Raw genomic sequence first — 54,447 nt, 5'->3', positions numbered from 1 at the left:
CCACGATCGGGCGCGCGATCTTTATGAGCGCGGCGAGATCGAGGGCCTCGCCGATGTCATGGCCATTGTGCGTGCCAAGGCTCCCGGTGAGATCGTTGCGGTCGACCTCATTCGCGCCGGAGGCAAGTGGATCTATCGGTTCCAAGTGGTCGCCGCTGACGGCCGGCGCCGGATCGTCGACGTCGATGCTGGCGCGGGCGGTGTTTTGCGCGGTGAAGGCGACCACTGATGAAGATCCTCGTGGCTGAAGACGAACCACGTATCGCGGCCGACATCGCGGCGGTTTTGAAGGCCTCGGGCATGGCCGTCGATATCGTGGACAATGGTGAAGCGGCCTGGTTCGCAGGCGATGTCGAGAACTACGACGCGGCGATTCTCGACCTTGGATTGCCGAAGCTCGACGGTCTTACGGTGCTGAAGCGCTGGCGCGCCAATGGCCGCCGTTTTCCCGTCCTCATCCTGACGGCGAGGGGGCTGTGGACCGAGCGCGTGGAAGGCATCAATGTCGGCGCCGACGACTATCTCCCGAAACCTTTTGAAATGGAGGAACTGCTGGCGCGACTGCGAGCAATCCTGCGTCGTTCGGGCGGGCAGGCGGCACCGGTGTTGAAATCGGGCCCTTTGCTGCTCGACACGCGCCAGATGCGCATCTCGCTTCGCGGCGTTCCGGTGGCGCTTTCGCCGCTGGAATATCGGCTTCTGGCGTTCCTGATGCATCATGCCGGCCGTGTGGTCGCGTCAACTGAACTCGCCGAGCATTTGTACAGTTCCGACAATGAACGCGATCCGAACACGATCGAAGTCATCGTCGCGCGCCTGCGGCGGAAACTTGGCAATAATGTCATCGAGACACGACGCGGTTTCGGTTACCTCGTGCCCGACGGGCCGGATTGATGCGCAATTCAATCCGCTTCAGGCTCTGGTCGGCTGCGGCGATATCGATCGTCATCGCCCTTGCCATCGCCGGTGTTGGCCTTCGCTATCTGTTTGAACTGAACGTCGAGAGGCGTGTTGTCAGCGAGTTGACAGTCGATCTCAATGAACTGATCGGGGCGACGAGCTTCAAAGCCGATGGCCGCCTGTCGGTGGCGTCAACGCTGGCCGACCAACGCTTCGCCAGTCCGCTGTCCGGCCATTACTGGCAGGTGGAGGATATGGCTACCCACAGCCTCGTTCGATCGCGTTCCCTGTGGGATGCAACGCTGGCCTTGCCGGCGCAGGTCGCCAACGGCGAACTGCGGAAGGAAGAACTCAAGGGGCCGGGCGGCGAGCTCACCGTTGCCGTCATCCGCACGATCACCGATGCCGACGGGCGGGCCTTTCGCGCCGTCGTGGCGGAAGACCATCGTAACGTGGAAGTCTCCGTTGGCGAGTATGTCCGCGACCTTGCGCCAGCGCTCATTGTGCTCGCGTTCGCGCTGATGGGGGCCTTCTTCATCCAGATCACCGTCGGCCTGGCGCCGCTGGAAAGCCTTAGGGTCGCCGTCAAGAACGTGATTGCGCAGCGGACGGCGCGGCTTGACGTGGCCGCGCCTAGCGAAGTGCAGCCACTCGCCGACGAGATCAACCGCTTGCTCGATGCCCAGGAGAAAGCCCTCTCTCGCGCGCGCTCGCGCGCCACCGACCTTGCGCACGGCCTCAAGACGCCCCTGCAGGTCCTGTCCGCCGATATCCGGACTCTACGCAAAAAGGGCGAAAGCGAACTTGCCGACGAAATCGAGAAGAGCACCGGCGCAATCCGTCGCCACGTCGAGCGGGAGTTGGCACGCGCTCGTCTGGCGCCTGGCGTTTCCGGCGATGCCGCGTGCCTCGTCCGAGAGGTGGCGAGCGGCGTGGTTGCCGTCGTCAAGCGCACGCCAAGGGGCAAGCAGCTCTCATACCTGATCGATGCCACCGAGGATTTCATGGCGCCGGTCGACGAAGGCGATCTCTCTGAGATTCTCGGCAATCTGGTGGAAAATGCGACGCGTTTTGCGAAATCCCTGGTTCATGTGAGCGCATCCGCAAGCGCCGGCGAGGTGATCATCAAAGTCGTCGATGATGGGCCGGGCATTCCCGAGGCCGCCCTGCATGCCGCGTTGTTGCGTGGCGTTCAGCTCGATAGCAAGGGTGGCGGCAGCGGCCTTGGCCTGGCGATCGTCTCGGATATCGTCGAAGCCTATGGCGGCCGCCTCGAAATGGCCAATGCCAACTCCGGTCTGGCGGTGACAATCTACCTGCCGCGGCATGGTTGAGCGGCGTTCAGGCAAACCCGGGGAAGTAATCGACCTTAATTCTCGAACGGCGAACGCCCATGGCCAGCAGCTTCTTGCGCAGCGCCTTGACCATGGTCTGCGGGCCGGAGATGTAGAAGGTGCGTTCGAGATAGTCGGGCATGGTGAGACGCACTAGGCGGGCGTCGATATAACCAGGATACTGGCCGCGCACCGCGCCCTTGGCCACGGCGTGGAATGTTCTTATGCCCAGTTTGCGCCTCGCGGAGTCGAGCACGTCGCGATAGGCGATGTCGTCCTGGCTCTCTGTGCCGTAGAGGACAACGATAGGCCGCACTTCCTTGCGGTCGATGAGATATTGCAGCATCGAACGGAATGGCGTGATGCCGATGCCGCCTGCCAGGAAAGCGATCTTGGTCTTCGGATCGGATGGAAGTGTGAAATCGCCAGCCAGTTGTGAAGCGTGGATCGTGGCGCCGGGTTTCATGCCGCCCAGTGCCCGCTTGAAGGCGCTCGATTGCGGATAGAACTTGACGCCCAGCCGCACCGATTGCTCGGTAGGCGATGAGGCAACCGTGAAGTAGCGCCGGTTCCCGCGGTTATCGGAACGGTCGAGGCCAAGCGTCCATTCAAGGTACTGGCCCGCTTGGAAGGCGAGCTTCCGCTGCGACCTGAAGATGAAGTCGTAGCTGTCGATGGCGGTTTGCTCGATGCGTTCCAAAGTCAGCACGAACCGGCCCTTCGGGCTCACGGCGTAAGCGAAGAGGTTACCCACCAGCAGAGCGAGTTCGGGTGTGAAATAGAACGAGCCGATATGGATGTTGGGTGCGAACAAAAAGCCGACGATGCCGGCAAAGGCGATACGAGGCCAGCGTGTGGTCGGAGCCGTCAGCGGCTCGGTCAGCATCACGAAGGCGAAGAACAGCAGCGGCGACGAGCTGAAGGTTTCCGCGAGAGCGGTGCCATATTGGGACGGGTCGGTGGTGGCCAGTATCGTCGCCAGCGCCACTCCGAGGAACGTGGCCACGAGATCGAGCCGGCGCAGCTTACGCACCACAAGAGCGCCGCCCACAAGCACCAACAGGAGCAGCCAGACGTTGCCCCCCACCCACCATGTGGCGGGACGATCGAGCAAGAGCGCTGTCAAGGCGACGCCCAGCGCGGCCGGATTGAACAGGTGCTTCCTGCCGACGGCCAGGATGTATTTCGACGAAATCGCCCAGACCGAGGCGAATGCCGCGGCGCCAATGGCCTTGGTATCAGTGGCGGCAATCGGATCGAGAATGAGCGCCAGGATCATCGCGGTGATGTAGACGGACTCGCTATTGGCCGGAACCTCGAAGATGCGTGCAAAAACCGTGTTGGTGATCCAGCAGGTGGCCAGCATCAAAGCGACCGTAAAGGCGAGCGCTGTTGGATCATGCGGCACGAGGTTCAGGAAGCCGAGGACGAAGGCAGCGATCAGCAACGCCGCCAGGTAGTAGAGAACCAGCCGATACATGGTCAGGCGGTCGAGAAGCCGGTCGAGGGTCTTGATCATGACTGGCAGAAGGCTCCAAAGCCGCTTGTCGGCGTGGCACGGCAGTTGCTGTCGATGAGGTATCCTTCTAGCCCTTGTGTCTGCTCGATAAAGAGGATGCCGTCACGGCCCATCGCAAAGGCGGCGGTGGCGAAGCGATCGGCCTCGAGCACATCGGAGCCGATAACGGTCAGGCTGACGATGTCGCTGATCGGGTCATGAAGCGCGCGAGGATTGTAGATGTGCTGCCCGCGCGCGTATGTGCCGGAAGTGGCGACGCCATGTCCACGCGGATAGACCACCTTGACGATCTCGTTCGTGTGGAAGGGATTGCGGATCCCGACGCTCCAGTCTCGACCGGAGGCATTCCTGCCGGAGGACTGGATGTCGCCGCCCGCCTCGATGAAGAAGTCGCTGACGTCCGCCCGACGGACGATTTCGGCCACGTTGCGGATGGCCCAGCCCTTGACGATGCCGGAGGGGTCGAGCGCGCCGTCGGGCCTGTGGATATCGAAATACCCGGCAGTTTCCTTTCTGGTTTGCTCCGCGATCCTCATCACGTCCATCATTTGGCCGCTCCAGTCGCGGACCGGAATGTCGCCCCGGTTTATGGCGGAGATCTCGCTGTTCGGACGATAGGTGCTGAAACGCCGGTCGACGTCGTCGAAATAGTCGAAGATCCTCTCGACAAGGGCGCCATCTCGGCCGCCGAGGTCGACGGTGATGGGCATGCCCATCATTATTCTCGTTTCGCGCATGGAACTACGACGACGCCTTCTTCAGGGCACCGCCCAGCGATTGGATGAAGGCCCTGCTGGTCAGCGTGGCACCCGAGATGATGTCGACATCAGCGCTTTGCGCGCTGATCGCTTCATCGCGCAGCATGGGCAACGCTTGCCGGTTGATGTTGACAGAGGTACGGCGGTCATTGGGGTATTTCAGTATTTTGAGCGCCGTCAGGCGGCCGCCCTGAACGAGCGCCTGGATCTGGATGATGCCGTAGTAGGCGTCGGCCGCAGGGCCGGTATAGGCCCCGTCGGCATAGCCTTGGGCCGTGAGCTTCATGCCGGTATGAATGACGCGCGCCGTTGCTTGCGGATATGCCGGTCGCGGCTGCGGGATCGGGATATAGACGGCAGGTGTCGCCGCGAACGTTGGAGCATCCGGCGTGGGCACACTCGCAGCCGCCGGCGCGGGATTTTGCTTCGGAGGCGCAAGCTTCGCGGCCTGCGGCGGACTGGCGGCAAGTGCCGGCTGTGGAGCGGCTGCAATCGCCGCCGTGTTGTCCGCCCTGGCCTCGACCGGCCTCTGTGGGGTTGGCTCCCGCTGCGCATTCTGGGGAATTTTGCGCGGGGACGTCGCTGGCACCACGACCGGATCGGCCGACGCCGATGGGATCAATGGCTGCGAAGCGCTCTGTGTTGCGGCGTTGGCAGCGCCATCCGCATCGATCAGGTCGCTGGCCGGTGGTGTGCCTGCCTGATCCCAGACATAGGCACCCGATGAGGCGATCACGACGAGCGACAAGGCGATCTGTTTCATAAGCATTGCATCCCGGCTTCAGGGCGCGCAACGGCCGGACCGTTGTATGCCTTCTCGCGGGCAATATCTCATGAGTTAGCTGACAGCTGGCTGTCAGCGCGCCTTGGCTTGCGAAAAGTGTCGCATCGGCGAATCTAGGCAGCCATTTGACTTGGATCAGGGATTTGCTCCGATTAAGGAGCAATGAAGCTGCTTTCCTACGCTTGTCGATCCGGAGGCAATACCATGGCAACATACAACTGTTCATCACTTGAATCATGAGCCGCCTACACGCTGAAAATCATCTGGTGTCGCGCATCGGCTGGTTACGGGCCGCGGTGCTCGGCGCCAACGACGGCATCGTTTCGACGGCCAGTCTGATCATCGGGGTTGCGGCCGCCAACGCCACCACAGCCAGCGTCCTGGTGGCTGGCGTCGCCGGCCTTGTGGCCGGCGCCATGTCTATGGCCGCCGGCGAATATGTATCCGTCAGTTCCCAGGCCGATACCGAGAAGGCGGATCTCGCCCGTGAGCGAGGGGAACTGGCGACCCAGCCGGAGTTCGAGAGACAGGAGCTTGCGCAGATCTATATCGATCGCGGGGTAGAGCCTCGGCTGGCGTTACAGGTGGCTGACCAGTTGATGGCCAAGGACCCGCTCAGCGCCCATGCCCGTGACGAGCTTGGTATTTCCGAGACAACCGCTGCACGACCCACCCTGGCTGCGCTGGCTTCTGCGGCAGCGTTTTCAATCGGTGCGATCATGCCTCTGGCAATGGTTCTGATTTCGCCGCCCTCGAGACTTGTTGCTGTAGTCTCGGTTGCATCGCTGCTGTTCCTGGCGGTGTTGGGCGCAATCGGCGCGAGGGCCGGGGGCGCCAATGTATTGAAGGCGACTGCTCGCGTCACCTTTTGGGGAGCGCTGGCGATGGCCCTGACCGCGGGCATTGGCGCGATGTTCGGTACGTCAGGCTAGGTCGTTTCCCTGCCGAGATATGGATAAGAGCCTTGAACGGAAAAGATGGCTCCTGTTGATCGAGATCAACGTCGAACGCTGCTGACGTGGCAATGATTTGCCGTCTGAGGAGTGTGCCGACATGAATTTTCTCGAATATCTGATTGGAACTGACGCTAGAACTGCCTTGATGGGACGCATGATGCGGAAAATGGGCGTCGACAGGCAGCTGAAAGTCGTGGCGGATCACGTCGCCGTCACCAATCGTGCCGTGGACCGGTGCCGGTCTTGCGGTCACCAAGACGAATGCCAGGCTTGGCTTGACGAAACCCCGCATGCGGATCATCCGCCTGCCTATTGCCGCAATGGCGACTTGATCACTCGGTTGCAATCCATCCGTTGATTGAACGCCAACGCCGCGGCCTCGACCTTGATTCCCTTGTCTGCGATTTGAGGGGAGCGGGCCGGAATGCTGGATTGGATGAGGCGGCTACGCAGCCAGAAATCTCCCTTTGGCGGAGCCGTTCCGCAAAACTTTGTGACGTCTTCTAAGAGACAAGCACGACCGAGAACGGCCCGGCGCAAAAGAGTTTGTCCGTGACTTTCTTGACCCCGGCAACGTTCTCGGCAGCAACGACGGCAGCTTTTCGCTGACGTTCGTCGAAAATGGCGCCACTCAGTTCAACGTCTCCCTTATCGACGGTAACGCCGATGAGGTCGCCGCCGCTCCAGGATTGCCCTTGCAACTCGGCAACAATGTTCCTGCGTATGATCTCGTCATCGGCAGTCGCCGCGCCTGATCTGGGTAGCATCCGGAGCAGGGCGCGTAACAGGTCCGAGCGAGTTATGATCCCGACCATTCTGCCGCCGTCCAGGATCGGTACATTCTTGATGTCGTGGTAGGCCATCAATTCGACGATCTCGGCAAGCGATTTGCCCGGCGGCGCCCAGACGACGTCCGTCGTCATGACGTCGCCAACCCGACGGCCGTTCATATGCACATATTCATCGGCGATCTTGCCTGGGCCGGTCAGGAATTCGAGCCAGCGCGGACGAACACGCTGGGTGCCAAGTTCCTTGCGGCGGAGGAAGTCACCTTCGCTGACGATGCCGACCACGCCACCGTCGCGTGTGACCGGCAGACAGCTGATCCTCCTGGCCAACATCACGTCGGCCGCGTCGATGATCGAGGCCGAAGCATCGATTGAGATCACCGGCGTCGTCATGATATCCTGGGCTTGCATCAATATCTCCCGCTCCTCGTCACGCCTTTCTGGGTGTCGGAGAAAACGGCGCCTTGATCTACATCAGTTTGATCGCCCGCCTTCGTTGTCTCTTGCATCGGGTTCGATCAGTATCCGCTCAGCGGCTCCATCGAGATCCTCGTACTGGCCGCTGCGCAAAGCCCACAGGAAGCCGGACAAGCCGAGCGCCCCCAGGAACAGGGCCACGGGAATGAGATAGGCGAGCGTGGTCATGGATGGGCCGCTTCGATGACATCGGTGCGGCGCCTGGCCGGAGCCGCTTCAGGTGCCGCTTTCGCCGTTGCCTGAAGCCGCATCGCATTTGCGATCACAATCAGCGAGGAAGCGCTCATCGCGATCGCCGCGATGAGCGGCGTCACATGTCCAAGGATGGCGATCGGCACGGCGAATGCGTTATAGACGATCGCGATTGCGATGTTCTGGCGGATGAGCCGGCCGGCCTTGCGCGAGACATCCAGGGCGAGCGGCACAGCCAGCAGGCTCTCGCGCAGGAAGACAAAATCCGCGGCCTGGCGGCCAATGTCGGCCGCGGTTGCCGGAGCCATCGAAACGTGTGCCGCTCGCAGCGCCGGTGTGTCGTTGAGGCCATCGCCCACCATCAGCACCTTGTGACCAGCGCGGGCGAGTGACTCGATCCACTCGACCTTCCCGGAGGGCAGCAGAGCCGGCACGAAACTTTCGGTTCCCAATGATTTGGCAACCTCGCCGCAGGCCTTCGCGGTATCTCCGGATAATATGTCGACGGATATGCCGGCGGCCTTCAACTGCTGGATTGTTGCCTTGGCGTCTTGTCGAAGTGCATCCTCGAAAGCGAAGCACGCGACGATGTTCCCGTTCTTGGAGAGTACCGTGCCGCCATAGCCACCGAGTTTACCTTCACCGCCGGTGCGAGCCTTCCAGCCCGCCCATCCGCGCCGTCCGAGCCGCCACGTATTCCCCGCCGTTATGGCTTCGACGCCGAAGCCCGGATGCTCGCTGACGGATTCGACGCCAGGCTGGCCGGAATATCCCGCATAACCGGTGATGGCCCTCGAGAACGGGTGGCGGGAATGAGCCGCAATGTCGGCCGCGATCGCAAGCATGGTCGGATCGATCGAGGACGCATTCACCAGCTTTGGGCGCCCGAGCGTCAGCGTTCCGGTCTTGTCGAACACTGCCGTGTCGATCGCAGCGAGACGCTCCATTGCCGAGCCATCCTTGACCATGACGCCAGCCTCGAAGAGCCGTCTGGCCGCTACGACCTGGACGATCGGCACCGCAAGGCCGAGCGCACAGGGGCAGGTGATGATCAGCACGGCGATGGCGATGGTGACAGCCCGGTGCCAATCGCCGGACGCGACCATCCAGCCGAGGAATGTCATAAAGGCCGCCAGATGGACCACTGGCGCGTAGAGCGCCGATACGCGATCGGCGATGCGCCGGTAACGTGAGCGGCCACCTTCGGCGGCCTCCATCAATCGGACCATTTCCGCCAGAAAGGAGTCCTTCGCGGCGGCGGTTGCCTGCATCGTCAGCGGACCTGTGAGGTTGAGCGTGCCGGCCTGAACATGTGCGCCGGCACCCACGGCCTTGGGCACGCTCTCGCCGGACACGATCGAGCAATCGAGGTCGGAGTTTCCGCCGAGTATGTCGCCGTCGACCGGTATGCGTTCTCCAGCCGCGATGAGCAGGCGCATTCCCGGCGTGAGTTCGGCGACGGGCACATACTCGCGCGTGCTGCCTTCCCGCAGGACCACCGCGCCCCGCGCCGCGAGCCTAGAAAGGCTACTGACGGCCATTCGCGCCCGCTCGCGCATCACGTGGTCCAGCGTGCGGCCGATCAGCAGGAAGAAGAGCAGCGATACCGAGGCGTCGAAATAGGCGTGCTCGCCGTGATTGATGGTCTCATAGAGGCTCATCGCGTAAGCGAGCGAGACACCCACCACGATCGGCACATCCATGTTCATGCGGCCATGGCGCAGCGCGTTCGCCGCGGAGCGGAAGTAGAAGCCGCCGGCAAAGGCGAGGGCTGGGATGGCGATCAGCGCGGACAGCCAATGAAACAGATCGCGTGTCGCACCTTCCGCGCCGGACCAGACCGATACAGAGAGCAGCATGATGTTGCCTGCTGCGAAGCCCGCCACGGCGACAGCGCGGATCAGCTCCGAGAGCGTCCTGTCCTTCTCGTGAATTTCCGGGTCGAACAGATGCGCCTGATAGCCGAGACTGCCGAGCACTGCAAAGAATGGCGGGACGCTGTCTCCGTGCCAGCGAATCGACACACGCTTCGTCGACAGGTTGACGCGAGCGGACTCAACGTTCTCGACTGTGCCGAGCGCAGCCTCGATCGCTTGAATGCAAGCCCCGCAATGAACCGTCGGCACCGACAGGTCGGTCTGGTGAATGTCGCTGCCCAGAGCGCGGCTGGCCAGCCTGATCTCGTCGCTCGACGGCGATGCGGACGCTGCTGCAGTGACCTCCAAAGCCATTTCAGCGCCTGGCGCGCAGCAACTCATTGCAGGGCTCCATTCAAGATCATGACGCGACGGACGTCACGAAATGGTGACGTCAGTCCGGCGTCCGCATCGATCTCCACGATCCAGACGCCATCTTTCGGCGTGTGCCGGGCGGCAAACTCCTGCGGGTTGCCAGGAGAGTCGCCGGACGGGGCGGCGAGCGTCACGGCTTCGTCCTCAGCCTCATAGGCTGGATGGCGGAACAGCATCCTGACGCCGTGCAGCGGCACCGATTTGCCCTGGCTGTCGACAAGGCGGTAGCGGACTTCGCCCGCGGCGACGGTCAGCTTGCCCGTCCAGCCGAGCGCCGCTTGCGCCCGTCCTTTCCTCGCTTCTTCGTTGAACTGCTGGCTCGCAACATAGGTGTTTTCAACAACGAGGCCGGTCCAACTCGTCTGGGCGAGCGTGGCCATGGTGACGTTGACCCCGATCACCACAGCGAAGAAGCTGACGATGACGATCAACATGTGCTTGCCGGTGAAGCCGTGTGGCTTTTGCATGTCGCCGCTCATCTGTCTTTCTCCGGCGCGTTGAAACTGGCGGTGTATTCGGCGGATTCGGAACTCGCCTTGTCGTCGATGCGAAATTCGAAACTCTGCACCGGCTTCTTGATGTGGTCCGCCGGTTGCCTGACGAAGATTTTGAGCGTCTTCAGCCGGTCGGGTTCGACCGGAATGGAGAATGAGCGGCTTGCGGGCTGGTCGATGCCGACGATGCTCATTTCACCGCCATCAAGGCCTTCCAGCGTCACCTCGATCGTCCTCGGCTCGGGTATCATGTTGAGCAGCTTGACCGTATAGCCGTTGCGGATCGAGCCGTCCGAGAGCGTGACGAACTGCGGATTGCGATCATGCAGGACATTGAGCTCCAGCCGCTCGCGCGTCAGCAGCGAATAGACGAGCACCAGGCCGATCGCCGACCAAGCGCCGAGATAGATGTAGGTGCGCAACCGGAAGATCTTGCCCAGATGGAAATGTGCCAAGCTCTCGACGAAGCTGCCGCTCGCCGTTCTGACAAGCGCCGGATCGACCGGGCCGGTGCCCCCGGAGGTGGCCACCGCCATGTTGGCGTTATAGTCCGCCAGCGTCGCATAGGAAATCAGCCTGCGTTCTCGGCCGAGCTTGTCCATGACGCTGTCGCAGGCGTCGATGCACAGCGCGCAGGTGATGCATTCCAGCTGCTGGCCGTCACGGATGTCGATGCCCATGGGGCAGACGGCGACACAGGCATTGCAGTCGACGCAGTCGCCAATCGATTGCCCCGAGGCCGAGGCCTTTTTGGCATGCCTCGAACGCGGCTCGCCGCGCCAGTCGTTATACGTCACCGTCAGGGAACTTTCGTCGAGCATGGCGGCCTGGATGCGCGGCCACGGGCACATGTAGGTGCAGACCTGCTCGCGCATCAGCCCACCGAACACGTAGGTGGTACCGGTGAGTACTGCGATCGTGAAATAGGCGACGGGCGCCGCCGTGCCGGCAACGACTTCGCCGAGCAGCTTCGGCGCATCGGCGAAGTAGAAGATCCAGGCTCCGCCCGTGGCCACCGCGATGACGAGCCAGACGGCATGCTTGGATACGCGCAGGAAGAGCTTGCGAGCGGTCCACGGGGCGGCGTCGAGCTTGATGCGGGCGTTGCGATCGCCTTCGATCGCCCGTTCGACGACAAGGAACAGGTCCACCCAGACGGTTTGCGGGCAGGTATATCCGCACCAGGCTCGCCCGACAGTCGATGTGATCAGGAAAAGGCCGATGCCCGCCATCATGAGGAGGCCGGCGACATAATAGAACTCCTGCGGCCAGATCTCGATGAAGAAGAAGTAGAAACGGCGGTTCGCAAGGTCGATGAGAACGGCCTGGTCGGGAGCGAAGGGGCCCCGATCCCAGCGCAGCCAGGGCGTCAGGTAATAGATGCCGAGCGTGATCGACATCACCAGCCATTTGAACTGGCGGAAACGGCCGGACGCTCGCTTCGGGAAAATCTTCTTACGCGCCGCGTAAAGCGGCTGCCGCGTCTTGGCGGAGTTGACTGCTTCGGCCTCGAGCCGTTCCACCTGCGTCTGATCCAGCACGACGTTCTCCAATCGCGGCGAAACGACACCGCCTCTGCCGGCAGTCTTGCAATCGCTCACGCCAGATCGCGTTGATGCAGGTCAAATTGGGTCATCAAAAACAAGCCGAGGCCCGGCGTGGCCGGGCCTCGTCGCTTGAACGGCCGAGGGCCGAGAATAGGCCTCGATCCTATTCTCCACCACCAAGCGAATGGACATAGACAGCCAGTTCCTTGACCGTTGTCTCTCCGAGGCGGCCGACCCAGGCAGGCATTACTCCGTTCTTCGGGGCTCGCACCTGAGAAGCAATTGCGAGTTCACCGGAGCCGTGGAGCCAGATCGCATCCGTCAGATCGGGTGCTCCGAGTTCCCGGTTGCCCTTTGCGTTCTCGCCATGGCAGGCGGCGCAGTTGTCCGCGAAAACCTTGGTGCCGGGCTCGATCAGCGTTCTGTCCCGCACGAGCCCGGAAAGGCTGGCCACGAAAGCGCTGACCTGAGCGATCTGCTCGGGCTGGAGCACATCGGCGAAGGCAGGCATCTCCGACTGGCGGGTGTCGGCGTCCGCGGCGAAGCGGATACCGTGCGTGATCGTCTGCTGGATCTGCTCCGTCTTGCCGCCCCAGAGCCAATCGTCATCGTTGAGGTTCGGAAACCCTGTCGATCCTTGCGCGCCGGAGCCGTGGCACTGCACGCAGTTGACCTTGAATGCCGCGCCGCCGGCTGCGACGGCGAACTCGCGCAACGCGTCGTCCGCGGCAATTTCCGAAACTGTTTTAGACTGTATTGCCGCGACGTATTTTGCTTTGCCGGCTTCAGCCGCGGCCATTTCGTTCTTGACGTCATTGCGGCTGGAAAAGCCTAGAACACCTCTGGTGGCGGAGCTCAGCAGCGGCCAGGCGGGGTAGGCAATCGTGTAGGCCAGCGCCCAGGCAATGGTGACGTAGAAGGTGATCACCCACCAGCGGGGCAGGGGATTGTTAAGCTCCCTGATACCGTCCCATTCGTGGCCGGTCGTCGTCACGCCCGAGATTTCGTCGACATGCTCGCTGCTCATGATCAATCATCCTTGAGAGGAATCTCTGCGGCGTGGTCGGCATGCGCTTTGCCACCTGGACGAAGCGCGAAAGCAATGCAGCCCACAAAGAACAGGGCCATGGCAAGCAGGCCCCAACTGTCGGCGAACTCCCGCATCAAGTTGTATTCCATCGGTTTGCCCTCCTCAGCGGTAGCCGGCTGCTTCGTCGTAGTTCTTGAAATCGACCAGGGTGCCGAGCATCTGCAGATAGGCCACCAGGGCATCCATCTCGGTGACCTGCTGCGGGTTGCCGTCGAAGTCGCCGATTTTGGCCTTCGGATAGCGCTTTTCCAGGCCGGACGTGTCGGCATTGGGATCGGCCTGCGCCATCAAATCCGCATTGGCATTGGCGATCATGTCATCGGAGTAAGGGACGCCGACACGCCGGTTGGCGACGAGATGCGTCGAGAAGTCCTTCACCTCGATCGGCGTGTCCTTCAGGAAGGCATAGCTCGGCATGATCGACTCTGGCACGACGGAACGCGGGTCGGTGAGGTGCTGGACGTGCCAGCTGTTGGAGTAGCGGTCGCCGACGCGAGCGAGATCCGGTCCGGTGCGCTTGGACCCCCATTGAAACGGATGATCGTACATCGACTCGGCCGCCAGGCTGTAATGGCCGTAACGTTCCACCTCGTCCCGGAACGGCCTGATCATCTGGCTGTGGCAGAGATAGCAGCCCTCGCGCACGTAGATGTTGCGGCCGGCAAGTTCGAGCGGCGAGTAGGGCCGCATGCCCTCGACCTTCTCAATGGTATTGTCGAGATAGAACAGCGGCGCGATCTCGACGATTCCGCCAACGGTCACGACCAGCAGGGAGCCGACGAGAAGCAGCGTGGCGTTCTTCTCGATCAGTGCGTGTTTATCGATCAGGCCCATGTCTGGCTCCTTATTCGGCAGGCTGGAAGGCCGGGACGGAACCGGGCAAAGGCTGCTCTTGGCGTTGGTAGCCACGAATGGTCATGGTGACATTCCAGGCCATGATCAGCATGCCGCTGAGGTACATGGCGCCGCCCGCGGCGCGCATGACATAGTAGGGATGCATGGCGGCGACGGTCTCGGCGAAGGAGTAGACCAGGAACCCCTGCTCGTCGTACTCGCGCCACATGAGTCCCTGCATGATGCCGGACACCCACATGACCGCCGCGTAGACGACGATGCCGAGCGTCGCCAGCCAGAAGTGCCAGGTGACAAGCCGCAGCGAATAGAGCCGCTCGCGGTTCCAGAGCTTGGGCACCATGTGGTAGATCGCGCCGAACGTGATCAGGCCGACCCAGCCGAGCGCACCCGAATGGACGTGGCCGATTGTCCAATCCGTGTAGTGCGAGAGCGAGTTGACGGTCTTGATCGACATCATCGGACCTTCGAAAGTCGACATGCCGTAGAAGGCGATGGCCGCAACCATCATGCGGACAATCGGGTCCGTACGAATCTTGTCCCAGGCCCCGGAGAGGGTCATGAGGCCGTTGATCATGCCGCCCCAGGAAGGCATCCACAGCATGATCGAGAACACCATGCCCAGCGTCTGCGCCCAATCGGGCAGGGCGGTATAGTGAAGATGATGCGGGCCTGCCCAGATGTACAGGAAGATCAGTGCCCAGAAGTGGATGATCGAAAGTCGGTAGGAATAGACCGGTCGATTGACCTGCTTGGGCACGAAATAATACATCATGCCCAGGAAACCGGCGGTGAGGAAGAAACCGACCGCGTTGTGGCCGTACCACCACTGCGTCAGCGCGTCCTGGACGCCGGAGAAGGCGGAGTAGCTTTTAGAGCCAAGGAACGAGGCGGGCATCGACAGGTTGTTGACCACATGCAGCATCGCGATGGTCACGATGAAGGAGAGGTAGAACCAGTTGGCGACGTAGATGTGCGGTTCCTTGCGCTTTAAGATGGTGCCAAGGAACAGGATCAGGTATGCGACCCACACGATCGTCAGCCAGATATCGACATACCATTCCGGCTCGGCATATTCGCGGCTTTCGGTGATGCCCAGCAGATAGCCGGTCGCGGCCATGACGATGAAAAGCTGATATCCCCAGAAGACGAACCAGGCGAGATTGCCGCCAAAAAGCCGCGCCCGGCAGGTGCGTTGGACGACGTAGAGCGAGGTGCAAATCAGCGCGTTGCCGCCAAATGCAAAGACGACGCCGGAGGTGTGGACCGGCCGCAGCCGGCCGAAATTGAACCATGGCTGGATGTTGAGGTGAGGATACGCGAGCTGCAGCGCGATGATCACGCCGACCAGCATGCCAACGACGCCCCAGAACACCGTCGCGATGGCCCCGTAGCGGATCGGACCATCCATGTAGGCGGAAGGGTCGATCGGCGCTGCGGGCTTGAAATCCGTTTTGCGCAGCAGGATCGCAGTGAAGCCAGCCACGACGAAGAACAAAACCCACATGTGTTGGCGAAAAGCTTCATCCGCGCCGAAGCCGGCGGCGACAAGGGCGCCAAAAGCAAACAGGCTTAAAAGGACGATCTCCGTGCCAAATCTCATCGCAAGTCCCCGATCTCGTCTCGAAGGTTCCGGCGGAAATGCCCGCTCGCGGCACCATTTCGGGATTTGCCAACCCCTGGCCTTGATCCAGGTCAAACGCGGACTGCTTTTGTTTGGAAGCGTCTGTGCCGGCCGCTAGCTTCCAGCCGCGAGGCGACTAGGCGACGACGCCCGTGATCAGATGGGGGACGGCAATTTGCGCCAGTTATGCTTGCGCCGGCTTGATCGAAATCAAGGCTTTGCCGGTGCCGGTCAGGCAGTTTGCCCGGCATGAGCTCCGCCGCCACCACCATCCATGAGACACGCCCATTGCCCGCTGCCGCGGGCCTTGGCGACACCGTACCACGTTACACGAGCTATCCGACGGCCCCGCACTTCCATCCGGGCGTTGACGCGATGACTGTTCGCGGGTGGATGGATGCGCTTGAGGGCGATGACGAGATATCGCTCTATCTGCATATCCCCTATTGCGACCGGCTGTGCTGGTTCTGCGCCTGCCATACCAAGCAGACGCGTCACTATGCGCCTGTCGCCGCCTTCCTGCGCTCGCTCCACAAGGAGATCGAAACGGTTGGCGGTCTTGCAAGCGGCAGGGTCCGCGCGGTCCATTTCGGCGGTGGCTCCCCGACGATGCTGAAGCCCGACGACATACTCATGCTGGGAAAGGCGCTGCGGGATCGGTTCGACTTTCTCGAGGATGCCAGCCTTAGCGTCGAGATCGATCCGAACGACATGGACGAGGGGCGGCTCGACGCCTTCGCTGCGATCGGCATGACGCGAGCGAGCCTTGGCGTCCAGGACTTCGATCCCAAGGTGCAGAGGGCGATCAACCGCGAGCAGAGTTTCGCGTTGACCCGAAGTGTTGTCGATGCGGTGCGTGCGCGGGGCGTCACTTCCGTCAACCTGGATCTGCTCTATGGATTGCCGCATCAGAGCTGCGAGAGCGTTGCGGCGACCGTCGCCCAGGCGCTGACGCTGGCGCCGGACAGGCTGGCCTTGTTCGGCTACGCGCATGTGCCATGGTTCAAGAAGCATCAGACGATGATCGATGAAGCCTGGCTGCCCGATTCCGCGGCGCGTTTGGCGCAGTCGCAACTTGCCGCGCGACTGATTGTCGATGCCGGCTATGATGCCTTGGGGTTGGATCATTTCGCAAAGCCGCGGGACGCGTTGGCGATTGCCGCGCGCAGCGGCAAGATCCGCCGCAATTTCCAAGGCTATACGGAGGACCATTGCGAGACACTGATCGGTCTTGGTCCCTCCTCGATCAGTCGGTTTCGCCAAGGCTATGCACAAAACATCGTTGCGACCGGTGAGTACGAAAAGGTCGTGAATTCCGGACGGCTGGCGATAGCGCGAGGCGTTGAGTTCAGTCTGGATGACCTGGCGCGGAGCTGGCTCATCGAGCGCCTGATGTGCAGCTTCACTTTCTCGGCGACAGACCTTGTCGAACGCTTTGGAGCGGTCGGCCAAACACTGCTCTGCGAAGCCAGCCGCCTGGCCATCGGCGGCGCAGGCCAGCTTCTTCGACTCGACGGTGAGAACTTCGTCGTGCCGGAGGAAAGCCGTCCTCTCGTCAGGACAGTGGCGGCGAAATTTGACAAATATCTCGGCAATGGAACCGGCAGGCATTCGGTAGCGGTTTGAGCCAGCTTCAGGCGGCGGGTCAAAAGTGCTCGCCGATCCTGAAGGGGCCGACACGGGTGCCGGCGGCGATCAGGTAGGCGGTCGACCAACCAATCAGGAGAAGGCCATTGATACCCTCCAGGGCCGCCAGCACGCGCCAGCCATGGGCGGGCACCACATCTCCATAGCCGACCGTTGAAAACGTGATGGTCGAGAAGTAAAGCGCCGTCTCGAAGTCGCTCAAGATTCCGAGTAGCCGGTAGATTCCGGCCCATAGCCAGACCTCTGCCGTCATAACCGCGAAAAGCCCCATGACCACGCTGATCATGGCCAAGACCCGGCTGCGCCGCCCATGCAGGCGAAAGAGCGCCACGAGGCGCGCCATCACGCGGGTGATCGCGATAAGGCCGAAAGTGTGGATCAGAACCGTCAGGCTAATGACGATCGTACCGACGCAAGGGTTGAGGATCATTCGAGGAAACTAAGGCCTCGGCCGGACGCGGTCCTTGCGTAAGATCAAGCCGGATATCCAGCTCGGTAAATTCCGCCGCGCCGGGGGCATTGTGGCTACTGGCCGGCCGCGACGGCGGCCGGGCCGAGGTGAAAGAAAATGGCGAGCCTGAGGCTCGTTGCTATCCGTTCCGCCCGCTCGACAAACACCGCCGTGATCTCAGGGGTGAAGAGTTCGGACGCCGTTTCGCCGAAGAGAGCCAGCCAGATATCGAAGTCGGCATCGGTGACGTCCCCGAGCTTCAGGTGGGCCGGAACCGGCCGTCCATGATAGTCGCCGCTCTTCAAGATCACGGAGCACCAGAAGTCCGTCATCTTCTCCAGATGAGGCTCCCAATCGCCAACGATCTCTCGGGCGAAGATAGGTCCGAGGCGCTCATCCTTTCTGACCCTGGAATAGAATTTGCGAACCAGCGCGCCTATCGAAGCGCGGTCGACGCCGGGGCGAAGCAGAGGCTGTTCGGCGACAGGGCGAACCCTGCCAAGCAAGGCGGACTTCGAAGTCATTCAGATTCCTTGTTTCTCGAGTGTTCAGGTCAAGCCCGGGCGGTGAAGGGCGGCCGGCAGAGGCCGCGGCGGTCATGGTCAAGACGGAATCCCGCATGTCGGGCTGCGTGCCGACCACGCACATGTTGTTGCCGTCGCGGATGATGTTCGACATGTAGGCCCGGTGGAAGCCCTCCACAACATGCACGCCGCAATTGGCCAGCGAGCGCGGCAGGCAGCAGATCGAACAACCGCGAAGCCTCGCCCGCCCAACTTCAGGAAGCACTGTGGCGGCGGGAGTTGAGCCGTGGCCGCATCAGCATACCGCCGAACAGGACTGCATAGCCGATGAAGGCCACGGCCCAGAACGCCGCCGACAAATGGAGGAGAATTGCCATGGCAGGTGCCATGCCGGCGGCCACGCGCAGGATGGCGGCAACAATGATCGCGACGAAAACCGCGCATGTGCCGCCGCTTGCCCTTAATTCGCGGCCTGTATGGCCGAGTGTGGCACGGGTCATAACGGCAAGCGTCATGCAGGCGATCGCTCCTACTGCAAACGCATGAATGCCGGCCACCATGGGGATATTTTCCGGGACGAAGACGCTCAACCCGGCGAGCAGAAGCCCAACCGGCACAAAAGCAAATGCAACATGCAGGATCAGAACCAAAGGGTCGGGCAGCGTCCGGTAGCCCACCCAGCGGGTAAGCCGGACGGCGTTGAAGATCGCCGCTGCGACCAGCAGCACGCCGGTTGCGATGCTGTCGGGAAAGAACGTCCACGCGGCGAGCCCGACAGCCGACAGCGCGATCGTTCCGAGATCGAATCTGCCGAACGAGGCCGGGAGCCGGCCCGGCTTCTCGCGAACCAGCCAATTACGGGTGAAGCTCGGAACTATCCGGCCGCCGATGATCATGACGAGGACAACAACAGCTCCAAGACCGAGCCGCCGGCTCATGTCGGAGATACCTTGATAATGCGCTTCGGCGTGAAACATGACATTTGCCGCAAAAAGCGTCGCGACTGGCAGCAGCACCTTGAGATTTCGCCAGTTTCGCCCGGCAATGATTTCCGTTGCGGCGGCGGCGACCACCGCAAGAAGAAAGGAGCAGTCTATGGCAGCGCCCAGGAGCCATCCCGTTTCTGCCGAAAAGAACACAGCCACCCGGCCCGCGGCCCATAGCAACACGAGCACCAGCAGGCGAAAATCCTGAACAGGAAGTCGTCCCGTCCAATTCGGAATTGCAGTCAGCAGGAAGCCTGTCACGACCGCCGGCAGATAGCCGAAGAGCAATTCGTGAACATGCCAGTCCACGGGCAGGAAGACACTGAAGGTTTCGAGCCTGCCGTAGTAGACGGGCAGCCACAAAAGGATCGCGATGCCGGCTTGCAGCGAGCCTAGCAGAAAGAAGGGGCGGAACCCGTAGGAAAGAATTGCTGGATACGCGCTTGGTCGTGTCCGCGGAATTGCCATGGCATGCCTCATTGGAAACCAGGCAAGGCGCCTGTTTGAGCTTTTCTCTATCCCGGCCCCGAAGGATGGAATTTGCCTTAGATCAAATAGGCGAGTGAATGGCTGACGGCAGCGACGGGAGGCTTCACTTGTCGACGGGCTGTCGTCCGTGACAAAGTCTGGTCAGAGGGCCTTGAGCGCGTTGCACTGTTGAACCCGGGGAGAAAAGCCAGTTGGCAAGCCTTGATCGATCACTGATTGCCGGCCTGTCCGTCTTCGAGGGGATCGCTGCCGCGGATCTCGATCGCATAATCGGACAGGCAAGGTCCGTTCGGGTCGCCAGGGATCAACCGTTGTTCGAGCAGGAGCAGGACGCCCATTCGTTCTTTCTCCTGCTCGACGGCCACGTGCGCGTGGTAAAATCGACCCCGGATGGGCACGAGGTGACCGTTCGATACATAAGCCCCGGCGAGTTGATGGGGATCGCCAGCGCGCTCGGCCGGACCACCTATCCGGCAAATGCCGTCGCCGCCGTCGATTGTGTGGTGCTTGCCTGGCCAAGCCATCTCTGGCCGACATTCGCGACGAGCTTTCCGAGCTTCAGTGCCAACACTTACAAGATGGTGGGAAGCAGGCTGCAGGATGCCCACATGCGCGTCATCGAGATGTCCACCGAGCAGGTGGAACAGCGCGTTGCGAATGCGTTGCTCAAACTGGCCAAACAATCGGGAAAGAAGACGGAGGAAGGAATCCTGATCGATTTCCCGATTTCGCGCCAAGACATCGCGGAGATGACGGGCACGACGCTTCACACGGTAAGCCGGCTGCTTTCGGCCTGGGAAGACCAGGGGCTGGTGAAAAGCGGGCGCCAGAAGGTTGTCGTTGTCGAGCCGCATCGGCTCGTTGTGATCGCCGAAGCGCGTGGATCGAAAAGCTAATCCACGTTGCTGCTTTTGATCGCAGCCTGCAGGTCACGGCGAAGTTGGTCCTTGTCCAAATCATGCTCGCGCGCCGCTTCGGAAATGGTGTGAAAGGAAGCGATCGGGCAGCCGACGCAGAGCATGCCGTGCTGGAGAACGACGCGGATTGCCGCCGGCGTCGCGCGCATGAGGTCGTCCATGGTCTTATCGTCGTTCGATTTGCGTTTCATGCCGCTTGTCCGCTTTGGAGGCGGGCATGTTGCACTGGATTTCCAGGGTGCTCGTTGTGCTGAGACAAAGAGCAAGCAGCCCGATGCTGTTCCTCACATTCAAACGGTACAGATGATCGACCGTGTCAGGAAGCGCTTCTCCCGGCGAGATTGGGTATTCATTGATCGAGAGCAAAGACGACCAGCAAAAGAAGTAGCGGCATCCGCCAATTGCGATGGATCAAAGCTCGCCCTTTTCTCGCCGGATAGATCGCTTGGCGGCCTACTTGACACCGACCGGTCATGAACCGGTGGCAGCGTCGAATGACCGGTGGCGACAGAATTGATCAGCGTCGAGAAAGTCTGATCAACCCTTTGACTAGACGGGTAACTTGGCGCCGAGCTTCCGCTGAACCAGGACGAGCGTCGGGTCATCGGAGTCCGTTGTGACGGTGAAACCCACGTCACGCTCAAGTTCGATCGCTGCGCGGTTTTCGCGGCTCTCGATCGACTCGATCGTCTCGATGCCGTGGTCGTCGGCATAGCGCGCGATATAGCCAAGAAATTCCCAGCCGACACCGAGATGCTTGCGGTCCTCGCGAATGCAGACGGCAACCTCGCCACGCCGGTCGGCTGGATCGGCGGCGAGGGTCGCCACCGCGATCAACATTCCGTCGGTCGAGAAGGCGAGAAAATTATGGATGTGCGGATCGTCGGAGCGGGTCATCGCCACCAAGCGCTCATGCGAAACTTCCCTCACGGCTCCAAGGAAACGGAAGCGCAGATCCTCGGGCGTCACATGGGTGAAGAATTCGGCGACTAGCGGCTCATCCTCGGGGCGAGCGCGCCGCACTTCGAAGCGAAATCCGGTGTGCGTGACGAGCGTGCTTTTCATGGTCGTCCCTTTCAGGCGATTGATGTGGTGATTGGCTCGAAATCGACCTCATTCCCCCATTGCCAGCAGCGTATCGCGCTTGAGAATTTCGATGCTGCGCAGGCTGAGCAGGCGGATGACGCCCTTCTCTTTCAGGCGGGTGAAGACCCGCGAGACGGTTTCGATGGTGAGGCCGAGATAGTCGCCGATGTCATTGCGCGACATAGCCAGTTCCACCTGCTGCAACCCGCCCTGACGCTCCGACATCTCGACCAGGAATGCCGCGACGCGCTCAATGGCGTTCTGGCGGCCAAGCACGAGAAGATGTTCCTGCGCACGGGTCAGGCCTCTCAGCGCAAGAGGCAGGATCTGGCGGGACATGTCCATGCCCGAAGGAGTGCGAAAGACCCGCACGCCGGTTGCGTTGATCGCTTCGGCGAAGAAGTGGTGAGTGGTGTCGGCCTCGAAACCGAAAGTTTCTCCCGCCAGATGAAACGCGCTTATCTGCCTGCGGCCGTCAGCAAGCAGGCGGTAGATGCGGACCGCGCCGAATTCGACCTGGTAGAGGACGCCGGCCTTTTCGCCTTGGGCGTAGATTTCGGCGCCTGCCGGGAAGAAGCTGACCGGCTGCGCTGTCGCTCCGTCAAAAACGAGCGCAGGGCTCTGACGAGCGACATATGACGACAGTTCGATCTTGGCGGAAGCTTGAGCGTACATGGCTGTGGTCCCGGTGAATTTGTGACAACAGCAATCGCGCAAATACGGCCATGCCGAAATTCGGTTATCTCCCTACGGAGAACTACTTACTTAGAGCGGAGCCCGAAATCACCCGATCGAGCCAGGTCTCGTCGAGCAAGCTACTTGGTCCATGCGATTGATCACGATCAAGGCCGGCATGACTTGGCTCGGCAATTGTTTGCCCAGAACCAACCGAGGGAATTTGACCATGACCTCCGACATGATTGAAATCTGGACCGGGATACTCGGCCTTGCCTATCTTGCCGCCGCGGGCCTTTATTTCGAAATGCTCTCCGCAGGGAAGCGCGGCCGTGCTTCGGCAGGCTATGGCTTCGGTCATCACACACGGCCGCACCCGGTCAGGATCCGGCGCTCGCGATAGGAACGGGTGCCGAACCAGCGCGTTTCCATTCACGTTGCAGGTGGCAGCGGTGTATTCCCGTCTATCTTCTAAACCGGGGAAACGTGATGAAGGCAATGGTGCTGGAAAAGCCCGGGACGCCTTTGAGGCGCGTCGACCGCCCCGACCCACTACCAGGGCCGGGCGAGATCAGGCTCAAGGTGGAGGCATGCGCGGTCTGCCGCACCGATCTGCATGTCGTGGACGGCGATCTGCCGCAACCAAAGCTGCCGCTCGTGCCGGGCCATGAATCGTCGGTATCGTCGATCTGGTCGGCGAGGGCGTGTCGCGATCCCGGCTTGGGCAGAGGGCGGGTGTCCCCTGGCTCGGACACACATGCGGCCACTGTCCCTATTGCATCTCCGGCGCCGAAAACCTCCGCGACCAGCCTCTATCTACCGGCTACACGCGCGATGGCGGCTTCGCCAGTCATGTCGTTGCCGACGAGCGTTTCGCCTTCGAGCTCGATGCCGTCGCGGATCCGGCGTCGCTGGCGCCGCTCCTATGCGCGGGGCTGATCGGCTGGCGCTGCCTCAAGAAGGCCGGCGACGGTCGGCGACTGGGCATCTACGGCTTCGGCGCCGCTGCACATATCATCACGCAGGTCGCGATCTGGCAGGGACGTGAGGTCTTCGCCTTCACACGGGCTGGCGACCTTCAGGCGCAGGATTTCGCACGCTCGTTGGGCGTTGTTTGGGCAGGGGCGTCCGAGGAATTGCCCGCTGTCGAGCTTGATGCCGCGATCATCTTCGCACCGGTCGGCGAACTGGTGCCGGCGGCGTTGCGAGCGGTGCGCAAAGGCGGTCGCGTGGTCTGCGGCGGTATCCACATGAGCGACATTCCATCGATGCCCTACAAGCTTCTCTGGGAAGAAAGAGAATTGGTGTCCGTCGCGAACCTGACCCGCCGTGACGCGGAGGAATTCTTCCCGATTGCGCAGCGCGCCCGGGTGCGTACGCACACCAAGGCCTATCCGCTCGAGTTGGCCAACCGGGCGCTGGATGACTTGCGCATGGGCAGGTTAAGCGGTGCTGCTGTTCTTAGTGCCGTGACGTGTTCGAAGGAGCCGTTGGGCTCTGATGCTCGCGCCGTATGAGGAATGGCTCGTCGAATTGGAGGCGAGCAAGGCTGGGTGCGCCGGCGGACCGTCAGGGGATATCGGCCTGCTCGGCCTCGCGTTTTCGCCCCGTGATCATGGCCCGAACCAGGTTCTCGCGATGCCGAAAGCTCGCCAGCGTCACGCCGCCAATGTGAACAAGGACAAGCAGCAGCAGACCATGCGCAGCCAGGCTGTGCGCTGCTTCGACCCAAGGCACGCCGAAAAAGGCGTCCATGGTCATCAGCCAGCCGGTCAGCGCGGTTGCACTCATCACCGCGATTAGCGCGACCACCATCGCGCCGCCTGCGGGGTTATGGCCGATGTGGCGTGCTTCGCGACCGCTCAGCATTGCGCAGAGATAGCTCAACACAGCCGCCGGACCGCGCACGAATTGCGAGAAGCGCGCATAGGGCGTTCCCAGAATGCCCCACACGAGCCGCAACGCGATCAGCGCGGCAGCGGCGTAACCAGCCCAGTGGTGGATGTCTTCCGAGGAATGGCGTGTCAACCACGCCGTGGCGAAGCTGAGCACCAGCGCCCAGTGGAAGCTCCGCACGACCCGATCCCAGACACGCACCCCCGCTGACTCCGGCTGATCATCCGCTGCCACCGAGATGTTCCGATCAGTTCTCGCCGGCTTCGGCATTGTCGAGCTTTTCAAGGGTCTCGGCATTGTAGGCCATGTTGACTTTCTTGCCTGCCTTGTCGACCGCGTAGACCTCGTAGCAGCCCTTCTCGACCTTGATCTGCCGGACGGTGAGGCCTTCACCGGTCAATTCTGCCTCGAGCGTCGCTTTGGGCTTGAACTGGGATTTCGGGGCGGTGCTGCAAGTGCCGCCAGCGGCAAGCGCAGGTCCTGCAAGCATTCCGGCAAGCGCTGCGAGAACGAGTGTACGATACATGGTGGCTCCATTCGTGCTGTCGGGCGCGAGTGCTGCGCCAGTGGTTGGGATTTTCGATCGACCCTGTGAGACGATGATTTCATCGTCATTCTGGCGACATACCCAATTCAACCTGACATCCGGCTGACATTGCATCGGCGCAGCGGTTGAATTCTCCCGTTCCGTTTGATTTGGCGCAATGACGGCGCATGACTGCGCGAGCAGGGTGAGCGCGACGTGAAGGCTTATGCCGTCCGTCCTAAGGAGGGTCGCCATGAAGACCATTTACAAGCTTGGACTTGTCGCAACCGTGCTCATGACCGGCAGTTCCGGCGTCGTCCAGGCTGCATCGCTTGTTCAGGTCTCGCTATGGGACAAGGGCGCGAGCACGGAGATGCCAGTGGGGCTCGCCTATGCGACGCCGGGATTCGACGCCAGCAAGGCGACGATGGGGATCAAGGCCACGCCCGGTGCGGTGAAGGCCGGCGAGGTCACCTTCAATGTGAAGAATGATTCCAAGGATACCGTTCACGAAATGATCGTGATGTTCCTTGCCGACCCGAAGAAGCCACTTCCTTACATCGATGCCGAGAATCGGGTCGACGAAGACAAGGCTGGCGACAATGGCGAGGTTTCGGAGCTCGATCCCGGCAAATCAGGTTCGTTGACCGTTGACCTGAAGGCTGGAAAATACCTGCTTATCTGCAACGTGCCAGGTCACTACGGCGCCAGCATGTGGGCGGAATTTACAGTCGACCCATAAGGCTGGCCGGCTCTGAGCCGGAAATCTGCGGCTGTCTTCGAAATCTGGGCGGCCGACCAAGATGTCGCCAGCACTCCAAATTGCCGTCGCGATTTTCCCGGTCAGCGCCTCAAAGCCCTCGCCGACCGAGCATGCGCATTTGACCAATCCACTTTGCCCGCTTTGCGTCGCTGGCGCTCGCGACCATGCCGAACAGTGTTTCCCGCACCGGCCTGATGCCGACAAAATTGAGGATGCCGCGCCGCATGCCGGCAATCCCGTGGCTGAGGAACCAGATCCGGTAGACGGCCGCGGGCATTCCCATCGTCACGACCAGGCGAGCGGAGCGGCCGCGCAGCAGGGATTTGGCGAAACCTTCGCCTTTGGCCGGGTACGCGAACGCCGTGCCTGGCCGCATCACCTGCTCCAGGAAAGCTTTGAGCATGGCCGGCACGGTGCCCAGCCAAAGCGGGAAGACAAAGACGTAATGCTCCGCCCAGACGACCGCCTCGGGCGCTTGCCTGAGGCTGTCGGGGATCGTCCCGTGCTCGAACTCCTGCATTGTCCGAAGCATCGGAAAGTCCAGCAAGGCCAGGTCGATCTTGCGCACGGCATGGCCGGCCCGTTCCGCGCCTTCGGCATATACGGAAGCCAAGGCGCGGCAGAGCCGGTCAGGTGACGGGTCGGGATGGCCGACGACAACAAGTATACGGCGTGACATGGTTCCCTCCGGCCGGCTTCGAGAGAGGTCCTACGGCTGCTCGACCCGGGCCACTTGATAAGTGTGCATGGCCCCGTTGCGCCTTATGGAGACATACTCGCCGGTCACGAAGCGCTCGTCGCCGAGATGAAAGCCGTCCTCGTCGTCACGATCGCCCTCGGCATAGTCGAAAAACCATTGCCCACCTGGCTTGCGGCGCAAGCGGCCGACAAGGTCCTCTTCGCCGCTACGGAAGCGGCGGACACGGCAGAAGCCCTTGTGCGATTTCCATTCCTCCGCATCCAGCCGCCCTTCGTCGGTGAGCGGCGCCAGCACATCATAGCCTTCTTCGCGGTCGCCCTCCGGATGATCTTTCTCGCGAGCCAGAAGCAGGCGGATGTTCCTGAATTTGGGGGTAAGGTCGTGCAGAGCGGTCATGGCAAACTCCTTTGGAGTCACCGTACCGCGGCGACCCGATGTGACCTTGATCGAGGTCAAACGAGTTTCGGCTCTCCGCGACAGGCTTAGCTGGTGCCTATCGGAATATGACTGCCAACCCAACGGAGGATCTGGCCGGTGTTCATTGCCCCCGAGATGCGCGCGATTTCCCGCTGCTCGTGAAGCAGGATCATGGTGGGGATGCCGCGAATGCCCAACCTCGCTGCGATGGCCTGCTCCTTGTCGGAATTCAGCTTGATCAGCCGAACGTGAGGCTCAAGCGCCTTGGCGGCGGCTTCATAGGCCGGCGCCATCATCTTGCATGGACCGCACCATGGAGCCCAGACGTCGACGAGGACGGGTAGACTGCCGCGACCGATCTGACGATCGAAGTTCGCCGTGTCGACGTCCTGCGGGACCCCTGAAAACAGCCGGGCGCCGCACTTTCCGCATTGCGCGTCGGCGCCGTTTCGGCTGAGCGGCAGTCGATTGACCACGCCGCATTTGGTGCAGACCACCAGATTCTCCTGCGTCATGACCGTTCAGTTCTCCTGGCTCGATTGTGTTCGAGACGGCCATCGCCAAGGGCACGCAGCGCATTGAGTATCACCGCAACGTCTATGCCCTCCTGAAGCAATGCTCCCGCCACCGGCGTTATATGCCCCATGGAAGCCGCGATCATCGCGATGCCCGAGAGCGCGAGCCCGACAATGATGCTCTGCAGGGCGATCCCCCGCGTGCGCCTGGCGATCCGCAATGCTTCCGCGACCGGCTGCAGCCTGTCGGTCAGCACGACGACGTCCGCCGCCTCCGAGGAGGCTGTCCCGCCGCGGGCGCCCATGGCGATACCCACGGTCGCCGCGGCAAGGGCGGGGGCGTCGTTGATCCCGTCGCCCACCATCATCGTCGGCGCCATCGCCTTCTCCGTCTCGACCGTTGCGACCTTGTCCGCTGGCGTGGCATCGGCAATCACGGCATCGAGTTCCAGCGAAGCGGCAATCTTGTCCGCCGCCGCGCCGTCATCGCCGGTGAGCATGACGATGCGGGTGACGCCTGCCGAGCGCAAAGCCCCGACAGTGTCGGGAGCATCCTCGCGTATGGCGTCTCCGAAAGTGAAAATGCCGGCAAGCTCGCCATCAAGCGCCAGAAACACCCTGAGCGCTTGCGCGTTGCGGTGCCGTTCCTCTCCACTTTCCGCCCATTGAGGCTGTGGTCGGTCCCCAAGGACGAGCGATCTCGACCCTGCCGCGATCGATGTCAGATCAACCTGCCCCTTCAGGCCTTCTCCGCGATATTCACGAACATCGCGGGGTTGGGACAGCGCCAGATTTCTATGATGAGCGATGCGGACAATCGAATCCGCAAGGACATGATGCGAAGCCTGTTCCAGAGAAGCCAGAAGTCGCAGCAATTCCTCGGCTTCCTGGCTCGGAGCGACATCGATCTCGATCAGCTCGGCGCCGCCGAGCGTCAAGGTGCCGGTCTTGTCGAAGATCGCGGTGCGTATCTGGGCGAGCGCCTCCAGCGCCGTGCTGCCCTTCATCAAAATGCCGGCGCGGGCAGCGCGAGACACGCCGCCGATGAATGCAACGGGCGCCGCGAGGATCAGCGGACAGGGCGTTGCGACCACCAAAACGGCGAGGGCGCGGATCGGATCACCCGAAAGATACCAGGCGATGCCTGCGACCAGCAACGTGACCGGAAGCAGCAGCAGGGCAAAGCGATCGGCAATGCGTATGAACGGCGCCTTGGCGGTTTGCGCGGCGGCGACCATGCGCACGATCGCGGCGTAGGTGCTCTTGTCGGCGATGGCCGAGGCCCGCATGACAAAGGCCTCGCCTGCATTGACGGTGCCGCTGCGCAATGCATCGCTGGCGCATCGCCGCTCCGGCAGAGCCTCTCCGGTGACGGTCGATTCATCGAGCAGGGCCGAGGCGTCGGTCAGGATGCCGTCTACGGGCAGCAATTCGCCGGCGCGCACCAAAAGCTCGTCGCCGACGGCCACTTGATTGATCGGAACAGTCTCGGTGCCGTGTGCCGATTTTCGATGCGCCACGCGCGGCGCCCTATCGGTCAGAGCCCTGAGATTCCGCTCCGCTCGGCCGCGCGCCAGATCTTCGAGCACTGTGCCGCCCGCATACATGATGGCGATAACCACCGCTGCCAAAGCCTGCCCAAGCAATAGCGCCGCCGACATCGAAACCAGCGCGATCGCATCGACGCCGATCCGGCCGATCCAGAAATCCCGCAAGATGGAAATGGCGAGCATCGTTACGACTGGCAAGGTTGCCGCCGTCCAGATTGCATCGGGCGAGACAAAGTCGGCACCACTCCGCCAGGCGCCCAGCCCAAGCGCCAGACCGAGAACGGCGATGATCAGCAGCATACGCCGCAGCACGGACTCGTTCATGGCCGCCGTCAAAGTTCGCTGATCATTTCCTGCAGCAACAGCCGAACATCCTTTGCCGTCGCGGCAAGCTGCGGGTTGTCGATGGCTCCCATCGCCGCCATCGGATCGATGGCCGCTACCTCGACCTGTCCGGGGGCGGTCTCGGTCACGATCACGTTGCAGGGCAGCATGGCGCCGATCTTGTCCTCGGCCTGCAGCGCGCGCCATGCGAAATGCGGATTGCAGGCGCCGAGGATCATGTATGGCTTGAAGTCGACGCCCAGCTTGACCTTCATCGTCTGCTGGACATCGATCTTCGTCAGGATGCCGAAGCCCTTGTCGGCAAGCTTCTTGGTGACGTGTTCGATCGCCGCGGTGAACGGCATCTCGAGGCCTTTGCTGAGATAATAGCTCATCGGATTCTCCTTCGACGGCGATGCTCGCTCATGCTCGCTAGGTGAGACAGCATGAGGCAGCATCGCTGTAGCTAGCCGCAAGGGGACGGATGACGCTTTGATCCAGCGCAATGAATGCCCGGCGCCTTCGGTCCATCGGCGTCGTCGGCGCGACCGAGCGCGTTGGCCCAGTCGGTCGCGTTGTCTTCGACAAGATTGTTGGCGGCGGCTCCGAGGGGGAGATCTGGCCGGTTAATCGCCAAACATTCGCGCGTGGCTGGTCACCGCTGCTACGGCAGGGTTGCCGATCTGCCGGGCGGTCCCGATCTGGCCGTGATCGTGCGAGCGGGCCGAGCCAGCCCTATGATCCGGTCTTCCTGAGGCTGACCGCGGATGAAACAGCGCCCTCAATCGAGGTCACCATCTCGGCCGTGATTTCGGCTACCTTGCGGTTCGCCTCGATCTTGCGCCAGGTCAATGGGCCGGGATCGCGCTGCAATTGCCGCGACAGGATGTCGAGCGTGGCATCGGAGGGCCCACCCTTGCGCTCGCTGACCCGGCGCCAAAGCACCGACGGATCGGCCACCAGCCAAAATCCCGCAAACGGGACATTTGTCCCGCTCGCGGCGCGCTCAACCCTGCCGCGATCCTCCGCCTTGTCGAAGACGGCGTCGGCGACGACGGAGCCGCCTTCGGCAAGGATCAACTCGGCGAGCCAGGCTATCTGGCGGTAGACGCGTTCCGATACGCCGGGCCGGTAGGCCTTGTCCGGCAGCCTCGTTTCGGCCGCCACGCCATGCATGGCCTTGCGGATGCGGTCGCTCTCGACGATCCGGGCGCCGGGCGGCGTGCCGATCTGAGCAGCGAGCGCCTCGGCGATCGTCGTCTTGCCCGAGCCGCTCAAACCGCCGATCGCGACAAGCCGGGGCGGCGTTTCGGTCAGGAGGGCTAGCGCAAGCTCGAAATAGGATCGTGCTTCGGCAGTCAGCTTTGTGGAGTCCTGGCTGCCCTCCTCGACCTGCGTCGCGGTCACGTGAGCGCGTACCGCTGCCCGCACCGCCATGAAGAATGGCAGGAGGATGAAGCCGTCTTCGTCATCGGCGTCGTCGAGATAGCGGTTCATCACCAGATTGGCGAATTGCGGAAACCCGCAATGCCACAGATCCATAAGCAGGAATGCGATATCGTAGAGGACATCGACGGTGGCGATCTGATCATTGAATTCAATGCAATCAAACAGGCGAGGCTCGCCATCGAAGACGCAGATGTTGCGCAGATGCAGGTCGCCATGGCAGCGGCGGACTCGGCCTGCCGCCATGCGCCGGTCAAGCAGGCCGGCATGGCGGGCGAGGGCGTCGCGAAACGCCGCGTTGAGCGTTTCGATCTCCTTTTCGCCGAACACGTGGCTTGTCGCAAATCCGGCCGAATTGATTTCCAGCACGCCGCCGATATTTGCCGACCCGCCGCCGGCATGGATCACTTCGGCCCCGCGGTGGTATTGCGCAATCATGCGCGCCACGCTTGTCATCAGCGCGGGGGTTAACTTCCCTGCGGCGGCCATGCGATCGAGAAGCTTCGACTGATCGAAGCGGACCATCTCGATAACGCCGTCGACCAGTTCCCCCGACCCATCCAGGGCAAGCCGATCTCCTGCGCGCGTGATGCGGTGGACATCGAGATAAAGACCAGGCGCTGTTTTGGAGTTCAACTCCACTTCCCTTTCGCACGCGGCGAGCCGCAACTGCGGCGTCGAAAAATCGACATAGGGCAGCTTGACCGCCCGCTTCATCTTGAATGCGCGTCGCCCGACAAGGAAGATTCGGGAAATGTGCGTTTCGATCGTCTCGACGGGACCAGCCTCGCCATAGCTGGCAGGATCCCCCAACATCTCGACCACGACATCCTGGTTCTCAGCGATCATTGCGTGTGCCCTTGGCCTTGGTTGCATCATCGTTCGGCCTCGCCGACTGAAGTCTCGCGAGGCCTGCTAACGCTGAAGCGTCTGCAGGTAACCGGCGAGGTTATGGAAGCGTTCCGTGGTCACGGCCTCTCCACGGTAGGCGCCGTAACGCTTTACGTCGTCAGGCAGAAACTGATTGCCCCAGACCGGCATGTCGCGCTCGCCGTGCGCCGATACGAGGCCGCGACCGTCGATCGTCGCAAAGACCCCGCCGGTAGGGAAATTCCCCGCTATTGCGTCTTGTCAGCGTCGTCAGATCGGAGGGGCGCTTCCGCAGTTCGTCGGCCATGGGCCCGCCGCCCCTGCCGTCCACGCCGTGGCGGACCGCGCAGGAATTCAGATATTCCTGCTGCCCATTGCTCATCTCCTGTGCCGCCGCGGCGCTCAGCGTCAGCGCTAGAAGACCCATCGCCGTCCACAATCTTCATTGATCCGCCTCCAGCCATCAATGTCAGGCTAAAGCGTGCGACGCGCGCATACGTTGACCGGGATCAATCCCGCGGAGGGATCGGTTTGATTCAGCGCAAGGAAGGATTCCGATCGGCTCGCTACGGCTAGCTCCTATGTGAAACCTTTCTCGAACAAGGAGCGGCCACCATGCCATTCAAGACATTGCTCACGGTCACAGGGCCCGATCACGGAGACGATGATCTGAGGCTCGCCGCTGGCCTGTGCGAAGAAATCGATGCCCATCTCTGCGTGCTTGTTCTGCTCATCGCTGCGCCCCCTTCAGGCGGAGAATACGCAGCGGTGGTCTCGCCGGCCTGGCTCGCAGAACGCGAAGCCGAAGTGGAAATCCTGGAGAGGCGTAGTTCGGTGGTATCCAAAATGCTGTCGGAAAGCCCGGTGTCGGCTGACCTCAGCAGCGATTACCCGGAGCAGTCCTGGGCGGATGAAATCATCGGTCGGCGTGCCCGCTACGCCGACTTGACCGTTATCGGGGCGGAAATGCTCGCAAGCCGCTCGCTCAAGGAGAAGGTCATTGCAGGTGGATTGTTCTCGTCCGGGAGGCCGATCCTGCTGGTCCCCAAGGGAGCGCGCGTGACGTTGAAACCAAAGCGCGTCCTAGTCGCGTGGGACGCCAGCCTGGAGGCGTCGCGCGCCGTACGAGAGTCGCTCGGCATCCTGTCAGCAGCCAATGAGGTACGCATCGTCATGATCGACCCGATCGAGGACGAACGGCACCATGGTGCGGAACCTGGAGCGGATGTGGCGACCTATCTCTCCCGGCATGGCGTGAAGGTCGCGGTGGATCGCCTGCCGAGCTCTAACCATTTTGTCGCCGACGTTCTTCGCCAGCACGCGATCGACACGGGCGCCGAGCTGATAGTCATGGGTGCTTACGGTCATTCCCGGCTGCGCGAGCGTATTTTCGGCGGCGTGACGAAGTCCCTGATCGAGGAACCCGGACTGCCGATCCTCATGGCTCGTTGAAGAGTGCATCTGGCAGGAGGCGAAATCGAACCCATATGCTTCGCCTGCCGAGCCGCTTCTTCTATATTGTCTGGTCGCGTCCCCACAGGTGGTGTAGCTCGGCGGTTGCGAAGCCGCTCGCGAGCGCGCCCTAAACGGCGCTGTAGCGAGCGAGCTGCTTTGCGGTGGTCATCGACAGTTCGCCGGTAAGGTCGGGTTGCTGACACCAACCTGATTCGAAGGAACCATCGATGACGGACGACATGATGAACCTGCGCGCGCTCGTGGAGAAGACTCCGGATTCCGATCTTTTGCGCGAGATGATTGGCTTTGCCGCCGAGCGGCTGATGGAGCTGGAGGTTGGAGCCGCGACCGGCGCCGCCTATGGCGAGAAGAACCCGTTGCGCACGGCCCAGCGCAACGACTATCGCGATCCGCGCCGCCAGCGTCGGATTGATAGCATCCTTGCCCGCCTCGATCGCGCGCTGAAGTGCAAAGCCGATCGCAGCCGGTCGCTGCGTTGCCGGCACATCATAAAGGCTCAGCCCTTCAAGAATCTTTGGCCAAAGGTAGCGAACGTAGTTGAACGGCAGATCGCCGGGACGATGCTCGGTGGGAAGGTCCAGCTTTCCGAATTCGTCTCCACCTACGGTGCTCGCTACGCGACGCATTGTCTGATGCACCATATCCAGTGAGATAGTTCCGCCGCAGGCTTGAGACGCGCCCAACGCCAAGCTGAGCAACGCGAGTTCGCTCTCTATGAGATAGCGGTTGGGAAGGTCGCCGAAGAAATAGCGATGGCGGTCCTTGCCTTCTATCATCATGAGATTGCTGACGGGCGGATAGTTGGGGCCGGGGACTTCGCTCAACGCGGCGGCCAAGCATGAGAAACCGCCGGTCGATGCGAGAATCGCGATGAGGTCTTCCATCCGCGCGCCGCGATCCTTGGCGATCATATCGAACAGCAGACGGCCTACAAGCCGCGGGCAACTTCTACTGGCCGACCGTGACGGACACCAATGGCATCAACCACGACATCGACCGGATTCCCGCAGGGACGACGGGTCCGCAGCCTGGAGGTCGACGACGGCATCTTCGCGCTGTACCCGGAATTCACTCTCCCTGCGGACATGACCGTGCTCCGCGACGCCACCTTGTCGCCGCGGGTCCGGCTTCCGGAGAACATGACCGTAAGGCGGGTTCTGGAACTCTCGCTGCGCGCCGACGGCGACCCGCTGATCGTTCTGCCGGAGAGCCTTGACGCGGAAGAGATCCGGGTTGGTGCGCTGGAAGACGTAGCCCGGCCGATCCCCACGCACCTAGCCCATCGATTCCGCTATCGTATCCGGAAATTGACGGGGCATACGTTTTCTCAGATGACCTGGGTCGAGGAAGACCGCGGGCTCGATAATCATGGTGGGGAGCCGCTCTTGCGGCCCTGATTGCGTTCTTGATTGGTTCTATAATCATGGTGACTCCGCGGCTATGGAAGACGATGAGATCATCCTGACGCTGCGCTGGCGGAGAACATGGCCAGATCGGGAGGATGACTTCTCGGCGGGGCCCGACGGTTACGACGGTAGCCAACTTTGTTGACCGCCGTAGCTATAGCTTGGCTAGTCCCGAAGTGGTGTAGGAGTGGCGTGACGCATAGAAGAGGTCGACACCTAAGACTACCTAAGTTCGGGCATCGTCAGGTAAGCTATTGAAATTACCCTAGAAATTTGGTAGCGGGAGAGCGCTACCGCCTTTCCCCCCAACTCAGAGACCATGCGATATTTTCTACAGTGTCGGGCGTGATGGGCCTGGCTCGGTGCTGCAAAGACCCGTAGGGAACGGGAGAGTCCGACCCGAAAGCTATCCATGACGCGAACGGCAGCTTTGCGCCCAATGTCGGCCGTTTTCCGGCGTGTTGGACTTTGTCCAAGAGCGGACGTCCGTGGAAAGCTATGCGTCGATGCCAGAAATGTCGTGCCCCATCTCGCCCCTGATGAGGATAGGCTCAGCGTTTTTTCCAAAGGGCGCAAGATCATGTTGGACCTTTGTCGGAACCTCCATATGAACGCTGTGCTGTAACCTTTGCTCTAAATATTCTCCCGCGTGTATACCTCGAACGGCAAGATGGCGGTCAAATTGCCACCATCGTTCGGGGCGGCAACGGCGCGGACCATGCCGGTCAGCGCTTCGAGCGCGATTCGGGCGAGCGGGTGCGAGATGATGAAGGTCAGCGTGCCGTCGAGCAGCGCCGAGCGGGTCGACTCCATCAACTCATAGCCGACGACGACGATGCTGCCGGCGCGGCCGGTGGAGCGCAGGGCCGCGATAGTGCCGGTGATGCCACCACCGGCGACATAGAGGCCGGACAGATCCGGATTTTCGTTCAGCAGCTTCTCGGTCATCTCCTGTGCGATGGCGCTCGATTCGAAGGTCAGCAGCGGCTCCAGCAGCGTGAAATCAGGGGCGTGCTCGCGGAAATAGGAGCGGAAGCCGCTCTCGTTCATTTCCTGGCAGCGATAGCGGTGATTGCCGACAAGGATGCCGAGCTTGCCAGGCGCCTTGCAGACATGCTCGAACACCCAGGCCGCGGTGCGGCCGACCTTCCAGCCGTCCAGCCCGATGTAATGAACCTGACCCGTCGCCGATATTTGCGAGATCAGCGCAAACACCGGCACGTTGCGGGCCTGCAGCGCATCGACCGCCTGGGTGACAAGCGGATGGACGGCGGCGACGACGCCGACGGCGTCGCATTCGGCGCCGAGCGCCAGCAGGCGCGCTCTGACATTCTGCGGCGACAGGTCGTCAAGAAACTCGATTCGCAGCTCTATCTCGCAGTCGGGCGTGGTCGGCGCCACCGCGCGCAGCGCCTCGGCGATGTTGCGGTAGAAGGCGCGGCCGGGCTGGTGCAGCAGGAAGCCAAAGCGGTAGTGCGGCCGGGCGGCCGCTATGCGGCTGCGCAGCGCGCCCATGCCGTAGAAGCCGATCTGCTCCGCCGCCAGCCTGACGCGCTCGCGCGTGCCTTGGCGGACGGCGCCGGTGCCGCTCAGCACCCGGTTGACGGTGGCCACCGAAACATTCGCCTCGGCGGCCACATCCCTGATCGTCGGCCGCTTGTTCTGATCCATTTCGTCTCATCCGCCTGTAGCAATTGATACGAAGATATCATTTATCGTGCCAGATTGATATGAATGACACAATCAGTTTGGAACAAACATTCTATTCTTGATTCATTTTGGATCAAGATGTTTATCTCGTCAAAAGCAAGCAAGGCGGACGCACCGCCAGCCCAGGGATAGCAGCAGCACAGCGCAGACGGGTTTCGCCCATCGCTCTCAGGCGGTGTGAGGCAGCGTGCGCGTGCGACCCGTCCCAAGGCGTTGCAGGTGCGGCATTGCGGGTGGAGGATTGCATGGACGATCTCAAATACGGCGTGCGCGACAAGCGCGGCGACTGGAAGCCCAACAGACGCATCGAGGGCGCGCCGTTGTGGAACTGGCCGCCCAGGCTGCCGAAGATTCTGGCGTGGCTGCCCGGCTATATCTGGCCGTGGAATGCCTTCCATATGGCCACGGCGCTGCTCTACTGGTTCTATATCGTGCCGAGCGTCGAGACGATGAAGACCATCGGCTGGGGCTGGGCGTTGTGGCTCTATGCCGTCAACGCAGCGGCGATCCTTGTCTTCTACGGCATCTTCGAGCTGCGCTACTATATCAAGCGAACCCAGGCGACGCGGTTCAAGTACAACCACAAATTCCCTGCCGACGCGCCCTCCGACGTTTTCTGGTTCCAGAGCCAGAACCTCGACAACTTCCTGCGCTCGTTCTTCATCACCATCCCGTTGTGGACCGTTGTCGAAGTCGTCTTCCTCTGGTGCTTTGCCAATGGTTACGTGCCGTGGATCGGCTGGTCGGATCACCCGGTCTACCTCGCTGCCCTTGTGCTGGTCGCGCCGGCCATCCACGAGGTGCACTTCTTCTTCATCCACCGGCTGATCCACTGGGGACCGCTCTATCGCTGGATCCATTCGGTCCACCACAATTCTATCAACCCGTCGCCCTGGTCGTCGCTGTCGATGCATCCGGTGGAAGGGTTCCTCTATCACGCGGTCGCCTTCTGGCACCTGGTCATCCCGTCCAATCCGATCGTCGCGCTATTCCAACTGCATGTCGCCGGCTTCGGCGCCGTCAATGGCCATCTCGGCTTCGACAAGCTGGAAGTGACCGACGACAAGGCTGTCGATAGCCACGCCTACGCGCATTACCTGCACCACAAATATTTCGAGGTGAACTACGGCGGCGACGGGCTGATCCCGCTCGATCGGTGGTTCGGCACCTGGCACGACGGCACCAGGGAGGGCGAAGCCATGATGGACGCCCGCTTCCAGAAAAAGAAGGAACGCATGAACGCCAAAGCCGCTGCGAACCATTGATCAAGCGACGCGACGCGCAACGGGAGAGGTGCGCGCCTGCGGATGAATTCGATTTTTTCTAAACCCGTCTGACGACGGCAACCGGGAGGAAATGAAATGAAAAACATCACGAAACTGTTGACCGCGATCATGCTTGCGGGCGTGGCAGCGACATCGGCCACGTCGGCCATGGCCGATGGTGCTAAGATCTTCGTCATCGGCGGCAAGGCGGACGACCCGTTCTGGTCGAAGGTCAAGAAGGGCGCCGACGATGCCGGCAAGGTCGCCGAACTGACCGGCGGCTCGGTGACCTGGCTCGGTCCGCAGAACTACGACAATCTCGGTCCGGACGCTGCCAAGCTGATCCGCACCGCGCTCAGCCAGAAGCCGAGCGCCATTGTCGGCCCTGACTGGGTGCCGGAGGCTATGGACGACGCCTTCAAGGAAGTCGTTGCCGCCGGCGTGCCGCTCATCATCTACAATTCCGGCGGCATGGACTCGGCCAAGCGGCTCGGCGCCATGAACTATGTCGGCAATGAAGAATATGCCGCCGGCCTGGGTGGTGGCACCTATTACGGCAGCCATGGCGCCAAGAACGTGCTGTGCGTCAACACTTTGCCGGGCGCCACCAACACCGAGGACCGCTGCAAGGGCATTGCCGACGCCATCGCCAAGAGCGGTGGCAAATCCAGCCAGTTGCCGCTGCCCTCGTCCAGCTTCGGCAATCCGACCGCGGTCGCCGAGGCGATCAAGGCCGCGGTGCTGAAAGACAACACCATCGACGGCGTCATCACCATCAGCGCCGGCGACGCCAACAGTGCCGCCAATGCCATCAGCCAGGCCAATGCCGGCGACAAGGTCAAGCTCGCCTCATTCGACATGGACGAGACCGGCCTGCAGCGCATCAAGGCCGGCACGCAAATGTTCGCGGTCGACCAGCAACCCTATCTGCAGGGCTATCTCGCGGTGTCGTTGCTGAACGGCTTCGTCAACTATGGGCTCGACCTGCCGACCAAGCCGGTGCTGACCGGACCGGGGATCGTCGACGCAGCCAATGTCGATGCGACGATGGCTGGTGCCGCGGCCGGCGCTCGCTAGCTTCTGCAGACAGAATGTCCGGCCCATCCGCGGGCCGGACATCATCTGCCACGCGCCGCCGACAACTGGCAGCGCCAGGCTCCCATTGTTCAAGCCAGGGACATTTCGATGACATCCCAAGCCCATAACCAACTCGCCGTGGTAGCGACTGCGCCCCCGCAATCTTCGATGCCCTCGATCGGCAGCCTCGTGCGCCGCCCCGAGGTCGGCTCGCTGATCGGCATGATCGCCGTTCTGGTGTTTTTCTCGATCTTCGGCGGCGCCAATTTCATGTCGGCCGGAGGTGCCGCGAGTTGGCTCAACGTCGCCTCGGAACTCGGCATCATCGCGCTTCCCATCGGGCTGCTGATGATCGCCGGGCATCTCGATCTCTCCGTCGGCTCGATGGTCCCCGCCAGTTCGATGACCATTGCCATCCTGTCGGGCCACTACGACCTGCCGATCATCGTCGGCATCCTCGCCGCGCTTGGCCTTGGGCTCGCCGTCGGCTTCATCAACGGCGTGCTGGTGATCCGCACCAAAGTGCCGTCCTTCGTCGTTACGCTCGCCACGCTGTTCGCATTGGCTGGCCTGACGCTCGGCCTCTCGGTCATCCTGTCCGGCAGCACCAGCGTCGCGCTGAAGAGCGGACCGACCGCCAAGCTGCTGTTCGGCGACTATCTCGGCGGTAAGTTCGAGGTGACGCTGTTCTGGTGGATCGCCGCCATCCTCATCGTCGGCTTCATCCTGAACTTCTCGCGCTTCGGCAACTGGATCCTGGCCATGGGCGGTGACGCGGTGAGCGCCCGCAATGCCGGCATCCCGACCGACCGGTTGACCATCGCGCTGTTCATGAGCAGCGGCCTGTGCGCCTCCTTCGTCGGCATGTCGCAGGCCATCCTCTACAACAGTGCCCAGGTGGCCGCCGGCCAGTCCTTCATCTTCAACTCGATCATCGCGGTAGTCATCGGCGGCGTGCTGCTGACAGGCGGCTACGGATCGGTGGTCGGCATCGTGCTCGGCACGCTGACCTTCGCCATCGTCAATCAGGGCATTTTCTACACCGGCTTCGACGCCAACTGGGCAAGCCTGATCATCGGCGTCCTGCTGCTGGCGGCCGTGCTGATGAACGACACCTTCCGCACCCTGGCGCTGACCTACGCGCCACGTGCCAAATCGAGGGCACGCTGATGACCACGCCCCTGCTCAGGCTGACTGGAATCAACAAGTCGTTCGGCCCGATCGACGTGCTCCACGACATCTCGCTCGAGGTCAACAGAGGCGAGGTGCTGTGCCTGCTCGGCGACAATGGTGCCGGCAAGTCGACACTGATCAAGATCCTCTCCGGTGTCCACAAGCCCACCTCGGGCACGATGGAGATGGACGGCAAATCCGTGGCCTTCGACAGCCCCCGCGACGCCAGTGACCATGGCATCGCCACCGTCCACCAGTTCGGCGGGACATTCCCGCTGATGAGCATCGGCCGCTCCTTCTTCGTCGGCGCCGAGCCGACGCGGCGCTGGGGGCCGCTGACCATCTACGACCGCAAACGGGCCAACGAGATCGCCGTCACCGAGATGCGCCAGCTCGGCATCACCCGCATCGACGACGGCGACCGCCTCGTCGGCGGACTGTCCGGTGGCGAACGCCAGGCGCTGGCGATCGCGCGCGCCGTGCATTTCGGCGCCAGCGTGCTGATCCTCGACGAACCAACCGCTGCGCTTGGCGTGAAGGAGGCGGCGCACGTGCTGCGCATTGTGCTCCAGGCGCGCCGCAGGGGCATCGCGGTGATCTTCATCACCCACAATGTCGTCCATGCCCTGACCGTCGGCGACCACTTCGCCGTCCTCATCAGAGGCGCCAAGGCCGCCGACTTCCGCAAGGGCGAGAAAAGCCGCGAGGCCATTACCGACCTCATGGCCGGCGGCGAGCAGATGGCTGAACTCGAAGCCGAGATCGAGAGGTTCTCCGCAGCTGATGTCGGGTAAGCGCCGCGCGGGGCGAGCAATGCGTGACCAGTGAAGATGCCCATCCTTCCTCCCGGGCATCTTCCTGTGCGGCCGGCGGAATTCTGCCGGCCGCATTTTCGACCAACCAAAGAACAGACGGCAGAGTGACAATGGCAAAATGGATTGATGCGTGCGCGACCGATGACATCGATGAAGAGGACGTCATCCGCTTCGACCACGAGGCCCGGACATTCGCCATCTACCGCAGCCCCGACGATGCATTCTTCTGCACCGATGGGCTGTGCACGCATGAGAAGGTGCATCTGAGCGATGGGCTGGTTATGGAACACAGGATCGAATGCCCGAAGCACAACGGCGTGTTCGATTACCGCACCGGTGAAGCGCTGCGCGCACCGGTCTGCGTGAACCTGAAAACCTACGCCACGAAGGTCGAGGACGGCCGCGTGTACATCGAGGTCTGACATGTCCGATACCTTTGCGCTTGCGGCTTGCGTCGAAATGCTCTGGCGCGACAAGCCGATGGAATGGCGTGTCAAGCGCCTCACCGAAATGGGTTTTCAGGTCGGCCTCTGGAACTGGCCCGAGCACGATCTCGCAATGCTGGAAAGATCGGGCGCGACCTTCTCGATCATGAACGGTTATTTGCGCGGCCGGCTGGCCGATGACGAAGGTGCTGCCGAACTGCTGAAGACGGCGAAAGAGACCGCGGCAGTCGGCAAGCGCCTCGGCGTCGCGCGGCTCAATCTGCACGGCACCGGGCTGGGCGATGGCGGTATGCCGGTCACGCCGTGCGAGATCGTCACCGGCGCGATGTGGCTCAAGGCGCGCGACACGCTGAACCGCATTGCCGACCTTGCCGAGACGGAAGGCGTCACCTTCACTCTGGAGAATCTGAACCTGCCGGTCGACCATCCCGGCGTGCCGTTTGGGCGCGCCGAGGATACGCTTGCACTGGTCTCGAGCGTCAACAGGCCCGGCCTGCGTCTCAATCTCGATCTCTATCACGCGCAGATCGGCGAAGGGAACCTGATCGAACTGTGCCGCGCCTGCCTGCCATGGATCGGCGAGGTCCAGGTGGCCGATGTGCCCGGACGCATGGAGCCCGGCACCGGCGAGATCAATTACCGGGGTATCGCCCGGGCGTTGAAGGACATGGGCTATCGCGGGCCGGTGGGCATGGAGGCGTTCGCCTCCGGCGACCCCGAGGCAGCACTGCTGGCCTTCCGCGAAGCTTTCACCGTCTAAGGAACGAAAATGGTCGCCAAGAGCACTCGCCCAACCGTCGCCGATATCCGCGCCATGAAAAGCCGCGGACAAAAGATTTCCATGCTGTACGTTACCTCGCTCGACGAGGCGGCGGCGGCGGATGCGGCCGGCGTCGACATGCTTTCGATCGAGGGCCGATTCTTCTCGCCCGAGATGCGCGAGGCGGCTGGCCGCTGCTTCGTGCAGGTCGGGCTTCCCTATGGCCCCGCCGGCAATCTGGTCACGGCGGAGGACTATCTGAAAACCGCCTACCACTTCATGCGCATCGGCGGCGACTGCTTCTACTGCGCCGCCTCGCTCGATATCCAAAAGGCGCTCTGCGACAACGCCGTTCCGGTCGTCGCCCATGTCGGCCTGATCCCTTCGCAATGCACCTGGACCGGCGGCTTCAAGGCCGTCGGCAGGACGGCCGACAGCGCGCGTGCGGTGTGGGACCACGTCAAGCGGCTGGAAGCTATCGGCTGCTTCGGCGCCGAACTGGAAGTAGTGCCTGACCGCGTCGCCGAACTGATCACTGGGAGTACGCCGATGATCATGCTGGGCATGGGCGCCGGGCCGCATGCCGACGCGCAGTATTTGTTCAGCGAGGATGTGCTCGGCCACACATCAGGCCACAAGCCGCGCCATGCAAAGACCTACCGCAACTTCGCTGCCGAGTATGAGCGGCTGCAGCACGAGCGCATCGCCGCCTATCGCGAATTCATCGCCGACGTCCAGACCGGCGCCTATCCCGAGCCACAGCACGTGGTTCAGATCACTGATGACGAGTTCTTCACCTTCAGGACCGCTCTCAGGCTTTAGGAAGCCAAGATACTCAACAGGCCGCGAGATCCTCTTGAAGGTCAGCTATCTCCGCTACTGGACACAAAAGCGGACAGTCTGCTTTTGGCCCCAAAGGCGACATCACAACATCTGCTCGGCGACGATCGCTTCAGGCGCATTTGCGACGTTCGTTGGCACCGTAAGGTAGCAGGCTCGGCCTTGAAATCATTGAGGATTTCTCGGACAGGGCTTTACCATAAATCCGCGTTTTTGTTATGATTTCAATAGCTTAAAGGTAGATTGGTAGCGGGAGAGCGCTACCGCCAATACAGCGCTGCAACTGAGTTCGTCTGTTGAAGGGACCTTGCAAGCGAGACCAGCAGGTTCAAATCCTGTCCCCGCAACCACTTTCATCATAACTCAATAACCGTCCCGATCTGAACAATCGGGGCGGTTTTTTGCGTTTTGCGTCTCTACAAGCCGGGTAATTGGCCACGAGGTCCGGACTGCCGGCGCGCTGTGGCCGGTTAAGGTCTTCGATCGAGAGCATGGGCGAAGCCCGACGGATATCGACTATCCGCCGGACGAGCCGCCCTTCAGTGGTGGTGGGCGGAAACGCTCTTGACATATTCGGACACAAGTTCCCTCGGCGCCGACTGACCGACGTCGCCGACGCTGAGGATGCCGACCATCCGCATACTCTTGTTGATCACCGGCAACCTGCGGATTTTCAGTTCCTCCATGTGCCGCATGGCCTCGGCCAGATCGTCGTCTTCGCGGCAGCAGTGAATGCCGGTCGTCATGACATCGCGCGCCGTCGCTGTGCGGCTGTCGAAACCATCCTCCGCCAGTCCTTTGCAGACAATGTCGCGGTCGGTCACCATTCCGATCAGCCGGTCGTTCTCTCCGATGGGAATCGAACCGATGTCCTCGGCTCGCATCAATTTCGCCAGTTCGGTGACGGTGGTTTCGGGGCTCACCCAGTCGACACCCTTGTGCATTGCGTCTTTGACTTTCATGGCGGACCTCCCCTTTCTGAGGTTGGTGCATGTCCCTCTGTCTCATGTTACCGCGGACTGAATTTTCTGGAAACAATGAGGAGGCGCGCCGGCACAGAACCGGTGGAGCCTCGACGAGTACGTTGAGTGCGTACCGATCGCCTTTCTCTTCGAACGGTCCAGCCGCTATTTTCTTCGGCACCACGCACCATCTGGCGCTCAGGGTGTTAGCGGATGGCACACAGTTAAGTCATTCTCCGAACGACCCAGAGTGACCGGCCCGCATGAGCGGTCCCGGACAACGGTCGAAGGCGAGGATCATCTTTGAGCCGCTCGGCCTCGACCACATCAAGAAGCAGGACCTGCTGATCGGTCTCGTTGGCGTTCGGCGTAATCCACCAGCGCCGATCCTCGCAGCAAAGCCCGGCCTCCGGATGTTCCTGGAGGTATTCAATCGCATATTCGGCGTCCACTTTTCTCGGTGCCGCATCCACGGACATTTGCTCGTTCCTCCGTCGGCGATCGCTTAGGGACTATACCTGACGATAGAGTCTGTTGCAGTGAGAACCCATCACGTCCGGCTGGCCTGCTGCCATCTAACCCGAATGTGCAACGAGGGCCTGCTCATCAAAGTCGGTTATGGCGTCTACCGCGCCGCAGATCGGGAGGCGGCATGATCAGATCTTGGCCAAACCCCAGAGCATGGCAATGTCTCCAGCGGTTCGATCGCGCTAGTAGAAGCTATGGCGGGAAATCGGCGACGTGGCCATGAGGTGCGCAGAGTGGCGGTGGCGCGATTAATCGGCATGCTCTTCTGGAGATTGCTTCCGAACCGCAAACTCATTGCGGCAAGGCGATTTCCCTCTGCGGGTTCCGGACGTCCTCGCTCGTATCGTCGCGGGCGCCGACCATATATTGTACGAGTTCTTCTGTGTTCGTTTCGGCGGTTGCCTTCTCGGCCACCTTGCGCCCGCGATGCATAACAATAAGGCGATCGGTGACTGCGAACGCATCGGGCAGAGTGTGCGTGATCAGGATCACTGGCACGCCATGCTCGCGCAGCCGGCGGATGAGCTCGAGCACCTTCTGCTGCTCGGGGACGCCGAGATTGTTGGTCGGCTCGTCCATGATCATCAGCTTGGCATCCCAATAGACCGCCCGCGCGATGGCGACCGCCTGGCGCTGGCCGCCGGACAGGTTCTCGATCGGTTCCGTGAGGGTCGGAAAGTGGATCTGGAGGGACTCGAGCGTCCGGCGCGATTCGCGCGGCATCTGCTGGTCGTCGAGCGTCTTGATCAGCCCGCCGAAATGGCGCTTTTTCACCTCGCGCCCCAGAAAGATATTGGCGCCCACATCGAGATTATTGGCGAGCGCGAGGTCCTGATAGATGGTCTCGACGCCATGGCGGCGAGCGTCGATCGGATGCGCAAAGTGCGCGTGCTTGCCTTGAAAAAACATCTCGCCTTCGTCGGCGTGGTAGACGCCGGATATGCATTTGATCAGTGTCGACTTTCCGGCCCCATTGTCGCCGAGAAGGCCGACGACTTCGCCACGATTGATTTCGCAGCTCACATTGTTCACCGCAACCAGGCCGCCGAAGCGCTTTGTGATGTTTCTGAGCGAGAGAAGCGGCTCAGTCATGTCTCGGCACTCCGCCGGTGACGACCGGCAATCAGGTCGCGAGACTGGTCGATCAGCACAGCGATAATCACGACCGTTCCGACCACGATGAACTGAAAGAAGGCCTCCACGTTGAGCATCACCAACCCCGTCGTCAGGACCGCAATGATGAGGGCCCCGATCACTGTCCCGATCACAGTTCCGGCGCCGCCGAACAGGCTCACACCGCCGATGATCACCGCCGCGATGGAGGACAGAAGAAGGGGATCGCCGATGACCGCAGATCCGGCAGTGAACCGAAGCGTCGACAGGAAGCCGGCTATCCCCGCAGTCGAGGCGGAAAGGATGTAGAGCTTTATGATGTGACGATCGACCGGTATGCCGGTACGCAGGGCCGCTTGCATGCTGCCGCCGATGGCATAGGTATGTCGGCCGAATTGAGTTTTGCGGAGGAGGAAGACGGCGCAGGCGACGACGCAAGCGGTCACGATGACGGGATAGGGCAGGATCGTGTCCATCCGGCGCAGCAGATCGCCGCTCACATCCGGCCGTTGGAGGAAATAGAAGCCGCCGCCTTCACCCCAGATGTAGTATAGAAGCGCGTCATTGCCATAAGCGCGAATTCCCGTCGGCAATCCGATCACCGTCGTATTCTCGGACATGAGGTAGGCGACGCCCCGCACGATGAACGAGGTGCCGAGCGTCACGATGAACGCCGGGACCTTCAGCTTGGCGATGATGACGCCGTTGATGAAGCCGACCGCCGCCGCGCCGCCCACGCCCGCAATCAGCCCGACCAGCACCGAAGGAAAAAGCGGCACCCCGCCATCGAACGCCCAACGCAGAGCGAGTGCCGACAGGACCGAGGCGAGGCTCATGACCCATCCGACCGACAGATCGATGCCGGCGCCTATGATGACGAAGGTCTGGCCCAGCGCAAGCAGCAGCACAGGAACGATCGCGACCAGAATGTTCTGGGAATTCCGGATGGTGAGGAAATGGACCGCACCACCGCTGGCCAGCGGCACCGTGACGACGAAGAAGAGCACCATGAGGGCAAGGAAGAGCCACGCCCAGATGCGGCTGGCCAACAAGGCGAATCTCTGCGCAGGCGTCCAGATCCCCGAGGGCTTCACCCCGGCGGGCAAAACAATTCTCGACCCGCGATTGGCCACGTACCGGTTTCCTCGAAATATGGAGGAGTGAACAGGAACCGAAATCAAATCGAGGGCGCCGCGCAAGAGCACCCTCGACTCTCTTCACCCGGGCCAGTTTATTTCCCGGGAACCCCTGCCTGCCGGACTGCCGCGACTTCCCAAGTGCGCAAACCGTGCCCGGTGAGCCCCAACAGCGCCTGCACCCGATAAGGCACCAGATCAACGGCGGCGGCTACCAGCAGGTGCTGTGCCGGCCTCAACGGCAGCGGCAGGATAGGAGCTGAACGCATGATCGCGAGGAATTCGAGCACAATGGCTGAGCGCTCCAGCCGTCCGGCTGTCGCATGGAACAGCGCTTCAAGCTCGGCTTCGGATCCCGGTGCGCCGGGGACGCCGAAAAGGCGTGCGGCGGGAGCGCCCTCGGCATAACAGCGGTCGCGCTCCAATGCAGAGAGCTGCTGCACATAGACGTGATAAGCTTGGACAAAGCCGTATGCCGCCGTTGCCTGAACCCAGTTCAGAAGATCGGGGTCATTGGCGCAATATCTTTCGCCTGACGATGTCACGCCTGCGACCCGGTCGTGTATCCGCCGAACGCGTGCGATCATGGCCTCGGCAGTGGTATGGGAACCGTAGATCGTCACCATGGCAGCGAGCCCCGTGCTGTGCAGTCGCCGAATTGGATTCTGACGGAACGACGTATGCTCCCATACGCCAGTGCGCACGCGCGGTTCTGCAAGCTCCAAGATCACGGCGGTGACGCCCCCTATGAACAGCGAAAGCGGGTTTTTGAACACGCGCCACGACACGGAGTCCGACGCTACCAGTCCGGCCTCGCCGATAGGTCGCGAGAAATCGATCTGAGGTCGGTCGGGAGGCTCCAGCACTGCCTGCGCTACCGCCTCCAAGAAGCTTTGCAACGGCCAAGGCAGAACGATTGGCGTGGTCATGGCAACGAGCGCCATTCACAAGAAACGCGTGCACCCAAGCAGCGAAGTCGGCCGCTGGAAGCACCTGTCGAAACTGCTTGCGCACCGTAGCTCAATTGCATGACCGTGCCCACCCCGAGCGGACGCCGCGCAGGTCGAGCGAGTAGGCTCGCCGATCATCGGTGGTTTAGTGAGCCCGGCTTTCTGCGACGGCATGATCGTCTTCGCGGCTTCGGGCGACAATGATTCCTCTGACGGCGGCGCGGACCCGGCCAATGTCGATCTGCCGTCCTCCTGCCCGTTCGTGGTTGGCTGCGGCGGCACCATGAAGCCTCACGACGCCAATGCCGAAGAGACCGTCTGGAACGACGATCCCGGTAATCCGAATGGCTCGGGGACGGGCGGTGGCTTCTCAGAGCTGTTCCGCCCCATGCCGGCATGGCAGGCGGGGGCGCCGCACGGACCGGGCCGCATGGTACCTGACGTCTCGGCCAATGCGGACCCATATACGGGATACAATGTCTTGGTCCACGGCCGACAAGAAGCGATCGGCGGCACCAGCGCCGTGGCACCGCTCTATGCCGGCCTGTTTGCCGCCTTCGGGCGCAAGCTCGGGCTCGTGACGCCGCAGCTCTGGCTCAACCACACATGCTTCAACGACATCACCCAGGGCGACAACGGCTATTTCCGCGCCCGCGTCGGCCCTGACCCGTGCACCGGTATCGGCACTCCCATTGCGAGCAAACTGGGCAAGTTGTTCGAGGCGCTGGACAAACCCCCAGTGCACCCGCCGCGCGGCCAACGCCGAAATCCAACGAGGGCTATTGAGCCTGCAAGCATTTCTGGTTCGAATGGAGCGATGCTTCCAGTACATTGCCGATGTTGCCGAGCACCCAGCGCTCTGTCGGCGAGGCGATGTTCGAAGGGCGCGTCGACCTGCTGCAGTCGGAATGTGAACGCAAACGAGTGGAGTAGGCGCGACCCTCCGGCGTCTTCATTGGTCGATTTCCCCGCTTGCCAAGTGGCCCGACCGTAGTTTGGGGGCGAGCAGGGTTCGCTTTTGTCTGACCGAGCCGTTTGTGGAAGCGCGCCTCGACGAACTCGATGGGCTGGGTTGCGTCATCGGCAGCGCCGGCATCGCCCTTGAGCCACGCTGCCCCGGTGTTCCTGTCATGATATTTGCAGGCGGCTGTCGGTTAAATTCGGTTGCAGGATCCCCAGAATGGCGAGAAACTGAATTCCAAGGCTATCCAAAGGAATACCCGCTTCTCGACCCGGATGTGCGCTTCTGATCCAGAACGCCAAGGGAGAAGGCAATGGCCCAAGACCAAGGCAAGCCTACCGGACCGGATCTTAGTCAGGGCATCGCACTTGCCGACGTTCCCGATGGCAGCAAACTGGTCGGCCGATGCGGGGACGAACAGGTGCTTCTGGTGTGCCGCGGAACCGAGCTATTCGCGGTCAGCGCGACATGCACGCATTACGGCGGCCCGCTCGTTGATGGCCTAGTGACGGATGATACTGTGCGCTGTCCATGGCATCACGCGTGCTTCGATCTGCGAACGGGCGAAGCCCTGCGCGCTCCTGCCTTCAATCCTCTCGCCTCCTGGGCCGTCGAGCAGCGAGATGGCCGGATATTCGTTAGCGAGAAACTCAAAAGGGCGACTCCAAAACCGCGCTCCGGAGGCTCCGGCCAGGTCCCTGAAAAAATCGTCATCGTAGGCGGCGGCGCGGCGGGGTTCGCAGCGGCCGAAATGTTGCGGCGCGAACAGTTCCAAGGCAGCATCGTCATGATCAGCGACGACCAATCGCCACCTGTCGACAGGCCGAACCTGTCCAAGGACTACCTTGCCGGAAAAGCTCCAGAGGACTGGATCCCGCTGCGCAGCGAGAAATTCTATTCCAAGAACAACATCGATCTGCGTCTCAAGACGGAGGCCGTGCACGTCGACGCCCGATCGAGGCAGGTTGTCCTCGCCGATGGAGGAAGGATTCCCTATGACAGGCTTCTACTTGCGACCGGGGCCGAACCTGTCCGTCTGGCCGTCCCCGGTGCCGACCAGCCGCATGTCCACACGCTGCGCTCGTTCGCGGACTGCAAGGCGATCATTGCACGCGCCGCCACCGCGCGCCGCGCGGTCGTGGTTGGCGCCAGTTTCATCGGGCTCGAGGTTGCCGCGGCTCTCCGTTCGCGCGATATCGACACCCACGTCGTGGCGACGGAAAAGCGGCCCATGGAGCGTGTCCTAGGCCCGCAGATGGGTGAATTCATCCGCGCCCTGCATGAGGCGCATGGCGTCGTGTTCCATCTGGAGGAAACCGTCGGCAGCATTGATGGGGGGAAGGTGAAACTCAGCAGCGGCGATACCTTAGCGGCCGATTTCATCGTAGTGGGCATTGGCGTGCGACCGCGCACCGGGCTGGCCGAAGCAGCAGGGCTGGTTGTCGACCGTGGCGTCGCCGTAAACGCCTTCCTGGAAACGAGCGCGCCATGGATCTTTGCGGCTGGCGACATCGCGCGATGGCCCGATCCCCACAGCGGCGAGAACATCCGGGTCGAGCATTGGGTGGTTGCCGAGAGACAAGGGCAGACTGCCGCGCTCAACATGCTCGGACATCGTGAGAAGTTCGTCGCTGTGCCGTTCTTCTGGAGCCAACATTACGACGTGCCGATCAACTACGTCGGCCATGCCGAGCGATGGGAAGAGATCGTCGTCGAGGGCGACATTGCAGCACGGTATTGCCTGCTGCGATTCAATGGAAATGGGCGCACGCTAGCTGTCGCCTCCGTCTTCCGGGATGTCGAAATCCTGGAAGCCGAGGTGGCAATGGAGCATACGGTGCCTGTCTAGCCGAGCCCTGCCGGTATCCTGGGAGACTGGCGCGCAATGATGGGTGGGGCGGATAGATAAGTAATATCAGATAGTTGCGGGAGACCGTGTGCAAAAAAATGGCACACGAAAGTTCTGCTTCTCTTCTTTTTTGTTTCCACGACGGAGCCGCCGACAGCCCTATTCGGACGCTCTTTTTGCCAACGATATTGACCGCTTCATTGCGGACGCTCGCTGCGATATCCGTGGCAACGGGCAGTCGCGCTCCCAAGAATGGGAGGTAGTGCGAACGCGCGACCTCACGAACGTCGGTGTTCCCCGTTGCTATCTGGCCCGGATGTGCGATGAGGGCCTGCTCATCAAGGTCGGCTATGGAACTTATCGCGCAGCAACGCAGGAGACGACATGATCAATCATGCGGCGATATCGACCCGGGCTGCAGATGGTCCGCAGGGGCACATCGCCGAACCCACTAGGTTGGAAAGTGGTTTGAGGTGGTGGCGGGGAGAAGGACTTGAACCCCGGCCCCAGGACTATGATACCTGTACTGGCCTTTGATTCTCTGATGAATTGGCCTCCATGTCGCGCTCAGATTACGGATGCGACGCCGGCGTTCGATTCCGGCTTCGAGCCGATCAGGTTCGACAAGTTGAGTTCTGGCAAGCTGTCGCTGTGCTCCTGGCAATTTGGGCGGCCAACGCACCGACCGCGACGACGGTCACAAAGATCAGCCGTCTCGGCACACTCGCCCAACGTAGAGCGCGCGAGCGTCTAGCACCGCTGCGTTTCCGCCATTGGTCAGACAGATTGTAGGTGACGAGACCTGTCCAAGCCCTTTCCCCGCTGGGTAGAATGCTCCCAAATGCGGCGGAGGTCTACCGGTAGACGGGCCGGGCTGTTCACCTAAATCTGTCGAGAAATTGGCTAACGTACATATCCAACAAGCTGCTAACGCGCCAACGGTACAATCGCGCGGCCACTCTTTCGCGCCCCATAATCGTCTCTGCATGATCTGTTGCTAGTTTGAGCAGCGTCTCGGAGACTTCCTGCGCCGACCAGCCTTTGACGAGAGAGGCCTTCACCAAAGCTTCAAACGCGGTCCCAAGGGCAACCTCGCAGTTGATGGCGCGGTCGGGGCTACCCTCTGGAAGCAGGGGCGATTCGATTGGTGGCATCGGGGCCATGCACCAGAAAGCTCAAACATGGAAAATCGTTCCGCCCACCCCACTCCGGCTCGTTAGCGCTTGTTGGGGAGGTAGACCTGCCCTGACATTTGATGAAACATTCATAGGTCTTCCGGATTTGGTTGGAGGAGGATCGTCACATGAGAGATGCGGGATTGGGATTTGAGATACGGAGTTTCCGGACGCACGATTGGTACGGGCCGAAATAGATGAACATGGCGGTCGCGATCACAATCGCTGCTGCAATGATCAGTGCGGCCTTGATCGTGGAGTTCATCTAAAAGACAGGCCTTCCATGTCGTCGGACGACCCTGGCATTCACAACAGGCTCTTGGCGACTGGTTAGAGGTCAGGAATATCCGATGCAAGACCATGATCTGATTGAACGTCCTGGCCGCGGCTGGACGCCATGGAAGAAGGCTCCGGCGAGGCCGACATCGGCAAGGTCTGGTGGGCGGCAAGGTGCCTCCACTTCGCCAAGCTCAATGTCACATGCTGGTTCGACAGTTCCGATCTCGTCGCGATCGATTACTGGGGCTTCCGGCCGGAGAAGTGATGCATGAGGCTGAAGCCGGCCGGCTGGCAGCCGTTGCCAGAGGTGTTTCGGCTCGAGCGGGAGCGGGAACAGCAAGAGGCGGTCGATCTCATCCGCGGGAGTGCAAGAAAAAAGGCCGTCCACGTAAATGCTGGATGTAGGACGGCCTCTTATAACGTAGCAGAGTTTAGTAGGCCTTCTTGGGAGCGGCCTTCTTCGCGGTGTGCTTCTTGTGCTTCACTGGGCACTTGTGCTTCTTCGTCACCTTGCAGGCCTTCACGACGTGCTTTTTAACTGGCTTTTTCTTCGTCATAGCATCTGAGGCCGGCGCGGTGGTGGTCGTGGTCGCCGCCGGGGCCGCCGGCTTTGTGGCAGCGTCGGCAGTGCTGATGCTGAGAATCGGCATCGAGACAGCGAGCGCAAAAGCAAGACCGAGGGCGGAGATGAGGGACTTTTTCATTGTTTCATTTCCTTTTTTGCGGGTCGGTTTTTTGAGTGTCACTGAATCGGATCGATCGGTGTCACGCCAAGCAACTTCAAAGCGTTCGCGAGCATCCGGATTCCCTGCGCCTCCTTCTTCTTGGCGCAGTACCGGTTTCCCTTTCTTTGAAGTGCCTTCGCCGCGGTGACCTGCGTTGCCGCGGCATGGGTTTCGAGGGCTTCATCAAGCTGGCGGCTGAGATTGCTGCAGCGCTCAGCCCGGGTGATCGCCACCTTTGCGTCGGATACTCCAACCGCGGCCGTGACGAGCAAAATGCCGAGCAACGCACCCATCAAGCTGATCGAGATCCTTTGCATCGCTTGTCGCAAACCCGAGCAAGTGCTGCCACAGTGCAGCAGCCGATGAACTGACCCTCCAGTCAATTGTATGCTTTAACGATTTCTAGAGTTTTTCTGGTGTGTTTCTGGATTGTGTCTGAGGGCTGCCACGATTAGGTGCCGCCGCCACGGCCGAACAGCGCTTCCTGAGTAGGCCACAGGATCAATTACAGTCGGCGAGTTACAGGCTGATCATTCCGCAAGCGAAACGTTCGGGGCCCGACTGCTCAAGTGGCCGGGCTTTTTTGGCTATTCGGCGGCATTGCAGGCCGAGCGTGAATCTGCCGACCGGGCGGAGGACCTTCTTGAGGCGTTGTCCAAAACCCGCCGCGTCCCTTGCCCGTGTGCCGCCGCCATGCGCTTGGCTTCCCAATCCTCCTGAAGCGCCTCGTACAACTCTTCGATCTGGATGGCCTCGACCGTAGGCTACCGCACTAAAGCCGATTTGGGAGGCCCGAAATCCTGAGAAGCCAATGCCTCGGTTGATAATTCCTCTCCCGATTAGGAAACGAGTAAATCAGGCGATACTGAACGCTGGCTCCTTGAGCATCGAGATTCTTTTGTGAGAAAGCCTGCTCCAGACGAGGAGATCACCCCACTGGGTGGCGACTTCGTGACGATGGTGGTCTAGGGCCTCCTACAGCTAGGCAAGGAAGTTTTTGCAATGAGTCGAATTGTTGCTTTCCTGCTGGTCTTACTTAGCACTTTCGTGACCACGTCCGGTTTGACTTTCTTGCTTTACAGGAACGAACTTAGTCGGCTGCGCGACGCCGTCGGCCGAGGCAGTCTGGTCGCCAACCTCGACGTCGGCCCGATCGAATATGCCGACAGCGGTACGGGCATTCCGCTGTTGTCGATCCACGGCGCCGGCGGCGGTTTTGACCTGGGCCTCGCCATTGCTGCCGATCTTGTGGGTGGAGGCTTTCGGGTCATCGCGCCGTCGCGCTTCGGCTATCTGCGCACGCCCGTTCCGCGAGACCCCTCTCCAGCCGCGCAGGGCGACGCGCACGCGGCGCTGCTTTCCAGACTGAACGTCCCCAAAGCGGTCGTCGTCGGCGTTTCGGCCGGCGCCCGTTCGGCGGTCGAGCTGGCACTGCGGCACCCTGACAAGGTTGCCGCTCTCATTCTGATCGTCCCAGCCCTTTATTCGCCCACCAGCCCCGTCTCGATCAATGCGAGCCTCACCAACAGGTTCGCGTTCCGGGCCGTCAATGCCGGCGGCGATTTCGCTTGGTGGGCTACTGAGACTATCGCACCGTCGATACTCATTCGCTTTCTCGGCGTTCGGCCGGCGCTGCTAGCGGCCGCGCCGCAGGCCGAGAGGGAACGCGTCATGAGCTTTGTCAGGAGCGTCGAGCCGCTGTCGCTGCGTTTCCCCGGAATCAAGATCGACAGCGTCCCCGACCTGCGTGAGCTGCCGTTGAAAGAAATCACTGCACCGACAATGATCATCTCCGCGCGCGACGACCTGTTTAACACGCTGCCGGCAGCCGAACTTGCAGCGGCAAAGATCCCCGGTGCCAAGCTGGTCGTCTACGACACTGGCGGACATCTCTTGGTCGGACACGCGCAGCAGGTTCGCAAAGCGATCCGCGTGTTCTTAGCCAGCGCGGGCGTGATCCCGTGATCCGACGGCCTGCGACAGTGACGCAACATCCGCCCGCGCGGGAGCCCCATTGAACACGGCCGCGCGGAACCAGCCGATACGATGCACCTTGGGAATCTCGGAATTCCAATGACGGCTCATGTCTGATTTCCTTGCAGACGGGCCCATCTTGGCTCCGGGCGGAGTAGCCTCAGTGTCCCATGTCACCGCAGGAGCGATACGGAGTGCATCAAGGGATCACGGCGCCTCGCATCTGCCCTTAGATCGCTCCGAACTGTGCCACCCGTGAAAGCTCTCGGCCAACGAGACCGAAAACCGCGAGGATCACTGCGCCGGCCGCGCCAGCGGCGCCTGCACGGATCTGGTCTGCGGCGACCATCATACTTTGAGTGCGAGCCCCACGGTTGGCACCGGAGCGGGCGGAATGGCCCGCATGCGGAGGTTGCCCGCGTAAATTGCCCGCCTTCAA

At 61.7% G+C, this 54,447-nt stretch carries 58 protein-coding genes and 2 pseudogenes (1 of these 60 only partly in view); 26 read left to right on the top strand and 34 right to left on the bottom strand.

Annotated features, from left to right (window positions below; translation table 11 throughout):
- The 3 genes from RFM68_RS16005 to RFM68_RS15995 all read left to right on the top strand — a co-directional run.
- Positions 1–229: the 3' portion of a PepSY domain-containing protein gene (locus RFM68_RS16005; RefSeq protein ID WP_320233934.1), read on the top strand. The gene continues 95 nt to the left of window position 1, outside the view; 229 of the gene's 324 nt are visible here — the last part of the coding sequence; the start codon falls outside the window, past its left edge; it ends in the stop codon at positions 227–229.
- A complete protein-coding gene (locus tag RFM68_RS16000; protein WP_320233933.1) occupies positions 229–894 on the top strand; it encodes a response regulator transcription factor in 666 nt (221 codons plus the stop codon). The genes RFM68_RS16005 and RFM68_RS16000 overlap by 1 nt, the downstream gene beginning before the upstream one ends.
- Before the next feature lie 128 nt (positions 895–1,022).
- Complete coding sequence (locus RFM68_RS15995) at positions 1,023–2,234, top strand: sensor histidine kinase (protein ID WP_320233932.1); 1,212 nt, start codon at positions 1,023–1,025, stop codon at positions 2,232–2,234.
- A 7-nt stretch (positions 2,235–2,241) separates the two neighbouring features.
- Here the strand turns inward: RFM68_RS15995 and RFM68_RS15990 are convergent, their stop codons facing one another.
- The 3 genes from RFM68_RS15990 to RFM68_RS15980 are packed head-to-tail and all read right to left on the bottom strand — an operon-like array spanning position 2,242 to position 5,274.
- A complete protein-coding gene (locus RFM68_RS15990) occupies positions 2,242–3,753 on the bottom strand; it encodes an RnfABCDGE type electron transport complex subunit D (protein WP_320233931.1) in 1,512 nt (503 codons plus the stop codon).
- Positions 3,750–4,472, bottom strand: coding sequence for an FAD:protein FMN transferase (locus RFM68_RS15985; protein WP_320233930.1), 723 nt, complete (start codon positions 4,470–4,472; stop codon positions 3,750–3,752). Before RFM68_RS15985 ends, RFM68_RS15990 begins: the two co-directional genes overlap by 4 nt.
- Positions 4,473–4,494: 22 nt before the next feature.
- The gene (locus RFM68_RS15980) at positions 4,495–5,274 is read right to left on the bottom strand and encodes an FMN-binding protein (protein WP_320233929.1); all 780 of its coding nucleotides are present in this window, start codon (positions 5,272–5,274) and stop codon (positions 4,495–4,497) included.
- A 257-nt stretch (positions 5,275–5,531) separates the two neighbouring features.
- On the opposite strand from RFM68_RS15980, the gene RFM68_RS15975 reads away from it, so the two are divergent.
- Positions 5,532–6,227: a VIT1/CCC1 transporter family protein gene (locus RFM68_RS15975; RefSeq protein ID WP_320233928.1), complete on the top strand. Its 696-nt coding sequence runs from the start codon at positions 5,532–5,534 to the stop codon at positions 6,225–6,227.
- A 121-nt stretch (positions 6,228–6,348) separates the two neighbouring features.
- A complete protein-coding gene (locus RFM68_RS15970) occupies positions 6,349–6,609 on the top strand; it encodes a DUF6455 family protein (protein WP_320233927.1) in 261 nt (86 codons plus the stop codon).
- A 145-nt stretch (positions 6,610–6,754) separates the two neighbouring features.
- Here RFM68_RS15970 and RFM68_RS15965 read toward each other — a convergent pair whose 3' ends face one another.
- From RFM68_RS15965 to ccoN, 9 genes are all read right to left on the bottom strand, one after another.
- Positions 6,755–7,450, bottom strand: a complete 696-nt coding sequence (locus RFM68_RS15965; protein ID WP_320233926.1) for a CBS domain-containing protein — start codon at positions 7,448–7,450, stop codon at positions 6,755–6,757.
- A gap of 63 nt (positions 7,451–7,513) precedes the next feature.
- Positions 7,514–7,684 (bottom strand): cbb3-type cytochrome oxidase assembly protein CcoS, encoded by a 171-nt coding sequence (gene ccoS, locus RFM68_RS15960; protein ID WP_320233925.1) that lies wholly within the window; start codon positions 7,682–7,684, stop codon positions 7,514–7,516.
- Positions 7,681–9,966: a cation-translocating P-type ATPase gene (locus RFM68_RS15955; protein WP_320233924.1), complete on the bottom strand. Its 2,286-nt coding sequence runs from the start codon at positions 9,964–9,966 to the stop codon at positions 7,681–7,683. The genes ccoS and RFM68_RS15955 overlap by 4 nt, the downstream gene beginning before the upstream one ends.
- Positions 9,963–10,478 (bottom strand): FixH family protein, encoded by a 516-nt coding sequence (locus tag RFM68_RS15950; RefSeq protein WP_320233923.1) that lies wholly within the window; start codon positions 10,476–10,478, stop codon positions 9,963–9,965. The genes RFM68_RS15955 and RFM68_RS15950 overlap by 4 nt, the downstream gene beginning before the upstream one ends.
- Entirely contained in the window at positions 10,475–12,034 is a 1,560-nt protein-coding gene (gene ccoG, locus RFM68_RS15945; protein ID WP_320233922.1) for a cytochrome c oxidase accessory protein CcoG, read from the bottom strand. Before ccoG ends, RFM68_RS15950 begins: the two co-directional genes overlap by 4 nt.
- A gap of 169 nt (positions 12,035–12,203) precedes the next feature.
- Positions 12,204–13,067 carry a cytochrome-c oxidase, cbb3-type subunit III gene (gene ccoP / locus RFM68_RS15940; protein ID WP_320233921.1) on the bottom strand — a complete coding sequence of 288 codons (864 nt, stop codon included), beginning with the start codon at positions 13,065–13,067 and terminating at the stop codon, positions 12,204–12,206.
- A 2-nt stretch (positions 13,068–13,069) separates the two neighbouring features.
- Positions 13,070–13,219 carry a cbb3-type cytochrome c oxidase subunit 3 gene (locus RFM68_RS15935; RefSeq protein ID WP_320233920.1) on the bottom strand — a complete coding sequence of 50 codons (150 nt, stop codon included), beginning with the start codon at positions 13,217–13,219 and terminating at the stop codon, positions 13,070–13,072.
- A 13-nt stretch (positions 13,220–13,232) separates the two neighbouring features.
- Complete coding sequence (ccoO, locus tag RFM68_RS15930; protein WP_320233919.1) at positions 13,233–13,964, bottom strand: cytochrome-c oxidase, cbb3-type subunit II; 732 nt, start codon at positions 13,962–13,964, stop codon at positions 13,233–13,235.
- A 10-nt stretch (positions 13,965–13,974) separates the two neighbouring features.
- The gene (gene ccoN, locus RFM68_RS15925) at positions 13,975–15,585 is read right to left on the bottom strand and encodes a cytochrome-c oxidase, cbb3-type subunit I (RefSeq protein WP_320233918.1); all 1,611 of its coding nucleotides are present in this window, start codon (positions 15,583–15,585) and stop codon (positions 13,975–13,977) included.
- 270 nt (positions 15,586–15,855) lie between these two features.
- Here ccoN and hemN point away from each other — a divergent pair, with 270 nt between their 5' ends.
- Complete coding sequence (gene hemN, locus RFM68_RS15920) at positions 15,856–17,232, top strand: oxygen-independent coproporphyrinogen III oxidase (protein WP_320233917.1); 1,377 nt, start codon at positions 15,856–15,858, stop codon at positions 17,230–17,232.
- A gap of 19 nt (positions 17,233–17,251) precedes the next feature.
- Here hemN and RFM68_RS15915 read toward each other — a convergent pair whose 3' ends face one another.
- The 3 genes from RFM68_RS15915 to RFM68_RS15905 all read right to left on the bottom strand — a co-directional run bounded on the left by RFM68_RS15915 (position 17,252) and on the right by RFM68_RS15905 (position 19,682).
- Positions 17,252–17,683, bottom strand: a complete 432-nt coding sequence (locus RFM68_RS15915) for a potassium channel family protein (RefSeq protein WP_320233916.1) — start codon at positions 17,681–17,683, stop codon at positions 17,252–17,254.
- Between the two features lie 95 nt (positions 17,684–17,778).
- Entirely contained in the window at positions 17,779–18,228 is a 450-nt protein-coding gene (locus RFM68_RS15910) for a group III truncated hemoglobin (RefSeq protein ID WP_320233915.1), read from the bottom strand.
- A gap of 254 nt (positions 18,229–18,482) precedes the next feature.
- Entirely contained in the window at positions 18,483–19,682 is a 1,200-nt protein-coding gene (locus tag RFM68_RS15905; protein WP_320233914.1) for an NnrS family protein, read from the bottom strand.
- Positions 19,683–19,894: 212 nt separating this feature from the next.
- On the opposite strand from RFM68_RS15905, the gene RFM68_RS15900 reads away from it, so the two are divergent.
- The gene (locus RFM68_RS15900; RefSeq protein ID WP_320233913.1) at positions 19,895–20,599 is read left to right on the top strand and encodes a Crp/Fnr family transcriptional regulator; all 705 of its coding nucleotides are present in this window, start codon (positions 19,895–19,897) and stop codon (positions 20,597–20,599) included.
- Here the strand turns inward: RFM68_RS15900 and RFM68_RS15895 are convergent.
- From RFM68_RS15895 to RFM68_RS15885, 3 genes are all read right to left on the bottom strand, one after another.
- Complete coding sequence (locus tag RFM68_RS15895; RefSeq protein WP_320233912.1) at positions 20,596–20,811, bottom strand: DUF1858 domain-containing protein; 216 nt, start codon at positions 20,809–20,811, stop codon at positions 20,596–20,598. The two genes, RFM68_RS15900 and RFM68_RS15895, sit on opposite strands and share 4 nt — an antisense overlap.
- 358 nt (positions 20,812–21,169) lie before the next feature.
- Positions 21,170–21,685, bottom strand: coding sequence for a GNAT family N-acetyltransferase (locus RFM68_RS15890; RefSeq protein WP_320233911.1), 516 nt, complete (start codon positions 21,683–21,685; stop codon positions 21,170–21,172).
- 48 nt (positions 21,686–21,733) lie between these two features.
- The gene (locus RFM68_RS15885; protein ID WP_320233910.1) at positions 21,734–22,381 is read right to left on the bottom strand and encodes a helix-turn-helix domain-containing protein; all 648 of its coding nucleotides are present in this window, start codon (positions 22,379–22,381) and stop codon (positions 21,734–21,736) included.
- Between the two features lie 229 nt (positions 22,382–22,610).
- On the opposite strand from RFM68_RS15885, the gene RFM68_RS15880 reads away from it, so the two are divergent.
- Both RFM68_RS15880 and RFM68_RS15875 read left to right on the top strand, forming a co-directional pair.
- The gene (locus RFM68_RS15880) at positions 22,611–22,784 is read left to right on the top strand and encodes a hypothetical protein (protein WP_320233909.1); all 174 of its coding nucleotides are present in this window, start codon (positions 22,611–22,613) and stop codon (positions 22,782–22,784) included.
- An 86-nt stretch (positions 22,785–22,870) separates the two neighbouring features.
- Positions 22,871–23,898: pseudogene (locus RFM68_RS15875) on the top strand (zinc-dependent alcohol dehydrogenase family protein).
- A gap of 52 nt (positions 23,899–23,950) precedes the next feature.
- Here the strand turns inward: RFM68_RS15875 and RFM68_RS15870 are convergent.
- Together RFM68_RS15870 and RFM68_RS15865 are read right to left on the bottom strand one after the other, a co-directional pair.
- Complete coding sequence (locus RFM68_RS15870; RefSeq protein WP_320233908.1) at positions 23,951–24,511, bottom strand: cytochrome b/b6 domain-containing protein; 561 nt, start codon at positions 24,509–24,511, stop codon at positions 23,951–23,953.
- Between the two features lie 13 nt (positions 24,512–24,524).
- The gene (locus tag RFM68_RS15865) at positions 24,525–24,803 is read right to left on the bottom strand and encodes a PepSY domain-containing protein (RefSeq protein ID WP_320233907.1); all 279 of its coding nucleotides are present in this window, start codon (positions 24,801–24,803) and stop codon (positions 24,525–24,527) included.
- A 253-nt stretch (positions 24,804–25,056) separates the two neighbouring features.
- Between RFM68_RS15865 and RFM68_RS15860 the strand changes: the two genes are divergently transcribed.
- Positions 25,057–25,545: a sulfocyanin-like copper-binding protein gene (locus RFM68_RS15860; protein ID WP_320233906.1), complete on the top strand. Its 489-nt coding sequence runs from the start codon at positions 25,057–25,059 to the stop codon at positions 25,543–25,545.
- Positions 25,546–25,654: 109 nt separating this feature from the next.
- Here RFM68_RS15860 and RFM68_RS15855 read toward each other — a convergent pair whose 3' ends face one another.
- From RFM68_RS15855 to RFM68_RS15830, 6 genes are all read right to left on the bottom strand, one after another.
- On the bottom strand, positions 25,655–26,245 hold the full coding sequence (locus tag RFM68_RS15855; RefSeq protein ID WP_320233905.1) for an NAD(P)H-dependent oxidoreductase: 591 nt from the start codon (positions 26,243–26,245) through the stop codon (positions 25,655–25,657).
- 30 nt (positions 26,246–26,275) lie between these two features.
- Positions 26,276–26,662, bottom strand: a complete 387-nt coding sequence (locus RFM68_RS15850) for a hypothetical protein (protein ID WP_320233904.1) — start codon at positions 26,660–26,662, stop codon at positions 26,276–26,278.
- Positions 26,663–26,748: 86 nt separating this feature from the next.
- Positions 26,749–27,198 carry a thioredoxin TrxC gene (trxC, locus tag RFM68_RS15845; RefSeq protein ID WP_320233903.1) on the bottom strand — a complete coding sequence of 150 codons (450 nt, stop codon included), beginning with the start codon at positions 27,196–27,198 and terminating at the stop codon, positions 26,749–26,751.
- Positions 27,195–29,072: a heavy metal translocating P-type ATPase gene (locus RFM68_RS15840; protein ID WP_320233902.1), complete on the bottom strand. Its 1,878-nt coding sequence runs from the start codon at positions 29,070–29,072 to the stop codon at positions 27,195–27,197. Before RFM68_RS15840 ends, trxC begins: the two co-directional genes overlap by 4 nt.
- A gap of 8 nt (positions 29,073–29,080) precedes the next feature.
- Positions 29,081–29,467, bottom strand: a complete 387-nt coding sequence (locus RFM68_RS15835) for a DUF302 domain-containing protein (protein WP_320233901.1) — start codon at positions 29,465–29,467, stop codon at positions 29,081–29,083.
- A gap of 340 nt (positions 29,468–29,807) precedes the next feature.
- Positions 29,808–31,367 (bottom strand): bifunctional aminoglycoside phosphotransferase/ATP-binding protein, encoded by a 1,560-nt coding sequence (locus tag RFM68_RS15830; RefSeq protein WP_320233900.1) that lies wholly within the window; start codon positions 31,365–31,367, stop codon positions 29,808–29,810.
- A gap of 636 nt (positions 31,368–32,003) precedes the next feature.
- Between RFM68_RS15830 and RFM68_RS15825 the strand changes: the two genes are divergently transcribed.
- The 3 genes and pseudogenes from RFM68_RS15825 (at position 32,004) to RFM68_RS15815 (ending at position 34,261) form a co-directional block, all read left to right on the top strand.
- Positions 32,004–32,840, top strand: a complete 837-nt coding sequence (locus RFM68_RS15825) for a universal stress protein (RefSeq protein ID WP_320233899.1) — start codon at positions 32,004–32,006, stop codon at positions 32,838–32,840.
- Positions 32,841–33,070: 230 nt separating this feature from the next.
- Positions 33,071–33,301: pseudogene (locus tag RFM68_RS15820) on the top strand (IS256 family transposase); the annotation flags it as partial.
- 537 nt (positions 33,302–33,838) lie between these two features.
- Entirely contained in the window at positions 33,839–34,261 is a 423-nt protein-coding gene (locus RFM68_RS15815; protein ID WP_320233898.1) for a hypothetical protein, read from the top strand.
- A 642-nt stretch (positions 34,262–34,903) separates the two neighbouring features.
- On the opposite strand, the gene RFM68_RS15810 is transcribed toward RFM68_RS15815, so the two are convergent.
- The gene (locus RFM68_RS15810; RefSeq protein WP_320233897.1) at positions 34,904–35,941 is read right to left on the bottom strand and encodes a LacI family DNA-binding transcriptional regulator; all 1,038 of its coding nucleotides are present in this window, start codon (positions 35,939–35,941) and stop codon (positions 34,904–34,906) included.
- Between the two features lie 284 nt (positions 35,942–36,225).
- Here RFM68_RS15810 and RFM68_RS15805 point away from each other — a divergent pair, with 284 nt between their 5' ends.
- The 7 genes from RFM68_RS15805 to RFM68_RS15775 all read left to right on the top strand — a co-directional run bounded on the left by RFM68_RS15805 (position 36,226) and on the right by RFM68_RS15775 (position 42,338).
- Complete coding sequence (locus tag RFM68_RS15805; protein WP_320233896.1) at positions 36,226–37,245, top strand: sterol desaturase family protein; 1,020 nt, start codon at positions 36,226–36,228, stop codon at positions 37,243–37,245.
- Between the two features lie 96 nt (positions 37,246–37,341).
- Entirely contained in the window at positions 37,342–38,322 is a 981-nt protein-coding gene (locus RFM68_RS15800) for a sugar ABC transporter substrate-binding protein (protein ID WP_320233895.1), read from the top strand.
- A 168-nt stretch (positions 38,323–38,490) separates the two neighbouring features.
- Positions 38,491–39,492 (top strand): ABC transporter permease, encoded by a 1,002-nt coding sequence (locus tag RFM68_RS15795; RefSeq protein ID WP_320233947.1) that lies wholly within the window; start codon positions 38,491–38,493, stop codon positions 39,490–39,492.
- Entirely contained in the window at positions 39,492–40,289 is a 798-nt protein-coding gene (locus tag RFM68_RS15790; RefSeq protein WP_320233894.1) for an ATP-binding cassette domain-containing protein, read from the top strand. The genes RFM68_RS15795 and RFM68_RS15790 overlap by 1 nt, the downstream gene beginning before the upstream one ends.
- Before the next feature lie 131 nt (positions 40,290–40,420).
- Positions 40,421–40,732 carry a MocE family 2Fe-2S type ferredoxin gene (locus RFM68_RS15785; RefSeq protein ID WP_320233946.1) on the top strand — a complete coding sequence of 104 codons (312 nt, stop codon included), beginning with the start codon at positions 40,421–40,423 and terminating at the stop codon, positions 40,730–40,732.
- Between the two features lies 1 nt (position 40,733).
- Positions 40,734–41,516 carry a TIM barrel protein gene (locus tag RFM68_RS15780; protein ID WP_320233893.1) on the top strand — a complete coding sequence of 261 codons (783 nt, stop codon included), beginning with the start codon at positions 40,734–40,736 and terminating at the stop codon, positions 41,514–41,516.
- Between the two features lie 9 nt (positions 41,517–41,525).
- On the top strand, positions 41,526–42,338 hold the full coding sequence (locus tag RFM68_RS15775) for a 3-methyl-2-oxobutanoate hydroxymethyltransferase (protein WP_320233892.1): 813 nt from the start codon (positions 41,526–41,528) through the stop codon (positions 42,336–42,338).
- Between the two features lie 557 nt (positions 42,339–42,895).
- Here RFM68_RS15775 and RFM68_RS15770 read toward each other — a convergent pair.
- The 5 genes from RFM68_RS15770 to RFM68_RS15750 form a co-directional block, all read right to left on the bottom strand.
- On the bottom strand, positions 42,896–43,318 hold the full coding sequence (locus tag RFM68_RS15770) for a CBS domain-containing protein (protein WP_320233891.1): 423 nt from the start codon (positions 43,316–43,318) through the stop codon (positions 42,896–42,898).
- 224 nt (positions 43,319–43,542) lie between these two features.
- Complete coding sequence (locus RFM68_RS15765; RefSeq protein ID WP_320233890.1) at positions 43,543–43,797, bottom strand: hypothetical protein; 255 nt, start codon at positions 43,795–43,797, stop codon at positions 43,543–43,545.
- Between the two features lie 340 nt (positions 43,798–44,137).
- Positions 44,138–44,938 (bottom strand): ATP-binding cassette domain-containing protein, encoded by an 801-nt coding sequence (locus RFM68_RS15760; protein WP_320233889.1) that lies wholly within the window; start codon positions 44,936–44,938, stop codon positions 44,138–44,140.
- Positions 44,935–46,092 carry an ABC transporter permease gene (locus RFM68_RS15755; RefSeq protein WP_320233888.1) on the bottom strand — a complete coding sequence of 386 codons (1,158 nt, stop codon included), beginning with the start codon at positions 46,090–46,092 and terminating at the stop codon, positions 44,935–44,937. Before RFM68_RS15755 ends, RFM68_RS15760 begins: the two co-directional genes overlap by 4 nt.
- A gap of 98 nt (positions 46,093–46,190) precedes the next feature.
- A complete protein-coding gene (locus RFM68_RS15750; RefSeq protein ID WP_320233887.1) occupies positions 46,191–47,024 on the bottom strand; it encodes an oxygenase MpaB family protein in 834 nt (277 codons plus the stop codon).
- Positions 47,025–47,217: 193 nt separating this feature from the next.
- On the opposite strand from RFM68_RS15750, the gene RFM68_RS15745 reads away from it, so the two are divergent.
- The 5 genes from RFM68_RS15745 (at position 47,218) to RFM68_RS15725 (ending at position 51,574) form a co-directional block, all read left to right on the top strand.
- Positions 47,218–48,039 (top strand): S8/S53 family peptidase, encoded by an 822-nt coding sequence (locus tag RFM68_RS15745; RefSeq protein WP_320233886.1) that lies wholly within the window; start codon positions 47,218–47,220, stop codon positions 48,037–48,039.
- A 43-nt stretch (positions 48,040–48,082) separates the two neighbouring features.
- Positions 48,083–48,295, top strand: a complete 213-nt coding sequence (locus tag RFM68_RS15740; protein WP_320233885.1) for a hypothetical protein — start codon at positions 48,083–48,085, stop codon at positions 48,293–48,295.
- Positions 48,296–48,319: 24 nt separating this feature from the next.
- A complete protein-coding gene (locus RFM68_RS15735) occupies positions 48,320–49,855 on the top strand; it encodes an FAD-dependent oxidoreductase (RefSeq protein ID WP_320233884.1) in 1,536 nt (511 codons plus the stop codon).
- Positions 49,856–49,943: 88 nt separating this feature from the next.
- A complete protein-coding gene (locus tag RFM68_RS15730) occupies positions 49,944–50,243 on the top strand; it encodes a type IV toxin-antitoxin system AbiEi family antitoxin domain-containing protein (protein ID WP_320233883.1) in 300 nt (99 codons plus the stop codon).
- 1,184 nt (positions 50,244–51,427) lie between these two features.
- Positions 51,428–51,574, top strand: a complete 147-nt coding sequence (locus RFM68_RS15725; RefSeq protein ID WP_320233882.1) for a hypothetical protein — start codon at positions 51,428–51,430, stop codon at positions 51,572–51,574.
- Positions 51,575–51,740: 166 nt separating this feature from the next.
- Here RFM68_RS15725 and RFM68_RS15720 read toward each other — a convergent pair whose 3' ends face one another.
- Both RFM68_RS15720 and RFM68_RS15715 read right to left on the bottom strand, forming a co-directional pair.
- Positions 51,741–52,013, bottom strand: a complete 273-nt coding sequence (locus RFM68_RS15720) for a hypothetical protein (RefSeq protein WP_320233881.1) — start codon at positions 52,011–52,013, stop codon at positions 51,741–51,743.
- A gap of 38 nt (positions 52,014–52,051) precedes the next feature.
- Positions 52,052–52,351, bottom strand: coding sequence for a hypothetical protein (locus RFM68_RS15715; RefSeq protein ID WP_320233880.1), 300 nt, complete (start codon positions 52,349–52,351; stop codon positions 52,052–52,054).
- Positions 52,352–53,036: 685 nt separating this feature from the next.
- Here RFM68_RS15715 and RFM68_RS15710 point away from each other — a divergent pair.
- Positions 53,037–53,999, top strand: a complete 963-nt coding sequence (locus RFM68_RS15710; protein ID WP_320233879.1) for an alpha/beta fold hydrolase — start codon at positions 53,037–53,039, stop codon at positions 53,997–53,999.
- Positions 54,000–54,447: the final 448 nt, after the last annotated feature.

The sequence above is a fragment of the Mesorhizobium montanum genome (assembly GCF_033977145.1).
In the GTDB taxonomy this organism is placed as follows: Bacteria; Pseudomonadota; Alphaproteobacteria; order Rhizobiales; family Rhizobiaceae; genus Mesorhizobium; species Mesorhizobium montanum.
This window is presented reverse-complemented; position numbering and strand designations above follow the sequence as displayed.

Coding starts and splice junctions, on each gene's coding strand:
- RFM68_RS15935 (WP_320233920.1), bottom strand. CDS start 13,219: ATGGAATACAACTTGATGCGGGAGTTCGCCGACAGTTGGGGCCTGCTT.
- RFM68_RS15800 (WP_320233895.1), top strand. CDS start 37,342: ATGAAAAACATCACGAAACTGTTGACCGCGATCATGCTTGCGGGCGTG.
- RFM68_RS15840 (WP_320233902.1), bottom strand. CDS start 29,072: ATGAACGAGTCCGTGCTGCGGCGTATGCTGCTGATCATCGCCGTTCTC.
- RFM68_RS15725 (WP_320233882.1), top strand. CDS start 51,428: ATGGAAGAAGGCTCCGGCGAGGCCGACATCGGCAAGGTCTGGTGGGCG.
- RFM68_RS15975 (WP_320233928.1), top strand. CDS start 5,532: ATGAGCCGCCTACACGCTGAAAATCATCTGGTGTCGCGCATCGGCTGG.
- RFM68_RS15720 (WP_320233881.1), bottom strand. CDS start 52,013: ATGAAAAAGTCCCTCATCTCCGCCCTCGGTCTTGCTTTTGCGCTCGCT.
- RFM68_RS15880 (WP_320233909.1), top strand. CDS start 22,611: ATGACCTCCGACATGATTGAAATCTGGACCGGGATACTCGGCCTTGCC.
- RFM68_RS15780 (WP_320233893.1), top strand. CDS start 40,734: ATGTCCGATACCTTTGCGCTTGCGGCTTGCGTCGAAATGCTCTGGCGC.
- RFM68_RS15835 (WP_320233901.1), bottom strand. CDS start 29,467: ATGAGCTATTATCTCAGCAAAGGCCTCGAGATGCCGTTCACCGCGGCG.
- RFM68_RS15980 (WP_320233929.1), bottom strand. CDS start 5,274: ATGAAACAGATCGCCTTGTCGCTCGTCGTGATCGCCTCATCGGGTGCC.
- ccoS (WP_320233925.1), bottom strand. CDS start 7,684: ATGACCACGCTCGCCTATCTCATTCCCGTGGCCCTGTTCCTGGGGGCG.
- RFM68_RS15885 (WP_320233910.1), bottom strand. CDS start 22,381: ATGTACGCTCAAGCTTCCGCCAAGATCGAACTGTCGTCATATGTCGCT.
- RFM68_RS15990 (WP_320233931.1), bottom strand. CDS start 3,753: ATGATCAAGACCCTCGACCGGCTTCTCGACCGCCTGACCATGTATCGG.
- RFM68_RS15910 (WP_320233915.1), bottom strand. CDS start 18,228: ATGACTTCGAAGTCCGCCTTGCTTGGCAGGGTTCGCCCTGTCGCCGAA.
- RFM68_RS15785 (WP_320233946.1), top strand. CDS start 40,421: ATGGCAAAATGGATTGATGCGTGCGCGACCGATGACATCGATGAAGAG.
- RFM68_RS15715 (WP_320233880.1), bottom strand. CDS start 52,351: ATGCAAAGGATCTCGATCAGCTTGATGGGTGCGTTGCTCGGCATTTTG.
- hemN (WP_320233917.1), top strand. CDS start 15,856: ATGAGCTCCGCCGCCACCACCATCCATGAGACACGCCCATTGCCCGCT.
- RFM68_RS15765 (WP_320233890.1), bottom strand. CDS start 43,797: ATGTCCGTGGATGCGGCACCGAGAAAAGTGGACGCCGAATATGCGATT.
- RFM68_RS15860 (WP_320233906.1), top strand. CDS start 25,057: ATGAAGACCATTTACAAGCTTGGACTTGTCGCAACCGTGCTCATGACC.
- RFM68_RS15805 (WP_320233896.1), top strand. CDS start 36,226: ATGGACGATCTCAAATACGGCGTGCGCGACAAGCGCGGCGACTGGAAG.
- RFM68_RS15965 (WP_320233926.1), bottom strand. CDS start 7,450: ATGCAAGCCCAGGATATCATGACGACGCCGGTGATCTCAATCGATGCT.
- RFM68_RS15830 (WP_320233900.1), bottom strand. CDS start 31,367: ATGATCGCTGAGAACCAGGATGTCGTGGTCGAGATGTTGGGGGATCCT.
- RFM68_RS15815 (WP_320233898.1), top strand. CDS start 33,839: ATGGCATCAACCACGACATCGACCGGATTCCCGCAGGGACGACGGGTC.
- RFM68_RS15890 (WP_320233911.1), bottom strand. CDS start 21,685: ATGAAAAGCACGCTCGTCACGCACACCGGATTTCGCTTCGAAGTGCGG.
- RFM68_RS15970 (WP_320233927.1), top strand. CDS start 6,349: ATGAATTTTCTCGAATATCTGATTGGAACTGACGCTAGAACTGCCTTG.
- RFM68_RS15950 (WP_320233923.1), bottom strand. CDS start 10,478: ATGAGCGGCGACATGCAAAAGCCACACGGCTTCACCGGCAAGCACATG.
- ccoO (WP_320233919.1), bottom strand. CDS start 13,964: ATGGGCCTGATCGATAAACACGCACTGATCGAGAAGAACGCCACGCTG.
- ccoP (WP_320233921.1), bottom strand. CDS start 13,067: ATGAGCAGCGAGCATGTCGACGAAATCTCGGGCGTGACGACGACCGGC.
- RFM68_RS15810 (WP_320233897.1), bottom strand. CDS start 35,941: ATGGATCAGAACAAGCGGCCGACGATCAGGGATGTGGCCGCCGAGGCG.
- RFM68_RS15745 (WP_320233886.1), top strand. CDS start 47,218: ATGATCGTCTTCGCGGCTTCGGGCGACAATGATTCCTCTGACGGCGGC.
- RFM68_RS15905 (WP_320233914.1), bottom strand. CDS start 19,682: ATGGCAATTCCGCGGACACGACCAAGCGCGTATCCAGCAATTCTTTCC.
- RFM68_RS16000 (WP_320233933.1), top strand. CDS start 229: ATGAAGATCCTCGTGGCTGAAGACGAACCACGTATCGCGGCCGACATC.
- RFM68_RS15895 (WP_320233912.1), bottom strand. CDS start 20,811: ATGAAACGCAAATCGAACGACGATAAGACCATGGACGACCTCATGCGC.
- RFM68_RS15775 (WP_320233892.1), top strand. CDS start 41,526: ATGGTCGCCAAGAGCACTCGCCCAACCGTCGCCGATATCCGCGCCATG.
- RFM68_RS15985 (WP_320233930.1), bottom strand. CDS start 4,472: ATGATGGGCATGCCCATCACCGTCGACCTCGGCGGCCGAGATGGCGCC.
- trxC (WP_320233903.1), bottom strand. CDS start 27,198: ATGACGCAGGAGAATCTGGTGGTCTGCACCAAATGCGGCGTGGTCAAT.
- RFM68_RS15795 (WP_320233947.1), top strand. CDS start 38,491: ATGCCCTCGATCGGCAGCCTCGTGCGCCGCCCCGAGGTCGGCTCGCTG.
- RFM68_RS15760 (WP_320233889.1), bottom strand. CDS start 44,938: ATGACTGAGCCGCTTCTCTCGCTCAGAAACATCACAAAGCGCTTCGGC.
- RFM68_RS15735 (WP_320233884.1), top strand. CDS start 48,320: ATGGCCCAAGACCAAGGCAAGCCTACCGGACCGGATCTTAGTCAGGGC.
- RFM68_RS15855 (WP_320233905.1), bottom strand. CDS start 26,245: ATGTCACGCCGTATACTTGTTGTCGTCGGCCATCCCGACCCGTCACCT.
- RFM68_RS15865 (WP_320233907.1), bottom strand. CDS start 24,803: ATGTATCGTACACTCGTTCTCGCAGCGCTTGCCGGAATGCTTGCAGGA.
- RFM68_RS15770 (WP_320233891.1), bottom strand. CDS start 43,318: ATGAAAGTCAAAGACGCAATGCACAAGGGTGTCGACTGGGTGAGCCCC.
- RFM68_RS15710 (WP_320233879.1), top strand. CDS start 53,037: ATGAGTCGAATTGTTGCTTTCCTGCTGGTCTTACTTAGCACTTTCGTG.
- RFM68_RS15850 (WP_320233904.1), bottom strand. CDS start 26,662: ATGACCGCTCTGCACGACCTTACCCCCAAATTCAGGAACATCCGCCTG.
- RFM68_RS15790 (WP_320233894.1), top strand. CDS start 39,492: ATGACCACGCCCCTGCTCAGGCTGACTGGAATCAACAAGTCGTTCGGC.
- RFM68_RS15750 (WP_320233887.1), bottom strand. CDS start 47,024: ATGACCACGCCAATCGTTCTGCCTTGGCCGTTGCAAAGCTTCTTGGAG.
- ccoN (WP_320233918.1), bottom strand. CDS start 15,585: ATGAGATTTGGCACGGAGATCGTCCTTTTAAGCCTGTTTGCTTTTGGC.
- RFM68_RS15955 (WP_320233924.1), bottom strand. CDS start 9,966: ATGAGTTGCTGCGCGCCAGGCGCTGAAATGGCTTTGGAGGTCACTGCA.
- RFM68_RS15915 (WP_320233916.1), bottom strand. CDS start 17,683: ATGATCCTCAACCCTTGCGTCGGTACGATCGTCATTAGCCTGACGGTT.
- RFM68_RS15825 (WP_320233899.1), top strand. CDS start 32,004: ATGCCATTCAAGACATTGCTCACGGTCACAGGGCCCGATCACGGAGAC.